This is a genomic window from Pseudacidovorax sp. 1753 (assembly GCF_040544975.1).
In the GTDB taxonomy this organism is placed as follows: Bacteria; Pseudomonadota; Gammaproteobacteria; order Burkholderiales; family Burkholderiaceae_C; genus Xenophilus.
In genome coordinates this window covers 280,762-322,762 of the sequence record NZ_JBEPKY010000003.1, presented here as the reverse complement: position 1 = coordinate 322,762, position 42,001 = coordinate 280,762, and the positions used below count along the sequence as shown (strand labels likewise).

The window sequence follows — 42,001 nt, the reverse complement described above, 5'->3', positions numbered from 1 at the left end:
GCTGCCTGTCCAACGATTCCTGGGGGATTCGGTGTACCGCCAGCCGCAAGGAATCCAGCATTCATGCGGGGTGGCGGGGTTTTGCAGGGCCGACTACGACGCGCTGGGCCGTCAAGTGGCCGTCACCGACGCCAACGGCCACACCAACGGCCAGGAATGGGACGCCGCCGGCCAGCTGGTGCGCGAGATCCACGCCGACGGCGGCATCGTGCAGCATGCCTACGACGCCTTCGGCGACGAGGTACGGCGCATCGACGCCCTGGGCGCCCCCACCTGGTACACCCACGACAAGCTCGGCCGCCTGATCAAGACCACCCACGCCCTGGTCGATGTCTACAGCTGGCAGGGCAGCAACGGCATGTCTCCGGCCTATGCCGGCCAGGCCAACCTCACCGAGACCCAGCGCTGGGACCAGGCCGGGCGGCTGCTGTCGAGCACCAACGGCGCCGGCGAGACCACCCGCTACGCCTACGACCTGCGCGGCAACCTCATTCGCACCACCAAGCCCGAGGGCCAGAGCACCCAGGCCGGCTACGACGCGCTCAACCGCAAGGTGCTGCAGGCCGACGGCAACGGCGCCGTCTCGGCCTGGGGCTACGACGGATGGGGCCGCCTGTCGGGCTACGTCGACATCGGCCGCGCCAGCCACAGCTATGCCTACGACCACGCCGGCCAGCTCGTCGCGCAAAGCAGCAGCCGGGGCCAGAACCGGGTCTACAGCTACGACGCGGCTGGCCAGCTGGTGCAGATCAACGACATCGCCCTGGGCCAGACCACGCGCTACCAGTACGACCTGGGTGGACGGCACCTGAGAGAGACCACCATCCAGGGCGGCGTCACCTACCAGGACAACCGCATTGCCTACGACGCCCTCGGGCGCATGCGCTGGGTGGGCGACGGGCGCATCACGATCAACGTGGACTACGACGCCGTGGGCAACCGCACCCACGTGCGCACCCGCGTGAACGATCCGGCCGCCGGTGCCGACCAGATCAGCGACAGCTACAACCAGTACGACGCCATGAACCGCCAGACGGTTGTGGACGCCATCGATGCTTCGGGCAACCTGGGCACCCAGGGCCATGAGATCACCTACGACAAGAACGGCAACCGCACCAGCGACAGGTGGTGGGGCAACCAGGTCGTCACCGTCGGGGGCCAGAGTCAGATCACCGGCTACGACAGCAACAACCAGGCCATCTACAGTTCCGTGCCGACCCAATACCTGACGACCACCGGGTACACGCGCGAGGAGTACCGGTACGACGCGCTCGGGCGCCTGGCCAGCGTCGTGCGCGACGGTGTGCAGACGGACCGGCGCCTGTACGACGGTGCGTCCCGCGTCGTGCAGTCCGGTCCTGCCGGCGCCCTGCCCCAGGCCTACGTCAACGCCCTCAACGGCGTCAACTGGAGCCTGCAGACCCTCGCCGGCACTGGCAGCGAGACCCGCATCAATCGCTACAACGCCAATGGCCAGATCATTCACCAGGACGTTCTCAAGAGCGACAACCTGCCAAAGTACAGCGTCGAGTACAGCCCACTGCAGACTTCGCCCGTCCCAGGCATGGGCACCGCCGGCGGATACGACAATGCCGGCAACCTGCAGGGCTACACGGTCTTCGACTGGACCAGCCTAAACATCACGAACTACTCCAACACCTATAGCCGTGCGGAGGGCTACCGCCAGCTCACCAGCTTTGCCAGCAGCACGCTGACTCAGCCGGGCCTGACGAGTTGGTCCTATGGCAATGCTGGCGAGCTCTCCGGTATCACGGACGCCATGGCGCCCATGAACAACCGCACCTTCGTCAGCGACATGCAGGGCAACATCCTGTACTCGAATCAGGGCGGCCAGGAGCAGTACCAACTCGTGGTCAACGGCCAGGTGCTGGGCCGCTACGGCAAGGTGCGCGACGCGAACAATCCGACCCTGCCGGGCGGCGTGCCGCTGTTCAACGTGCAGGCCGACTTCAACTTCGGCTACCAGCCTATCGATGGCAACTATCCGTCGTCCAGTCCCGGCACCTACGCGGTCGGTGCCGGCGACACCCTGCAGAGCATTGCGCGGGGCGCCTATGGCGACCAGAGCCTCTGGTACCTGATCGCAGACGCCAACGACTTGTCGGGCAATGGCGATCTCAAGTCGGGCCAGGTGCTGACCATCCCCAGCCGGGTGGGCTCGTCCAACAGCGCCTCCAGCTTCAAGCCCTATGACCCCACCAAGGTCATCGGCGACACCACGCCCACCCCGATGGCCATGCCGCAGGGCAATGGCGGCGGCGGATGCGGCGGGCTGGGGCAGATCATCGTCGCGGTGGTCGTAGTGGTGGTTGCCTTCGTCACCCAGCAGTACTATCTTGCAACCTATTGCACATCCATCGGCACTACCGCCGCCGGTGCGACGATCTACTCGACAGGCTCCACCATCGCAGCCGGCGCGATAGGAGGAGCTTCCGGATCAATCGCAGGCCAAGCGGTTGGCGTGGCTATCGGAGCGCAGGAGCGCTTTAGCTGGAAAGGTGTCGCACTTGGAGCGATCAGTGGTGGCGTTTCGGCGGGGGTAGGTGGACTGGTGCCGCAGACGACCAACTCTTTCGTGAATGGTGTAGTAGCCGGCGCGGTGCGGAACACAGTGACGCAAGGTATTGCTGTGGCGACGGGCTTACAGAAGAGCTTCGACTGGAAGGGCGTGGCGGCCAGTGCGCTAAGCGGTGGCATCGCTCAGGGGCTGAATGACGTTATGGGCTACAACCCGCGCATTGATCAGTTCAATCTAGGCAAGAGCCTGATATCGGGCATAAGCAGCAGTGTTGTGGCCAACGCAGCCCGTGGCGGCCGCCTCAGCGGCACCAGCATCGCGGCCGATGCATTTGGCAATGTGATTGGCGATGCGCTGGCAGGGGCCATGGGGCAGAGCAGCGCCAAGGACGATCTCGATGCGTTCCTGAAGCTCAACGACAACTTCAGCGGTGTCGATGCCAGCGGTGGCGCGCTGCTGGTCAACGGGCGCACGTTCTCGCAGGACATGGCGATGCGCAAGGCTCAAAACGACCCCTACGGTCTGAGTGGTGTTGGTTATGACGGCGATGATGGATTAGGGATCGGCGATATTGCAGATGGTGCTGCAGTGCGTGCAGGCCGTCGCAGCATTGATCCTCGTCGCGTGCTGGCCTTGGTTGACGCCAGACTGTCGACGCGAGTGCGCGGCGAGACGCCCGACGACATACGCAGTGGCTTCAACGATTCGATTCGTGATTTGGCTGATCCGCGATTTGCGAGTGGTCTGCGCGGCAGCTATGTGCTCACACCTGGGCAGGCTGCAAGCGTCGACGCTGTGCAACAGCAATACGGATCGATTCGATGGGATGACGAAAGTCGCTACCGCCGTGACCTCTCGGCATTCGCCGACGGGTATCGTGGCTTGGACGATGACATCGTTCGGCTGCACGCGTTGACCAACTTGGCGCAGTCGCAGAATCCGGGCTACGCGATCAATGACGATGTCAGCATTGGCCGCATGCCTACGCTTTTGGGCCGCGACACCTCGCTGCTCGGCCTGCCAAGCCGGCTTTATGGGGGACTACAGGCGATCGTGAACGGGCCGGCAGGCTACGGAGATGATGGTGGAGCGCTCTACCTCAATCCGAGAACGCACACCTACCAAGGGCAGGAGGAAATTGCATTTGAGGCGGCGGCGGTTGGCATGACACCGACCCCTGGGCCTCGCGGTGCTGGTGTGGCTCGCAGTGGATTTGCAGTTGGAGGTACTTCTTCGGAAAAATTGGCCACCACATTGGCGCGCATAGAGGCTGAAAGTTTGCGGCTCCCGGGCGCGGGCGATGAGCTTCTTACGGTCATCTCCCCATCGACCGGTGAAGTTCTTGGCCAGGTATTGCAATCGGGGAGTCGTGGGAGGCCATCGGAATCCTTCTTGAGAGCGATGGACGATGCCGTCTTTACCCACAATCATCCTTCGGGTGCGAGCCTTGGGACAGAGGACGTCGCGACCGCTCTTGCGTATGGTGCTCGACAAGTGCGTGCAGTGGGCGACAAAAACACCTATGTGCTTGACATCAACTTGCCGTCATCCACGCAGTCGCCTGCGCGGATGAACTTTGCTTCAGAGGTCACAGTGGCGCAAGCATCAATTCAGCAAGGCGTGATCGATGGAACTCCCGGCTTCTTCAGTCTGCCCAAGACTGAGCGCATAAGTGCCTTCAGCAGTGCGCTGAGCGAGTACTGGACAAATCTGAGCTCACGATACCCCGAGGCCTTTAAATTCACTGTGACCCCTACAAAGCCATCAAAGCCATGACGGACTCCATGACGAATGCCGAAGCAGTTCCTCCTGTGAACTTGGGCGAGGCGCTGAAGCGTGCCCGTAGTCTGCTCACAGAAGATGATGTCGCGACCCTAAAATCAAAGTCGTTGCCGGCGGCCATATGGTCACTGCATCTGACGCTTGGGCATAGTCTTCGCAGAGACTTGGGTCTATGGAGCGACGACGCGATAACCCTGTTCCGAGATATCACGGAAAAGATGCCCGAGCATCCGGCGCTCGATGCGGACTCTGCGTCGAGCGCATTGATTGCTGCACTGTGGAATGAGTCGCAGTAGTTAATCAACGGGAGGCGGGTCACACAACGGAGACGGCCCCCCGCGTCAGAATAGTTGTCGCCGCGATAAATCCAAGACAGGGGGTGGCGATGAAGGACGAGAGTGGCTCGGTACGGACAATCATTCAAGGACAAGGCTGTAGCGCGCATGCTGCCGCCCGAGAGCGCGCCAGCGGAAGAAGTGGCGCTAGAGGTGGGCATCAGCGCGAGCACGCTGGAGCGCTGGCATAGCGAAGCACTGGCGCAGTCGCCGGGCAAGAAGGTGTGGACGGCCGCAGCGCGGTTTGATGCGGTGCTGGTGACCGCAACGATGGACGAAGCCGGCAAGGCCGCTTGGTGTCGCGCCAACGGCGTGTATCTGAAGGACCTACAGGCGTGGCGCGAGAGCGCCACGCAGGCCTTGGCAGCGCCGGATGAGGTGCGAGCCAGTCCGAACCAGACCAAGCAGGACCGGCGGCGTATCAAGGAGTTGGAGCGGGATCTGCGGCGCAAGAACGCTGCGCTGGCCGAGACGACAGCACTGCTGGTGCTGTCAAAAAAGCTCGAGGCGATCTTCCACAAGGACGAGGACGAATGATCGTCCTGGCAGATCGCCAAAACTTGGACCGAGACATCCTGCAAGCCCACCGCGACGGCGCGCGACTGCGCTTGGCGTGCGAGACCGTCGGGATCGATATCCGAACGCTGCAACGATGGAATGCCGGCGCCGGCCTCGTCACGGGAGATGGCCTATGTCAGCCCGATGCGGTTCGAGCAAGACTGGCATACGGCTCAGGCCACGCAAGCCCATTCATGACTCCGCTATGGGGTACGGTTTCCAGGGGCAAGGTCACGTCAGAATGACGCCTGATGGCAGCTGAAAAAGCATTCCTAGTGGCTGACGGGCGACGACAATGCAGCTATTCGAGCACCCTAGTCCACACGCATGTCGCAAAGCCCCTCTCCTCACACTACCTACGACGCCATCATGGCCGTAGGTATCGCTGCGAGCCAGGCAAATGATTCGGCCGCAGCCATAAGCGCATTTCAGGAGGCAAGTGCCGTCCAGCCGGCAGCTGCACTTCCTCAGTTCATGCTCGGCGCTGAGCTCGCAGCCCTAGGTGACGTGGCACTAGCGGAATCGGCATTTGCCAATGCCGTCCGGCTTGCACCGGACTTTGCACTTGCGCGATACCAACTCGGACTGCTGCAGTTCAGCTCGGGGCGCGCAGCAGTCGCGCTTCTGACGTGGCAGCCCCTACTGGCTCTTGAGCAGCCAGATGAGCCCCTGCCACACTTCGCCAAGGGCTTCGAAGCTCTGGCTCAGGACAAGTTCGACGATGCTCTCGCTCACTTCGAACGTGGCCTGCCTCTCAACACCATCAATGCGGCTTTGTCTGGGGACATTCGCAAGGTGATCGAGAGGATCAACGCCTTAAAGTCCTCTCACCCTCTGCCGGCAACTCCTGAGGCGCAAGGTGCAGGTCAAATGCCTGAAGCGCCGGCCGAAGCCGACGCCCACTTTCTCCTGGCCAACTACCAGCAGAAAGGGTTGGCGCACTAGCGATTGCCTCTATCCATCTGATGATTGACCCGACCACGCAATTAGCAGCCATGATCCGCGCACAGTTCCGCGCGCAGGATCAAAGGCGGGCAGCAGGTGCGGCAAGCACGCAGGACTCGCGAGTCAAGCCTGAGACAGCCGCGCACAACGACACCCAGGAGCTCCAGCCCCATCTCCAGCAGCTGGTCGCAATGCGTATCCGTGCTTTGGACGCTGACGATCCGAATCGTCGTCGCAAGGCCTTTCGCGTGTTCCTCGAAGGTGTTTTGATGCAAACCTTCGGACGCGACCGCATCGACGGCCTTGCTTTCGATCAGATGGTCGACAAGGTCATGCAGCGCATGGAATCAGACGCTGCACTTGAGACATTGATGAGCGAAGCGGGAGAGCTGCTGCTGGCTGATGCTGCGCACCCCCCGACGTCCTAAAGCCGCCTTGATCGAGTCGGTAGACGGATCGCCATACTCCCCATGCCAGCGGGCGACGTCGCACCATCACTGCGCCTCACCCTGAAGCCGGAGCTACATGCCCGCCAGAATGCGGCGGGCGAAACGTTGAACATCGCTGGCATCTTTCACTTCGCCGCTCAGCAACGCCTGCGCATATCGCCCGGAAGCGTTACTGCGATCGAGCCGAAGTGCCAGTTCTGCGTGCTCGCTGGACTCACCCTGGCGAGACTGCATAGCCAGCGCCACTGCCAAGCCTCCATGGCTTTCCGCAAAGTTTCGGTCGAGGCTCAGGGCTGATTGAAAGCTCTCTTCGGCGCCAGCCAGATCTCCTTGGGCGATCTGCGTCCAAGCTAGGCCATGCCAGGTGCCAATATGCTGTCCCATGACGGAGAGCGCCTGCTTGAATGCCTTGAAAGCTTCCCCCAACTCGCCTGCAAGTAGCCAAGCAAACCCACGCGTAGACAGTGCCCGACCATCCCCGGGGTGCCGTTGCAACGCCGCATCCGCAAACCGGCCGGCCATTGCCGCGTCCTGACGTGCAAGAGCCAGCGATGCACACGCAACGAAGGCCTCCGCCGGATGCTCGGCTGCGTCGCCACTTCCCAGGCTCAAATCGCTCCATCGTTTAGCCGCGTCGAAGTCCGAAGCGTCAATTGCGATCAGACTGGCAACGCCGGCAGCTTGCGGATCAAGCGACCCTCGGCGTTCTGCGTCCAAGGCCCAAGCCATTGCGCGCGCGAGCTGTGCGTCCTGATGAAGAGCGCGCGACCAGAGTTGCTGAAGCGCCCGTGCGGCTACCGGAGGGTTACCGGCACTTTCGGAAGCGGTGACGCTGCTCGGCGTCGATGTCTCCAGCACGCTAGCAAGTCGCTCTACGCTGCGCCCTTTGTCGCCTCGACGCAGATCGATAAAGGCAAGGTTATGCATCAGAACGTCCAGAAACCCATGAGGTGGATTGGGCGTGGGCAGAAGCGCCTCCAGGACCGCCTGTGCTTCGTCGTAGCGCTGCTGGGCAAGCCAGAAGTCCCCCTCGCGCAGCCGCCAGCCAAGTGGATCCGCATCGAGCCCTTGGGCATGCCGCAGGTGCGCCTGAGCCTTGTCCCATTCGCCGCAGGCCAACGACGCCTCGAAAGCCGTGATGAGCAGCTCGTTGTTGCTTGGATCTTGCTGGAGAAACCCCTCCATGCGCTGCAGGCGCTGACGCGCGGCGACCAGCCGAGGGTCGTTTTGGATGGATGCGTCGGGTCTGGAAGGAGAAGGTTCGGTCATGTCGATAGGCTTATGGGTTGGCGAAGCGGCTGCCGATGCTCACAGGGAAACATCGAGCCGAGAATCCTTGTGGAGAAGCTCCCGCAGGCGCAGAAGGCCTTGCCGGTGCAGTTGCGATACGCGGCCGCGAGTGACTCCCATCTGGGCAGCGATTTCATCGAAGGGCACTTCTTGCAGGTAGTGGTGCCGAATGACAAGCCTTTGCTGATCCGCGAGCTGATCAACAAAGCTCCGGAGCACGGCCCCGAGCTGACGGAGTTCTGTCTTGCGGAAGTAGCTCACCTCCGGCGACGGAGCATACGAGTCGACGCCCGCACCGAAGGCGTCGGCATCCACCATGCCGGTGTCTTCGAGAAGCACCCCGAGCGCGACGCCTATGCCCACCTCCGCTAAATACTTGAAGAGCTTGTCCGCTGCCCGCTGACCTGAGGTGCTGGCCGCCGTCTTGGCGTCTGAGGAGGGCGAGCTGGCGGCATCGACCCCGTCTTGCATGGAAAGCAGCTCTGAGCTTGCACCTCCTTTGATGGACGCGAGACGCTCTTGCTGAAGACGGGTGCGAATGCTGATCTGCTGATTCTTCTCGGTGAGCCGGACCAATCCGTTGAGGATGGAGCCTTGCACGCGCTTGGACGCGAAGGTCTTGAACTGCGCACCCTGGGACGGATCGAAGCGGTCCACCGCTTCGATGAGGCCCATACGGGCAAGCTGAAGGTATTCCTCGAATTCCACATCGCTGTGCGTCCGGCGGCCATACAGGGTGGCCGCCATCATTCGCGCATAAGGAAGGAAGTGGCAGATCAATAGGTCGCGCGCGGCGGCGTCCTTCTGAACTCTCCACTGGCTCCACAGAGGCGCCAACGCAACCGCCTCTTGCGAAGCAAGATCCGAAACGTCAGCAGCTGATCCGAGCTCACGTTCGTTGACGAACGTACCCGGCGGGTTTCTTGAGGCAGCCGAGCTCAGACGCGCCATAGGCACTCCATCTGCAAAACCACGTCCGATACCCTAGTGAAAGCTGCCAACCAGCGCCTTCAAAACCAGGCTCCAGCCGTCGACCAGGATGAACATCAAGATCTTCAGCGGGAGTGCAATGGTTGTCGGCGGCATCATCATCATCCCCAACGCCATGAGAATGCTCGAGACGATGAGATCGATGAGCAGGAATGGCAGGAAGATCACGAAGCCGATTTGAAAAGCCGCGCGCAGCTCTGACAGCATGAACGCCGGAATCAGCTGCACATTGCTGATGTCGTCCATCGACTGCGGTGTAGGTGCCTTGGAGAGCTCAACCATCAACGCAAGATCGGCTTCTCGCGTCTGTCGCACCATGAACTCACGAAGGGGTGCAATCCCTTTGCTGTAGCCATCCTCCATGGAGAGCTTGCCGGCCATGAAGGGCGCGAATGCATCCTGATTGACCTTCTGAAGCACCGGGGACATGGTGAACAGAGTCAGGAACAGAGCCAGCCCGATCAGCACGGTGTTCGGGGGTGTCTCATTCATCCCGATGGCGTGTCTCAGCATGGACAGAACGACGATGGTTCTCAGGAAACTCGTGAGGCACACCAACAATGCAGGAAGAACAGCAAGGACCGTCAGGCCGAGCACCACCCGCAGGGCCTGGGCGGTCTCTGTCGAGGGCTTCGAAGGACCCGCCCCGATCACGGTGGAACTCGCACCGCCATTTGAGACAGACGGCGACGCCACTCGCGGTGCACCGCCTTTGCCCTGCGCGATGCTTGCCGGGACAGAAGGAGCAGGAGCCGAGCCTCGGGACGGTGACGCCACCGCCGTGGGCACTTGGGCGCCCGGCTCTCGCGTCGTCTCTGTAGATGACGAATCTTCGCCTACTCGCGCAGGGGCGGGCGCTGGCGCGTCTGGCGCTTTAGCCACTGGCGCCACAGAAGCGGTATCTGCCGCCTCCGCCGGTTCAGTCGCCTGTGCCCATCCTGTGCTTTGAAGAGCACAAATCAGCAGACTGACAAGCACGACACGCAGTCCAGCAGGGAAACAGCCGATACCAACAGCCTTCGCCCTCATCGTGCGGCCTCTTCCGCATTTGGAACCGGCGCGGACTCTTTGGCAGGTACCTCGGCCAGCACCCTGATCGAGTTGTCGGTGCATCCCAGCAGGAGGCGTTTGCCTCTCCACTCGATCACGTGCAGGTGATGACGCGGAGACAACCGGGAACCAGAGACTCGAAGAATCTCGGCAGACGCGTCATGCTGAAGCCAACGGTCCCCCAACATCCTCAACCATGGCGCGCCGGCGGATTGATGGCCTGGGGCATCGCCCGACCGTGACGTGAACTTTCTGCGCCGAGCGAGGCCGAAACCCAAGAGACCAACGATGCCCATGATCGGGACAAGTGCCCACCAACGCGCATTGATGGCAGTCTGATCCGCCACAGCGTCCCGGCGCACGGGAATGCTTGGCGGCAGAGTCCCGCCGCCTATTGGGGATGCAGTCGTCAACGCAGAGATCGAGTTGGCGCTGCTCGGCGCTGTTGCCCCAGCCTGCGCCCAAGCGGGTGACCCCGCAAGAAGAGGCAGGAGCCACGCGATCAAACAGACCCCATGCCACCCGGTCAGCACGCCAGACCAGACGTCCTGCGACCAGCGATCCCGGCTCCATTCGCGCATCCGTCAGTTTCCAGCAACGAGGCCAAGCGCCACGGGCAGCTCAGTGATACGCACACCGAAATGCCCATCGACGGCGACAAGTTGGCCCCGCGCGACGACTTTGCCTTCGATGGTGAGATCGACAGGGGCATCCACCTCTCTGTCCAACGTCAGCACCTGGTGCTCCTTCGCGCCGAGAAGCTCCCCCACGGAGATGGTTGCCTCTCCCACCATCACCTGCAAGGTCGCTCTGATCTGGTGCAAAGGGTTCCATCCCTGAAGAACGGGGGTGGCGCCACCTGACCGGTGAGAGCTCTCGCCTCGCTCCTCAGGCAACTCCGGCAAGGCCAATGCCTGCACGGTTGGCGGCGGGGCAGTGTCGGGACCGGGGCGCGCGGCGCTTTCGACGCGGCTCAACCGAAGGTCGGCGGCGATGTTGTCTACTGCTGTTGTCATTGAAGACTTCCCTTTGGCTTTTGAACGTGCAGCGGGATGCCGCTGTATGAGGTTGTTGTCTGGGCCTTCGCCGCTGCATTGAGCGGCCGCTCCTCAAGGGCGCTGGCAGAAGGCACGAGTTCCACGGCCATGCGGCCGGCGCTTTGGCCAAGCCAGGCCTCGCACACGGCTGTGCCATCCAAGTCGACCACGTGTGCGGGGACGTCCAGCGAATGATCCAGAGGCACGACGTCACCCACACTGAGACCTTGAAGCTGCCCCAGGTTGAGCTGAACGCCGTCCAGCATGACCCTTAGTTCAACTTGCCGATCCGCCAGCACCGCATCAAGCCGGCTCTTTGCGGTCCTGGTTGCCGGCAGGTCCGAGGTACGCGGCTTCGGCATGGAGGAAGGAACACTAAGCAAAGTCCGAACGACGTCATACGGCACATCGACGACCCACCCGTAGCCACACCAGTCCGCGCGAATGCGCAAGGCACCCGACCACGCATGAGCTCTGGCTTCAGAAAGTGCGCCAACCAGGGCATCCCGATGCTCAAGTGCCTCGACCTTGAACATGCCGCGGAGCCGTGTCATCCAGTCCGCTACCGCCGATCCGGCGAGCGCAATCGCCAAACCATCGCTCGGCAGATTGAAGGCGCCAGCCAATCCTTTCGTGGAGGACGCTGATGGGGAAGCCATGAAAAACATCTGCGCAGCAACGATCCGCACAGCGATGGCCAAGCCCTCCGACGCGTCGCTGGCGTTGCGATCTTCTCGTGCCGGCTCCACGAACGCTCCTTCACTGCCGGCCGGAGCTTCAATGCTCCAGTAAACGGTGCCTTCGCGCGCACGGCTCCAGGTCCCGTCCGCTTCGAGCACCGCCACCTGCGGTGGGTCGTCAGCGCGGCCGTCCGCACGGAACCAATCCGATCGCCAGGTCTCAAGCAGCTGCGAGAACTGGGTTGCCAATGCGCTTCTCTGCGCTTGCGACCAGTAACGTAGCGGCTGGGCGCGCCGCGATGCCTCTGCTGCGTCCATCAATGCAGACGACTCTCCGACAGAAGACAGCATTGCTTCAGTCACCTGCTCTTCATGGAGAACAGCTCCTGCAGCATGTCGTTCGCCGTCGAGATGACTTGAGAGCTCGCCTGATAGCCGCGCTGCATGATCACGAGGTCGCTGAACTCCTGCGACAGGTCGACATTGGAGATCTCAACCCGACCGGATCGAACCGAGCCGAATGCACCTTCGGACGCCACTCCGACGTGCCACGCATTCTGGTTCAGCGCTTCGAACTGGTTGTCACCCACTGAGCCCACCGCGTCCGGAGAGTCGAATCGGGCAAGCGCCAGCTTCGGTCCCTTGACGGTCTGACCGTTCGAATAGGTCATGACAAGAGTGCCCGTTGCGTCAAAAGCTGCGCCGCTCATGGCGCCCGGCCCCACCCCATCCTGCGAGTCCGCCTTGAGCGAGGTTTGGCCCGCGAACAGCACGACATCGGAACTGAAGTCCAGGGTCAGTGCCATGGCGGGCTGCCCTGAAGGCGTGTAGCTGGCCTGCACGACCGCTGTCGTTGCGGTCGGCTTACCGTCCACGAAAACCATTTCGCTGGTGCTGACGACGGTCGAGCCTTCCATGAGCTCCACTTTCATGGTCGTCCCGCTGGCATCGGCGCTCTTTACAGAGAACTTGAGGCTCAACGTATGGCTGGTTCCACCAGCATCGATCACCGTGATACCGCCGGCCGTCTGCTCTGTCACCGTGTTGGAGAGATTGCCCGAGAACTGCACGCGGGAAGTGGGCTTGCCAAGATTGATCATCTTCCCAGTCAATGACACAGGCGCGAACGCGCCGTTGGCATCCATGGCCATGACTTTCTCGCCGTTGATCCTGCTCACGAGCGTGCCATCCGTGTCGAACTTGAATTGGCCCGCGCGGGTGTAGGTGGTCTTCCCTTGCTCATCCTGCAGCACAAATAGACCTTGCCCGTCGATGGCGAGGTCAAGGTCATTTCCCGTCTGCCGCAACTCGCCTTGCGTGAACGACATGGACGTTCCCGCAGTGTTCACGCCGAAACCGACTTGGTCCTTTCCAGCCCCTCCTCCAAGGCCATCGCGCGAATAGAACAAGTCTGCGAACTGAAGGCTCGAGCTCTTGAAGCCAGGCGTGTTCAAGTTGGCAGTGTTGTTCGCGATGACGCGAAGCCCACGCGAATAGCCCAAGAGGCCGGTCATGCCGACATAGATCGAATCAAGCATTGAGTATCCCTTGTTCAAAGTGGTGGTCAACGCACCGCAACGAGTTGGCTGAGCGACACGTTGTTCAACGTGGCTCCGCCGGTGGTTTGTATCGTCAGAAGGGGCGCATCGCCGGACAACGACAGCGCACTGACGGTGCCTGTCACACTGCCGGTTGCCGTCGTCACTTCGACGTTCTTACCGATCAGCCCGACGGATTGGAGCGCGGCCTGGTTGGTAATCAGCGTCTCAATCTTGGTGTTGAGCTGCTGTGTCTGCTCCAGGCTCGTGAACTGCGCCATCTGAGCCATGAACTGCTGGTTGTCCATGGGCTTCAATGGATCCTGGTAGGTCAGCTGCGTAAGAAGGATCTTCAAGAAGTCCTCCATGCCGAGGCTCTTGGCCTGCAGGTTTGTCGCGCCGGAACTGCTCACTGCATCTATTGCCATCAATCCTCCTGGGATGGGTTCGCATTGAAAGGGATGCCGCTGTCCGCAGGGGACGCCGCATTGGTAGGTGCGTCGGAATGCCAGGCACCGTCTCGCCAGACCAAGCGACCATTGCAGACCACTTGGTGCAGCCGGTCGCCACGCAAACGCATCCCGCGCTCCAGGTCGGCGACCCACTGAGGCATCATGGACAAGAGTTGGACGTCATCCGCGCGAACGGCAATCCAGACGGCTTGGCCTTCGAGGGTGCTTTCCTCGTGCAGTCTGACTGGCGCAACGGGGGCACCCGATTGCACGGACGGACGTAACGGCTGACCAGCTGATGTCCGCGCCAATGCCCACTCGGCCCTGGGGACGGACTGCGCAGCACCCGCGATATCTCCGCTTCGCCCGTGCTGAGGCGAAGCCATCAGCGGTTGCTCTGCTTGCAAGGGCGCCACGGCCGCAGATGCCTGGATGGAACCAGCTGCAAATGTCGTCGAGGCAGGACGGTATGCCAAAGTCATCGCCAGTGCTGCAGAGTCAAGTCGAGCTTGCTTCAATGGCATTTCGGCTGAACACGACGCATCGTGCACATGCTCGGTCGTCTGGACCGGACGCGCCTCGACAGCGGGATTGGCGATAGAACCTGAACTGGGCCGCACGGGGTCCAAGGTACCGCCTTCAGGAAGAGCGGCAGGCGACATCGCCTTGGATTCACCAGTCGCCGACGGAGGCGCTGCTGTCATCGGCAGCGTTGCGCTCGAGGGCTCTGAGTTCGCACTCTCGAGCCCCTCGTCGTCAGCTTTCGCCTCCCACTGGCTCCCTTCAGGCTTAGGCCGCGACGACGCGTGCGTCCAAAGTGGTCGGTCAAATGAGTCCATCGGTGGAGGCTCGACGCTTGCCGACTCAGACCTAGCCTCCAGGCTCATACTCATTGCCGGCAGCATCCCTGCAGGAGCGCTCAAGTCTTTGACTGAGGTGCCTCCAATACCCCTCAACGCTCCAGAGTTCTGCGGGCGCGAGGTCACTGCCGCGGCGTCTGGCAGCTGAGTTTTGAACCACGTGTTCAGTTGAGCACGCTCCATCTCACGCGTCCAGGCAAGTCGTTGGCCTGCGCTCTCGCGAGGCCGATCGGCCGGAGCGCTCACGCCATTGCCCTTCTGTAAATTCAGAGTCAGCAACGCGCCTGCTGGGCCTGTCGTACTCATGTCCGACGCTCCTCGAACGGGGTCGGCGCCAAGCGGATGTTCCGACGCCCAAGCCAGTCTCGATCGCGCTCATTCAGTGAAAGATGACGCATCTCTGCGGCGTACTGCGTCAGGGCATCGTGCTTGTGACGGTCCAAGCCATCGAGTCTGACGCGCTCACTGAGCAATGTCTGGCGCTGCGCTTCGCACCGATCACGAAGCCGCAGCCGCGATTCTTCAAGTTGCTTAGCCTTTTCGCGGAACCGGGATAGCCGCGCAAGACCCAGGCGATGGGTCACCGGATCCAGTCGAAGCGCCAACTGACTGCTGACATGGCGCGCATATTCCTCGAGCGCCTCGAGCACCTGCATCAACGCTGTCTCCGTCTCTGCGAGTTCGGCCTGCGCTCGACTGAGCGCTGCCTGCGCCTTGTCAAGCCGCCACTGCTGCCTTTGGCGGATGGGCTCGAGGGTATAGACGAATGCCCGAGCATCGACATCGCTTGGCAACGAAGAAGACATGCCGAGATCTCCGGCGCTCACTTCGCCACCCCGGAGGACAGCACAGCTGCCGGTTTCTCATGGGCAAGGACAGCCTGCAAGTCCTTGATCGCCTCACTTCGATCCGCGCCCCCGTGGCGCTGACGTAGCCACTCAAGCAGCGCGGGCTCGACGAGCACCGCTCGATCGAGCTCGGCATTGCTTCCCCGCTCATAGGCGCCGATATCGATCATCTGCCGGTTTCGCTCCAGGATCGCGAGCTGCTGCACTGCGGACGTGGCGAGTGCCCGCTGCTCAGCGTCGGCAAGTTCCGGCATCAAGCGACTGATGCTCTTGAGCACATCGATCGCGGGATAGTGCCCACGATGGGCGAGCTGCCTGCTCAGTACGATGTGTCCATCCAAGATGGCGCGCAAGGCATCGGAAACCGGCTCGTTGAAGTCATCGCCCTCAACAAGGACTGTGAAGAGCGCCGTGATGGCGCCTCCCCCGGGGCCCATTCCGCATCGCTCGCAGAGCTCCGGCAGTTCCGCGAACACGGAGGGGGTATAGCCCCGCGCCGTCGGTGGCTCGCCAGCGGACAGCCCCACCTCGCGCCTGGCCATGGCGAACCGCGTGATCGAGTCCATGGTGAGCAATACATGGCAGCCTTGATCGCGGAAATGCTCAGCGATCGAGAGTGCTGCGTAGGCAGCACGAAGGCGCGCAAGTGCGGGCTGATCGGACGTCGCGACTACGACCACCGAACGGGCGAGCCCTTCTGGCCCCAGCTGCTTCTCGACGAATTCCCGCACCTCGCGTCCCCGCTCGCCGATGAGCGCAATGACGTTGACCCCGGATTGCGACATGTCAGCGTCCGCCGCTTTGACGTGTCGCGCGAGCAGGCCCAGCAGGGTGCTCTTTCCCACGCCGCTGCCCGCAAAGATGCCAACGCGCTGCCCTACCCCCAAGGTCAGAAGCCCGTCGATGCAGCGAATGCCTGTTTCGAGAACTTGGTTGATCGGCAAACGGTCCATCGGATTGACCGGCTTTGATTTCAGCGGGCGCCTCGAAGTCGTCGCAGGTGTCGGCCGACCATCGAGCGGAGCGCCGAAACCATCGATGACTCGCCCCAGCAGTGCATGACCCACGCCGACGTGCGACTCCGATCCGAGAGCATGCACCTCGCAGCCGGCTGCAATGCCGTCGACGGACCCATAAGGCATCAGCGTGACCCTGCCAGGCTTGAGCCCTACAACTTCTGCCAGCACGGCGGTTGCTTCGGCGCCTGGTTGGTACATGTCGCCGGTGGACTGCCCCATTGCCGGGCGGGTCATGATTCGGCATAGCTCACCCACGGCGACGTCGGGCCCCTGCGCCTCAATGGCGAGACCCTGCATCTCTCGAACCCATCCAATACGACGAAACAGTTCAGCCGAGCGAAGGGCCTTGATACTGGCCGCGACAGCATTCATGCGGGCTCCCTGTGGACACATCCGGTGCAACACGTGGGCCAACGATTCATCGCGCCTGTGCACAGCGACACCAGAGCGATCTCTGGACAACGCACGTCAGCAACGAGGAGTCCGGCTGAAAGCAAAGACCTCACGCGCGCTCTCCCGAAGCGTCTCGCGCGGCGGCCACTGCGGCGCGCGACCGCAACAACAGCTTGCGCAGCGAACCAAGTTGTACTTCCAGCCGTGCGTCCAGTGCCCCTTCCGGGGATTGCAGAACGCACCCGCCAAGAACGATGCTCGGATCGGCCACCCACTGCACATCTGCGGGTGCCACGTCACTCGCATCCAAGTCCGAGTCTGAGCGAAGCGTGGCCAGATCCTCCGGGTGCATGTGCACGGCCACCACCCGGCGGCTACGCTGCGCCTGAACTGCCTGCCTCAACTGGAGACGCAAGCCTTCCGCAGTCACCGCCTGGTCGCCCAGAATGCGGCATACCGCCTCGAACGACAGTGCAAGCATGTCATCCTCCGCCGCGCGGAGGCGTTCTTCGATCTGTCCGGGAAGCGCTTCCAGAATCTGCATCAGGTTCTGAACACGCGCCTGATAGGCCAGTTGAGCCTGCCGGGTCAGATCATGCTTGAGCTTTTCACTTCGCTCAGCAAGCTGCTGCTCTGCGGCTCGGGCCGCATGCTCGTTCGCTTTCCGGGCCTCGTCGGCCGCCAAGCGACGCCCCTCTGCCAACCCTCTGGCAAGACCATCTTCGTACCCCCTGTCGGTGGCGGGCTTCATCGATTGCAAGGGGGCGGCGGCCGGGCCCGCCGCTTGGTCAGGGCGTGGCTCTGCGGCCCGTGCTGGCACGGGGCGAACGACGTCCAGCGCTGGGCGTTGATCCGGGTGCGGCGAGGCGGAGGGCGTGACCCGCGCGCGTCCCGGCGTGGCCTTGCCTTGAATGATCACGTCTCGAAGGACGCGCGCGGTATCACCTCGCCGCGATCCCGACCCATCCTGTGCGGGGAAGACAGGTTCCTTCACCTCGCACGCTCCGAAGCAGAGATATCCTTTTTGAGAAGTCGCCCGACCCGGTACCGCACGCCTTTCCAAGACAGCGAGGATGGCGCTGCGGGAACGGTCGTCTCACGCACGACTCGCGCTACCGCCTCAATGAGTCTTGCCCGCATGGCCCGGGGAGTTGAGCGCCCCGAGACCGACCGGTCAGCCAGAATCTCCTTGAGTTCCCGACGCTTGTTCGCTTCCAGTGCGCCCAGCAGTTCTTCTCTCCAAGGCCAGTGTGCGCATTGCAACCACTGGGCAAGAAGTTCTGCAGGTTCTGTCCGAAGGCAAGCCACCGCCTGTTCTACGTCCGAGCGGCCCAACCCCATCAGAAACTCCTCGTCGCTGGGCCTTTTGCTTGAATCGTCGTCTGCTGTGGCTTCACTGATGAGCAGCGGATCGCGAGAGACGCCAACGGCCTCGAGTTCCTGCAGAAGCCCATTGATCTGCTGGCGCTGGGCGGACGACAACGCGTCCAGCATCCAATTGCGATCAGCAGGCGCCATTGCATGCAAGAGCAACGCTGCATAGCGGACCCCGTCCGTGCCAGAACCTGCCTGACCAGCTTCGAGATGCCGGGCAAACAAGTCGCCTTCTTCCGAAGACGCCCCCACCACTCGGCCGCCGACAAGCGACATCATGAGTTCGCCCCAGGCGCTGGATCCGGACGCTTCATTCCAGAGGAATCCGACTCGCCCAACCACTCGCGTATGCGCCGCAGCGCTGCTGCGCGCTCCGCCTCCGTCAACTCCCTGCTTCGAGATGCCGAACTCGTGTCTTTTTTGCGCTGGGTCCACGCGCGCGCCACCCAGGCAGCGCAGCCAATCACCAAGACAAGCGCGAAGAGCCAACGTACCGACTCCACGTCGCCGCTGGTTGAAGAATCCTTGACTGCACCTTGCCCAGCTCCATCGACGTTCGGAACTGCAGACTCTGCCTCGCTCGACGCGGTCCCGGCACTCTCGCCGTGAGTTTTCGACGACGGAGCCGCCAAGGTCTGAACGACCACAGTGTCCCCGCGTTCAAATGACGCACCCACCGCGGCTGCGATGAGTCTGCGAAGCTGTTCCTCCTGTGCAAGATCGAGCACTGTCCGAACCACTGCTACCACCTGAATCCGACGGATGGAGCCTGGCTGGCTGACGACCTGCTCGACACGACGGCCTGTCGCGTACTCGACATCGCGCTGTGAGCTTCCGGCTCTGAGAAGCCCCGCCTCGATCCCGCGCGCCTCGCCTGCCCCACCACCATCACGCAGAACCTCACGCTCGCGCACGACGACGCCGGTCGACTGAAGCCCATTACGCGACGGTGCCGGAAGCACATCTTCGGTGGTGGTCCGAATCTGATCCATGTTCAACGTGACATCGACACTGGCCAGCGCTTGTCCTGCGCCGAAGGCCCGGTCAAGGATGGCGCCGACCTTGCGCGACAGATAAGCCTCGGTGTCGCGTTTGATATCCAGGCGCGCAGCGTTGAGTTCGCCCTCGCCGCCGCCCGCGTCCGTCCGAGTCAGTGCGACGCCCCTGCCGTCCACGATGGTGACGTCCTGAATGGACAGTCCTGGCACGGCGGCGGCGACAAGGCGCTGCACACCCGTGATCTGCTCAGGACGCAGCTCTTGCCCCTGGCGCATCATCAGCGTGACAGATGCCTTGGCCTTCGAACTGGCTTGCTTGAACAGTCCCTGTTCGGGGAGCGCCAGAAGGACACGAACCTCGCGCACTTCAGAGAGCGACTGAATGGTCCGCGTCAGCTCACCTTGCAGCGCACGTTGGTAGTTGATCTTCTGCGCGAACTCGGTCATCCCGAAGTCCGTGTTATTGAATAACTCCAAACCAACCGCGCCATGGAGCGGCAGCTCCTTCCCCATCAGCTTGATGCGTGTGGCATGAACCGTCGCCTTGTCCACCAAGATGGCGCTGCCGCTGTCACCAAGACGGTAGGGGATCTTGAGGCGCTCGAGTTCAGCCGTCATCGCCTGAGCGTCCTGCGGCTTGAGATCAGAGAACAGGACCTGATAGTCCGTGCGAAACACCCACCAGGCCGCGAAGGCCAGTCCAAGGCCGATGGCAAGGACGCCCGCCAACAGTCCGGCGCGGGCGCTTCGAGTCAACCCATCCCAGAAATTCATATCGGCATCTTCATCACGTCTTGGTATGCCTCGAGAAGGCGGCCTCTCACCTGCATCAGCACCTGGAATGACAGACGGCTTTCCTCAAGGTTGATCATCAGCTGATGCAGGTTCTGCGCCTCTCCGAGGGCCAGCTTCTGCAAACCGACTTCACCATCGATGATCTTCTTGTTGACCTCGCTAAGTCCCGCAGAAACCATCTGCGCAAAGTTTGTGGTCCCCAGTCGGGCACTCTGGTCGATAGGAAGAGGGCCAGATACAACCGAGGCGGAGGTAGGCGCGAGGGCGCCAGCTTGAAGCTGTGCCACCATCGACTGCGCCTGTGGCGAAAGCGCCGACAGCGCCTCTACGGGCAAGAACGTGGTCATGCATTGCCCCCGATGTCCAACGCACGGAGGGCAAGCGTTCTCGTTGTGTTCATTGCAGACACGTTTGCTTCATAGGCTCGCGTTGCACTCATCATGCTGACCATTTCGGTCGCAACGTCGACTGGTGAGTAGGACACATAGCCGCGTGTGTCTGCGAGCGGATGAGACGGTTCGTAGACCATTCTGGAGGGAACGTTCGACGCCACGACATGGGCAAGCGGCTGTGACTCGGCAACATTCAGCGCCTCGAGCCCTTGATCGAACATCACGCCGAATCCCGATGCCGCAGCACCAGCGGTGGCCGGGTTGCCGGCGGCAGCAACGACTCGCAGTGGCTGATAAGTGACGCCACCGACTCCTTGCACAGTGTTGGCATTGGCGAGATTCAATGCCGCGACGTCGACGCGCAAGCGCTCCACACTCATTCCAGCTGCACTGATGGCAAACGACTGGCTGTAATCCACGTTGATCTCCTTACTTTCTGCCATCGCCAGCCGCCATCGAGAGGATGGCGAAATGACGGGAGAGGCCCTTGACCAGAGCCTGGTAATGCACTGCGTTGCGGGCCATCTCCGCGGCCTCCGCATCGAGCTGCACCGAATGGTCTGCGGCGGGCTCGATGAAGGGGCGGACCTGACCAAGCCCGGCCGGATCCAACCGGCCGGTCGCTTCCATTCCCTGCTTGAGGCCCGTCAGCTGCGCTTCGAAGCTGACTCGCTGCGGGACGTAACCCGCGACATTCGCGTTGGCGATGTTGGTCGCAATCGCCCGCTGACGCATGCTGGCCGCATCAAGAGCGAGGGCCAAGGCAGAGCGGGTGACCGCTTCAATTCCGTCATTCATTCCTGTCTCCTTTTTCTCGGACAGCGTTAGCTAACGTGTACCGCGCACTATTGAACGATGAGTTCGCCATGTAGAGCACCTGCAGCCTTGACGGCCCGGAGGATCGAGATCACGTCCCGCGTACTGGTCTTGAGCCGCGCCAGCGTCTGCACCAGGTCAGACACCGTGTCGGATCCCATCACAAAGCCAGCCCCGTTGAGTTCATCGACATCGACCCGGGTGTTGGTCACGATCGCAGTGCGAACGTCGGGGCCGCCATTGATGATGTTGAATGGCTGGGACGCCGAGTTCTGACTCGAAATGGCGATCTTGATGTCCCCATGGGAGATTGCGACTCGGGAGATCCGCACATCTCCGCCTGCCACCACAGTGCCCGTGCGCTCGTTGATCACCACCTTGGCTCGGCGGTCCGGCTCCACGGTGACGTTCTCGATGCGTCTGAACAAGGCGACCAAATGGTCTCGGTGCATGGACGGGACGGCAATCTCGATGCCGGAAGCGTCGCGCGCAGTCGCCAAGCCCCCCCCGAGCTGTTGGTTGATCGCATCAGCCACGCGGCCCGCTGTGGTGTAGTCCGGTTCAGCAAGGACGAACGTGATGTTCTGGTGCTCATCCACCATGTTTGCGTTCACGCCTACCTCGACGGTCGCGCCGTTTGGAATGGAGCCAGTGGTCGGATGATTCTTCTGCACCACGTTGCCATTGGCGTCGTAGCGATAGCCCCCGACTGATAGCGCACCTTGGGCAAGTGCGTAGACCCTGCCGTTGGCACCCTTGAGCGACGTGACGAGCAATGTGCCACCCACAAGGCTACGAGCGTCCCCCGCTGAGCTCACGGTCACGTCCAACGTGTCCCCTTCTCTGGCGAAGGTGGGCAGCGACGCACTCACCATGACCAGCGCGACGTTGCGGCTCTGAATGGCCTCCGGAGCGATGGTGAGATTGAACTGTGAGAGAACATTGGCGAGAGACTGACGCGTCGTTCTGTTGGATGGCGAATCCCCCGTGCCGGCCAAGCCTGTCACGATGCCGGTTCCGAAGAGCGCGTTATCCCTCCAGCCTTTGAGCTTGCCCAGGTCCTTGACTCGCACAGTGTCAATCGTTGCTGCGCCCGCAGCACGCCTCGCCGATTGCTGCGCGTGAGCCGGCAGCGAAACGCTGAATGCCACTACGCCGAAAGAGCAGAAAAGGATGCGAGCTCCGACCCGCGACATGAAACGGTGCATCACAACCCCAACCAGTCCAGGATGCGTCGCCAAGCGCTGCGCCGTGCTCTGTCAGACACGTCGCCCTCGCCGACGTAGGTGATGCGAGCGTCGGCCAGGCGGGTTGACAGGACGACATTGCCGTCCGAAATGTCCTGAGGGCGCACCCGCCCCTCAAGATTCACCTTCTGCAGTTCATCGTTGACCGTCAGAAGTTGCTCGCCGGCAACCATGAGGTCGCCATTCGTGAGCACGCTCTTCACGGTCACGGTCAATGTCGCAAGCAGTTTGTTCGTCCGCTGCGTGCGGCCGCCCCCGTCGAAGTCCCCGCTGATACCAATTCCCAGAGTCCCTACCACTCGGTTTCCTGTCTGAGTCACGGAGCCCGCAATATCGTTGGCGCGGCGCGTGCCCGTGTTCGCGCTGGTCGAAGCTGAGGAGTTCTCGAACACCTGGACAGTCAAGGCATCGCCTAAGCGGAAAGCCTTGTTGTCGGCGGTGAGGGGCCTGAACGTACCCTCTTGATAGAGGCTCTCGGCCGCAGCGGGCTGGCCCAAGCCTAGCAAGCCGGGTGTGATGATCGCCAAAGCGGCAGTGCGGAAGTTCCAGCGCCAGCTTCCGATGCTCATGGCTGAACCTCCACCTGCCCCGGGCCAGTGACGCGAGCAAGCACCTCACTGCTTGCGCCTCTTACCTTCACCCGAACAACTTCACCGGGGCGGCCATCCTGCAGCACTTCGACGCGGCTCTCCACGGAGACACCTCCGCTGCGCACGATGAGATGAGCCCAGCCGCCACGCGTGACGGCAGGCGATGGCCGCATGTTTTCTGCAAGCAGCACCTCTCCGACATGAAGAGGCCTTCGCAAGCGCTGGGGCTCATCCGCGGTGAGCCCCTCACCCCCGGGCTGCGCAAGTACAGCTGGGCGTCGGCCTTGGAGAGTTGTGAGATCCACCTCCCTCTGATCGATGCTCGCTTGCCTGAGTACGCCGTCCAGCGGTGCATCCCTCTCGAGAGGCATCGACGCGACGCCGACTTGGGCCCAGGCATTCACTTCAAAGGTGACCGCCGTCGCGCGAGCGAAGCGGTCGTTCACCCAGATGTCTACCCACACCAGCATTCGGCGCGAAGGCTGCACCCAGTCGGCGATGGGCCGAACCCGCAGTACTGGATCGCCAGCGGGTAGCATCAAGTCGCGAGGCGTAGACGTTGCCTGCACCTGGCTCTTGAAGCTCCGCGCGCCCAACCAAGTCTGCAGCGCAGACTGGGCAGCCGCGGCGACGGCTTCGCCCGGCAGATTCTGCGAAGCACTCTCCACCACGGTCTCTGCCGCGCCGCTCCATCGTAGGCTCGGGGCGGAACCTTGCGGCCCGCCAATCAAACCCCGTACCCCGACCCAGCGCGCCACGGCTTCGCGCTCCAAGGTAATCATGGATCCAGGGCGAGGCGCGTGCCCCATGGGTATCGCCATGATCCGGCGCAATGCCGACAAATCATCGCTCGTGAGATAAGCGATGTCACCCAGCGAGACCGCACCTTGGCTCACCTGCACACGGGGTCGTAGCTCGATGGACACAAGCGGGGAGGCCGACTCTGCTCTACCCGCAAGCGCGGCGAGAAGCAACCACCAAGGCGCCACGGCGCCTCTAAGAAGGCGCATCGGGTTACTTCCGAAGGCCATTGATCATTCCGAGCATCTCGTCCGAAGCCTGCATGACCTTGACGTTTGCCTCGTAGACGCGTTGGGCGATCATGAGGCTCACCATTTCTTCACTGAGCTTCACGTTGGAGCCCTCCAGAAAGCCCTGAGCCAGACTGCCCATGCCGTCTTCGCTTGCCTTTCCTGCAATCGCTTCGCCCGAGTCCACGGTGGCCCGGTAGAGACCGCCGCCTTGCGCCTGCAGCGCACCCGCAGCGGTGAAGCGGACCAGGTCCAGTTGACCTACTTCAACAGGATTGGCTTGACCAGCAACTTGGACACGAACACGGCCATCCTTGTCGATCTGCATGTTCTGCGCGGTGTCCGGCACGGCAATGTTTGCCTTCAGTGGAAATCCACCTTGAGTGGCGAGGACGCCATCCTTGTTGACCTTGAAGGTGCCCCCACGTGTGAATGCACTCGACCCGTCAGGCATGGAGACTTCAATGAACCCTTCTCCCTCAATCGCGACGTCCCAAGCTGAATCTGTCTTCTTCAAGTCGCCCATGTCGAAGAGCTTGGCGACAGAGGAGATGCCGACGCCGGCCCCAAGCCGCCGGTCAGCCAAAAGCCCAAACTCGTCGGCAGCGGGTTGCGCAAGGGTTTGTTGAACCATCAGGTCCGCAAACGCCACCTTCCCTTTCTTGAAGCCAGTGGTGTTGACGTTGGCCAGGTTGTTCGCGATCGTGTCAACGTTGAGCTGTTGAGCCTGCATGCCGGTGGCGCTGATGTAAAGGGCGTCGAACATGATGTCGGGTCTTGTTGAAGAACAGAAATGCAGGTGTCAGGACAGGTCGCCCAGCTTGCGCACAGCCGCGCCGATCATCTCGTCGTAGCCTTGGGCAACCCGCTGCATTGCTTCGAAATGCCTCATTGACTGAATGAGCTGCGCCATCTCTTCCAAAGAGTTGACATTGGAGTTTTCAAGAAATCCTTGCCGGATCCTGGCATCTGCTACCTGCAACGGTGTTGCATCCGTCTGCAGAAGCCCATTCCCCAGCCGCTCGAAACCGACCTTCCCCTCGAAGCGGACAACCTTGAGCTGGCCAACCGCCGCTGACTCCACATCGCCTCCAGGTTTCCTCTCGAAGATCTGTCCGCTCGGGTCAATCACCACATTCGGTCGGGTCAGCACAATTTCCCCGCCCACACCCATGACGGGGTGGCCCTCGTTGGTCACGAGGCGTCCACGTGGATCCAGCTGCCAGCCACCGCCCCGCGTATAGGCCACGCCTGCGTCAGTCCGCACTTCGAAAAAGCCTGGGCCGTCAAGCGCCACATCGAGGCCCTGACTCGTGGACTTCAAGGAACCTGGGCGGTCATCTGTCTGAACGATCACCGATGTCGCAGACATCGGTCCAGGCAGGCCGCGAACGGCAGCGGCTGGGCGGTCCGCCCCTTGGGACCACGCTGCCCCACTCAGCATGGCTGCTTCAAAGCCCCCGCCGCCCATCGGCAGCGCGCTGACTACCGTCCGCTTGTAGCCAGGGGTCGTCGCGTTGGCAACGTTCATGCTTATGCGGTCAAGGCGTGCCATGTCCTGCTGCAGGGCATTGAGACTGATGGCCAGAATGTCGCTCACGGTGCGCCTTTCATTGGTTCAAAGCTGGACGACGCTGAAGGACTTCAGCTCCATCGAATGAGGCACTTCGGACATGGAGAGCACTCGCAGATGCGGCATGACGCGCTCTGAAAGCGCACGAAGATGCCGACGTAGTTCCGGCGCGCAAAGCAAGACTGGTAGCAGGTTGCTTTTCATCATGCGCTCCGCTTGTTGGACAAGTCGCTTCATCAGCTGCTCTGACACGCGCGGGTCGAGCACGAAGCCCTGAGTTGCCCCGGTGTCCGATGCCGAGTGGATGTCTTGCAAGAGCTGACTCTCTATGGATGGGTCGAGCGTCAACACTTGGAGTGCACTTGCATCGCCCAGTAGTCCCTGACAGATCGCACTCCCGAGCCGCAGCCGCACCATCTCCGTCAGATGTGCGGGCTCTCGCGTCGTACGGCCAGCGTCTGCAAGGGCCTCGAGGATGGCTTCGATATGCCGTATTGACACCTTCTCTCTCAGCAAATTCTGGAGCACCTTCTGGACGTCGCTGGAGGAAAGCACCGTTGGGATCAACTCTTCCACCAGTCCAGGCTGGCTCTGGCGAACACGGGCCAAGAGCCGATCGACTTCGGCTCTGGTGAGGAGCGTCGCTGACTCCCGTCTCAACATCTCGGTGAGATGAGTGATAAACACGGTGGGAGCGTCGACAAGGGTGTAGCGCGCTTGGGAGGCCGCTTCCCGTTGCGTGTCTTCAATCCATAGGGCTGGCAACCCATATGTCGGGTCCCGCGTCGGTTCACCCGGTACCGACTTGACGTCTCCCGCAGGATGAATGGCAAGCAGGCGATCCGCGCGCGCCTCGCCTCTCGCAACCATGACGCCGTCGAGATGTATCTCGTAGCGGTCTGCCGCAAGCTTTGCTGAATCTTTGAATCTCACCCGCGGCAACACCAAGCCAAATTCCTGGGCGTGTTGCTTGCGGAAGGCCGAGACGCGCTCCATGAAAACGCTCCCGGGCTGATTGATGACCGGCACCCAATTGCTGCCTATGTAAACCTCGATAGGCTCGACACGCAGTTGTTCGTAAGGATCGTCTGCCTTGCCGTCCGCGGGACGACCGTCACCCGGACCCGATCCTGCGGAGTCCTTGATGTCGTTATCACCGGGATCAGAAGCCGTTGTCGTCCTCTTGGCACGATAGAGCAGCGTCGACGCAAGAAGGAAGCAAAGCGCCAAAGTGAGGGTCGGGATGGCCGGGATTCCAGGCAACAGAATCAGGCCTCCAAGAGCCAACGCGACCAGCAGAAGCGTCTTCGGGAAGGAACTCACTTGTCGAAGAGCCTCTTTGCTCAAGTTGGCATCGGACGAGGAGCGCGTGACGATGATGCCGGTGCCCACAGCGATGACCAGAGCCGGGACCTGAGTGACGATGCCATCACCAATGGTGAGCAGGGTGTAAGTCTGCAAAGCCTGAGCCCAGGGCAGTCCGTGCTGCATTACACCGATGACAAGCCCGCCAATGATGTTGATCAAAAGGATGATGATGCCGGCTATTGCGTCACCCTTTACGAACTTGCTGGCACCATCCATCGCGCCGTAGAAGCCGGCTTCACGCTCGATGTTCTTTCGTCTCCGCTGAGCCTCAGCCTGGTCAATGAATCCCATGTTCAGATCAGCATCGATACTCATCTGCTGACCCGGCATGCTGTCCAGCGTAAAACGTGCTGCGACCTCCGATACGCGCTGTGCTCCACTCGTCACAACAACATATTGAACGACGATGAGGATGAGGAACACGATCAACCCGATGACATAGTTGCCGCCCACCACGAAGGCACCGACAGCACCGATCACTTTCCCCGCGTCCCCATCAGAGAGGATGAGACGCGTAGCCGCTACATTGAGAGACAGGCGAAACAGCGTTGCTATCAACAGCACGGACGGGAAAGTCGAGAACTCGACGGGCCGCGCCATGTAAAAGGTTAGCAACAAGACGAGAAATGCAAAACCAAAGTTGCTAAGAATAAGGAAGTCGAGCAGGCCGCTAGGGATAGGGGCGAACAGCACGACAAGGACGCCCAAAACGAGCAACACCAGCGCAACGTCACTATGCTTCCCAAGAACTCGGCTCAGGGTTCTCACGAAATAGCACTCTCTCTCACAGAGGAATTAGCCCGTTTCTCTCGCATTGCAAACACCCAAACAATGATGCGCGCCACCTGCGCGTACAGCTCTGGGGGTACCATGTGATCCACGGGCAGTTCTTTATGAAGACGTCGAGCTAGCGGAGGATCTTGTACCACCGGGATTCTGTGCAGTGCTGCCATTTCCCGCATCGCTGCTGCCATGCCACCTGCGCCTTTTGCAAGGAGTTGGGGAGACGTCATGCGCCCATGGTCGTATTTAAGGGCGACCGCAATATGTGTCGGGTTGGTGATGAGTACGTCGGCATCCTTGGTTTTTTTTAATGCGACACTTCGCTGATAATTTTCGCGTCGAAGGTCACGGATACGCGCCCGAATACGAGGATCTCCATCCCGATGCTTTACTTCATCCTTCAGTTCCCGATGGCTCATCCGCATTTTTTTTGCGAACTCATGCCGAGTGTAAATGAGGTCGATCATGGCGATCAGCGCTAGCACCATCACCATCTTCAGACCAATGCTCGAAAAATCGTCGACCAGCATTCTGAGATACGCAATCGCAGAAAGAGAGGAAAGAGCGTAGAACTGCCCCAGAAGTGCTTCCAGAGAAGCATACGCAACAAGCGTGAGTACGATCAACTTCACCACAGTTCGCGCACCGTCGAATAAGACACGCAGTGAAAAAATTCGCTTTATTCCCTGCTTGGGATTAAGGCGCTGAAAATCAAGCTTGATGGGTTCGGCAGAAAGTACGGGACCGGTCTGCATCATATTGCCGACTATCGCCCCTATCATGATTGCGGCGAAGAACGGCAGCATCAAACTCAGCGTCGCAGTAATGCTGTTTGCGATCAGGAACCAGAGTCCAGCGCTCGAGTAATCCACCTGGTTCAGGTGGTAAATCACAGTGAGGTCATGACGGAACTGCGACTGCACCGCCTCAAAGCCCTGCCACGTCAAATACCCAACAGCGATGCAGAAAACGAGCGTAGACACGACTTCCGCACTCTTGGCGACCTGCCCCTTCTCTTTCGCCTTTTTTAGTTTATATGGCGTCGCCGCTTGGTTGCGATCCAAATCCTGCTCCGCCATTAACGTACCCCCGCCATGCCAGGGGATGCGGCCTCAAAGATCTGGGTCCACGTCAATAAAATGGAAGCATATATCCTCGTCATTGCGGCCTCCGCGCCAACTAACCAGAAGGACAGAGCAGCCAGGCCGACAATGATCTTGATCGGAATGCCCATGACAAACATATTCATCTGGGGCAGGTTTCTGCTGACCACGCCAAGCGCAAATTCGACGAGCAGGATGCAGAAAACAACCGGCGCCACCAGCGCGAAACCAAGGCTAAAAAGGCCGGCGGCCTGCTTCAAGAGCGGCCCAAGTACGTGCACTGTCGACCACGGTGCTCCGAGGGGGAATCGCTCTAGGCTATAACTTATGCCCCTCAGCAGCGCATGATGCCCATTAAGCGCAAAGAAGACCAATGCAGCTAGATAATTGAACGCTGAGGTTAATACAGGGACAGGACGCATCGTCACCGGATCTACGATTTGAGCCAATCCAAATCCCAACTGTGCATCGAGAACCTGGCCCGCAATCGCAAACGCCGCAAATGCGATCAAAACTCCCAGACCCAACGTGGCACCCAACGCCAGCTCGTACATCGCAGCAACCAGGATATCGCCCCATTCCATGCGACTGATGACGGGTGAAACTCCCAGCCCAGCCGCGATGCAAATCGCCAGCGAGAGCATTAACAAGGTGCGGACGACTCGCGTCTGCGGCAGTGCATAGAACACAGGGGTCATCACAAGGGTGGCGGTGATCCGCAACGTCAGCAAGCCGACCCCGATCCACCAACCACTGCCGCCTCCTCCCACAATCGGACCGGCCCAGGGAGGAACTTGCGAAGCACCCGTCACAATAGCCGCGTCAGAACATCATGGGAATGCTCGTCCAAAGCTGGACGGTGAACTGCGTCAATTTCCTGAGCATCCAAGGACCTGTGACGACGATTGCGGCACCTGCGGCGAGAAGCTTGGGCACGAACGTAAGCGACATTTCCTGAATCTGCGTGACCACCTGGAGCACGCTGATCACCAAGCCCACGACCATCACCGTGCCAAGGAGCGGAAAGCAAAGAAGCAACCCCGTCCAGAACAAGTCGGACATCATCTTCAGCGCCAAATCCGCATGCATACCCGCTCCAACAGATACAACTTGTGTTGTCTGCAGGACAACTTCGCTTCTCAGTGCATCTTCGAAACGGAGTTTAACAGTCTTGTGACAATGTTTCCCCGAAAGATCGACTGTTTGGGGGATGGACAAGCCGCTTGACGCCTGTCCTTGCTGCAGGAATATTGACGGATGGCCAGCGTTGGCGTATTAGGCGGAAGCGCGGCCAGACACATCAAAGAGTGCGGCGCACACTCCGGTCTGCCATCGGACGATTGCAAGCGGCTCGAAGTGAGAGCTCAAGGAAGACGGTGGTGCAGACATTTGATCCCGCCACACGCGGCGGACAATAGAAAACATTACCGAAGCCGCTCCGGTTGTCATTGCTTTGAAGCGCCCTCCCGGCTACGAGGACGTCCACCCTGAATTGGTGATCGAGGACGCAATGCAGCCTGAGTGGTCGTACCAGTTCTTGAGGGATGAAGGGGCTGTGGTCATCATTGCGGTCGACCGGCTAGAGGACTACGAGTGGTCGTCAGCGTCACGGGTGGCCAGAGACGCCGTGAGGCCAACTTGGCCATCATGGTCACTGGTCAAGAAGTAGTCGCGACCAACCGATGGGCGATGGGCGTGATCTGCGCGTTGTAAGCCGTGGCGCTGCCCTCCGGGGTGATCTTGGTCCTACCCACGCTGATCAGGGACTTCTTTCGCTGATGCTGGCGCTGGACTCGCAGGCCGTGAATCACCTGATCGTCAAGAACCTGCCCTTCGACACATTCAAGGACTTCGATTACCTGAGCCTGCTGGTCACCACGCCGCAGGTGCTGGTGGTGCGCAACGAATTGCCGGTGCGCGACCTCGATCAGTTGGTGGCCTACTTGAAGGCGCATCCCGGCACAGCCTATGGTTCGGCCGGCACGGCATCGGCCGGGCACGTGAACAGCGCACAGCTTTCGATCATCAAGGGCCTGCAGACCACGCACGCGCCCTACAAGGGGGCCGGCCCACTGCTCGCCGATCTGCTGGGCGGCCACATCGATTTTGCTTTCGCTGGCCTGTCCGTGATGCTGCCGCAGATTCAGGCGGGCAAAGTGCGCGCCCTTGCCGTCAGCAGCCCGGCGCGGTCGCGCCAGTTGCCCTCGGTGCCCGCCATGAACGAACTGATCCCCGGCTTCGAATTCCCGACCTGGGTCGGGCTGGTCGCGCCCGCCGGCCTACCCCCGGCCGTGCGCGCCAAAATCCTTCAGGCGCTGCAGGACACGATGCGGGATCCCCAGGTGAGCGCACGTTTCGCCGAGAACGCCTTTGATATTGTCAACAGCACGCCCGAAGCGTTCACCGCGCGTGTGCACAACGACTCGGCGCTCATGGCCGACCTCGTCAAGCGCGGTGTCGTCGGCACTGATTGACGCTTCACGACCCCGTCCCGTCCCCTCGCCACAAGGCTCCCCAGCATGGCCCGCATTCCCTACGCCCGATTCGACGACGACGCCGTGCGCCCGCTCGCTGAGCGCGGCAGTGTGCTGCACCTCTACCAGATGCTGCTGCACAGCCCGCCGGTGGCGCAGGGCTGGCTCGGCTACCTCACGGCAATCCGCCATCAGTGCTCACTGGACGGTGCGCTGCGCGAACTGGTGATCATGCGCGTCGCGCTGATCAACGGCGCTCCTTACGAAGCCGAGCAGCACGCGCCCATCGCCCGCAAGGAGGGCGTGAGCCAGGCCAAGCTGGATGCACTCGGCCACTGGCAGGACTGCCGTAAGCGTCCGCCCACCCCACCTTGACGACCACGGCCGATGCTGAGTGGGGTCAGGCTGTGGGCGACCGGCGATGCGGCAGCAGTTCCTCGATGCGGCTGGCGGGCTGGGTGGGCAGCCGCTGCAGCACGTCCTTGAGGTAGGTATAGGGGTCAAGCCCGTTGAGACGGGCCGAGTGCAGCAGGCTCATCACGGCCGCGGCGCGTTTGCCTGCCCGCAGGCTGCCGGCGAACAACCAGTTGGATCTGCCCACTGCGATCGGGCGAATCTGGTTCTCGACCCAGTTGTTCGAGATCGGCACCTCGCCATCGCTCATGAAGTGGGTGAGTTCCTTCCAGCGCTTCAAGCTGTAGTCGATCGCCTTGATGGTCGCCGAGCCGGGCGGCACCAGTTGCCGCTGCTCCAGCAGCCATCGGTAGAACACCGCAAGCACCCGTCGTGACTTGCGCAGCCGGATCTCCCGTCGCTCGCTACTGGTGAGTTGCTCCGCCTGACGCTCAATGCGGAACAGGGCTTGGTAGAAGCGCATCGCCTGCTCGCCGACCCGGCTGCCGTGGTTTACCCACAGCTCGTGGAACTTGCGTCGGCTGTGTGCCATGCACTGGGCCGACGTCACCCCCTTGTCCACGCAGGCAGCGTAGCCGCTGATCCCGTCGGTCACGAGCGTGCCCTGCCAGGCATCGGACGTGTCCAGCCGCAGGAAGTCTCGGACGTTCTCGCCGCTGCGTGTCTCGCTGAACTCGAACACGACCGCCTTGACAGGGTTGGTGCTCGGCGTGCAGTACGACCAGATGTAGGCCTTGTGGGTTTTGCCATGGCCAGGCTTGAGCATGGCCACCGGCGTCTCGTCGGCGTGCAGCACCATATGCCGCCGCAACTCGTCGGCCAGGGCCTGCACCAGCGGCTGCAACTGCGCGCCGCATTCGCCGACCCATTGGGCCAATGTCGAGCGCGCGATCACGTGCCCGGCCCGTGCGAACACCGCCTCCTGCCGGTACAGGGGCAGGTGGTCCATGAACTTGGCCACCAGCACGTGGGCCAGCAGGCCGGCTGTGGGCACGCCCTTGTCGATCACCTGTGCCGCCACAGGCGCCTGCACGATGCGCTCGCAGCACTTGCACACCCACTTGCCCCGCACATGGCGCTCGACCGTGAACACGCCCGGCTGATAGTCCAGCTTCTCGGCCACGTCCTCGCCGATGCGCCGCATGGCTTGGCCGCAGCCGCAGCGCGTATGCGCAGGCTCGTGCGGCACGTCGCGCCTGGGCAGGTGGGCGGGTAGTCGTGCGCGCTTGGGTCGTTGCTGATCGTGCCCGTCCTTCGTGTCGCCCTTCTTGCAATGGCGCTGCAGCTCACCGTCGAGCTCGTGGATGTCGGTGTCCAGGGTCTCTTCCAGCAGACTTCGCTGCTCGGGCGAGAGGGCGCTGGCAAAGCGCTCGCTGGTGGCGGCGAACTTCATCCGCTTGAGGATCGCCATCTCGTGCGTGAGCTTGTCGATCAGCGCCTGCTTGAAGGCGATCTCGGCATCACGCTGCTGGACCTGTGCCAGCAGGGACTGCACGGCCTGCCGCGTTTGCGGGTCCAAGGCGTCCAGTTGCTCTGCGCTGATCATGGACGGCCATCGTGGCGCGTCGATGCCCAGCGCACATCGGCACATCCGGCAATTGCCTTGGCGCGCGCTACGCCGTTCAGATCGTGCGAATGATGCCGGCCTCGCCCAGGCGCTGCCACGGCAGGCCGAGCACCAGCGCGTCGAGCTGCACGCGCGTCAGGCTCTGGGTACTCGCGCCATCCAGCGGCCACGCGAAGCGGCCGGCATCGAGCCGCCTGGCCGCCAGCCACACGCCGATGCCGTCGTGCACGAGGACCTTCATGCGGTTGGCGCGGCGGTTGGCAAACAGGTAGGCATGGTGCGGGTGCGCGGCACCAAAGATGCGTACCACGCGGGCCAGCGCCGCTTCTGTGCCCAGCCGCATGTCCAGCGGCTGCACCGCCAGCCAGACCGCATCGACGCGGATCAACCCAGCACCTCGCGCAGCCAGGCGGCGCTGCGCGCGTCCAGCGGCACCTGTGCCTGCACCGTGGTGCCACCACGGCGGATCTCCACGCAGATGCAACCAGGCGCCTGTGGCGGTGCCGACGCCGCGGCGGGACCTGCTTCGTGTGGCAAGGGTAGTTGCACGAATGCCGGCACCGCCGCTGTGTCCTTGTGTGCACCGCTCGGCACACACTCACCAGCTTCCCTCACCCAGCGGCGCAGCATGTTGGCGTTCAGGCCGTTGGCCAGCGCAACGGCCGCCGTCGAGACGCCAGGCTGTCGCGCCAGTTCGATGACTCGTGCCTTGAACTCGGCTGAGTGCCGACGCCAGCTGCGCCCCGCGGCTGCAGGCAGGTCCCCTGCGCTCAAATCTGAAGTGTCCATGTGTCCATGCATATCGCCGTGGACACAAGCATCCAAGTGCGGTCACCAGACTTCAAGGTGACTTCGGCGGACGCATACGGGCTTTCTGCCCGACGATCTTGCCTTTGTTCCAAGGCTCGCGATGAGCATTGCTGCCTGTGGTGCCCATGATGGTCTCCCATCGAGTTGAGGGCCATACAAGATGCGCCGACTGAGCATCGAAGTCCTTGCCCTGCGTCAACACAACCCCATCGCGAACCAGACTGGAGGGCCGCTTTCGGGTCAAGGCAGCTACTCACACTGCCGGCCATAAGCGGCCGATCGCCCTGCGCTCGAAAGTTTGGCCGCGGCGAGCGCCCGAAGGTCAGGTTTGCGGCGACGACTCCGGGCCTCTCATCGGCCCGTCCCGGCCAATAACGGTCGCTGGTGAACGGCCTCTTCCTAGCGTCCGATCGCTACGCGGCTGTGAAGAGACACGCCATGGTTGGGCCGCATGCATCTTCACGTGCGAATGAATCCTTAGGACGTCGCCAATGCAGGGCAAGGTTCTGACCGGCCGCCTGCTCACGCGTCTTTGCCCAATATCTTCTGTCTGGCTTGGTCTCGAATCTCGTCGGCATAGACCACGCCCCACCGCCCGCCGGGGTGGTCCTTCGACGTCAGCAGTCGTTCGTGGAAGCCGCTTCTTCGATACCACTCTTCCTTCTCCGCCCAATCGTCACGGTAGGCCTTGTGCGACAGCATCCCCAAATGCTCCCAGTACCAGGTGCGCCCCCCATGTCGAATGGTGAAGTCTGGCAGCCGATAGTCATCCTTGGACCCCGGCGCGAAGAGTCGTTCTTCATACCTCGGCGACAGGCCGCAGCGCTTGAGCACTTCATACACAATGACTTCGCTCTTGGACCGCATCGGGGTACCGTCCTCCGCCCGATGGATCAGACCTTCAGGGCGAAATCTCTCCGCCAACTCCAACTCGCGTGCCGTGTCGCCGAGTAGCAAGTCGAACATGAAGGTGCTCCGTCGTGCAGTCTCCGAGTACGCTGGGCTGCGCAAGGCATCGAGCACTTCGGTGTCACGCTCCAGCAGCACAATGAGGCGCCGACGGAATCGCGTGAGTGCTGTGTAGAGCAATTCGCGGGTTAGTGTCTGGGCCTTGCGAGGCAACACGAATATCGCGTCATCGAAGTCGCTACCCTGCGCCTTGTGCACGGTGATCGCGTAGGCGAGTTCAAGGCACTCCTTGGCCTCGACTTTCAAGAAGCTGTATCGCGCCTTCGGTTGCGTCGAGAAGACAACTACCGCCCGGTCATCACGATCTTGCTCCCTCTTTTTCCACGTCTCTGTGACGATTCCGATCTCGCCGTTGGCAACGAACCGTAGGCCTTCGCTGTCCTGCGGAAGCCATCGTGACATGTTGATCGTTTGAAGTACCTTGTCGTGGTAGACGATGCCTTGGTCACCTATAGGAGCTGGCCACCGAGAACGCGCATCCATCGCTTTGGCGATCTCTTCGGCGCGGTACTGGGCCTGCAGTACGCGGTTGATCTCGCCAGACCCGAATGCATGGATGCGAGTTGGCGAAAGAACTTGCCATGCCTCCGACTTGCTCCACTGCTCTTGAGTGATCCCCAGCGAACGATCGAATGCCTTCGCATCGCCCTCCGGCACTCCGATCAGCCGAAGCGCTCTTTGGGTGCACTCGAGCAGTTCATCGTGATCGTTCCACGTCAGGAACGTGACATCGCCGAAGGTCCCCGTGCGTGCTGCCTCGGCCGCAATGCGGTCGTCGCCGGGTGCAGCGAGGTCACGGTAGCCGTTGGCCAACTGCAGGCCCGCGCTGACGCTCTCCTTCCCGTCTATAGTCTCCACGCGCATGCAGGTCTCGAGTTCGGCTACGGCGCTGGGATGGTTGATTCGCAGCCATCGAATGATGTCGATGAACGGCCGCCCGGGGCCGATTGGTGGCAGTTGGAAGGGGTCACCCACGAGGATGAGGCGCTCGATGGACTTTGCATCAACTGCGCGGAACAGGGCGGCGAGCAGCTCGATGGAAGGCATCGAGCTCTCGTCTATCACCAGCGTCGTGGCGAAGCGCTTGCCCTTTGTCGGTTCTTCCAGGATCCGAAAGTTCGCGCCCAGCATCCCTGCGTCGTTGAGGATCTGGTGGATCGTATTTGCTTGGCGGCCGGTGCTACCCTGCAAGCGGACGCGCGCCTTGCCCGTGGGGGCAGTGAGGATCAGCGAGCGCGGGCCTTGAATCTCCGTCAACTTGCGCAGGAAGGCCTTCAACACAGATGTCTTTCCGGTGCCGGCGCCGCCCGTGAGGACGCTCAATCGATGCCTGAAGAGCACGTCGAGCGCTGCCGCTTTCTCCTTGATCGCTTCCTGCTGCCGCACGGTCTTCGGCGTTCCGAAGCCGCCCTGATCGACCGGTGCAGTCAGAACCGCAACCCAGTCTGGAGGTTTGACGAGGTCGGGAATCTCACCCACCTGATTCTTAATGACCTGTGCGATCTGGATTTCGCATAGGCGAACGCGCTTGAGCGCTACCAGCTGAATCTCCTCGGACTCTTGGTCGGTGTGACCGTCCGATCCCTTGTCCTCTCGAAGCTCGGCCAGCTCATCGTCCTCAGCTGACGTCTTATCGACGCGTTCCCACGATGCCGGCAGCGGAACAGCTTTCATCCACAGAATTAGCTCGTAAAACCGGCGGTCCTCGCTGCCCCATGCGACCTCGGAATTGACAGCACAACGGCGCTTCTCGGGGTGAAAGGCGCTTGCGCGCGATACAAGAGTGTCAAAGGGTAGAACAGTGTCGCCGGCGTCCGCAGCTCGACGAAGAACAGCGCACATGGTCGCTCGAACGCGCCTGCGGTCGTTGGCGGCCATCCCGGGCTCGCTGCGAAATCGCGCGGCGTTTCCCTCGGGCATCATGCCCTGGTCAATGACCTCAAGGCTTATCGCCGCACTCCGAGCGGTGCCGTGGTCCTGCTCGTAGATGAGGTAAGGGTTCGCGATGAGGTTGTCCACAGAGGCCTCAATGCCGCGATCCTTGCGCGTGCCGGCAACCACGATGTCGGCAAACTGATCCGTCGTGAGTTCGAATCGAATCAAGCTTTCGAGCAATGGATGTGAGGGCGTGAGCTTTCGCCACTCAGCCGCTGCAACCATCAAACCTTCTGAGTACTGTGGCTCGGGTGACTGTCGTCCGTCGAAAATTGCCTTGAGGTGTGCCCACGGACTCTGGCCGGACTCTTCGACGGCACGCAGGACGGTCGCGTGGTACGCGACACCTCGGGTGAACTGAAGGTGATGCAGCAGAGCGCCGATTCCAGGGAATGCTCCTCGCCCGCCCCAGACTTCGTCAAGCGCGCCGCTCAACCAAGAGAGGGCGTCGTCCCAGTTGCCCTCGACGCCGCGTCCTTGGAGCTGGTCGGCTCGAACCTGCTCGAACGCCGATGTCAAGGCAAGGAGCGTTGAGACGGCGTGCCCGTCCGAGAGGTGCTCTGCCACATAGGAGAACGGCAACGTCAGGTCGGCTGGCGGCCGGCAAGCGATTGACTCAGGCGGCAGATTGCGTGCGATGTACTCTTGATACGGAACGCGGACCCCTTCGTCGGGGAAGTTGTGAGTCACACGCCGCGACCACACGGGGAAGCGACCGGGCGTCCGCGTGCTCTTGCCGAAGTAGAGCTGTTCGCCGATCTCTGTGATCCGAGCGACGCCGACAAGCAGGCGGTTTGTTGCGTCGTCAACGGCGTTGCCACGGTTGCAGTAGAAGAAGATGAATGAACTGCCTTCGGTGAGCTTGCTCCAGAAGCGATCGAGCATGGCGCGCTGGCGGTCGTCTTCCTGAATCCACGTTCCGGGCTGCTCACGAGGGGAACTACGCAGGAGCAGGTTCTCCGCCTCACAGATGTCCCGAAAGTTGGCTTCCAGCATCCAACGGTACGGTGTCGGACAGAGGCTTGCGGGCGGCAGTTCCTCGTCCGCCGGCGGCAGAGCTCGCTGGTCAAGCGGATCCTGGTGACGAACGATGTAGCGCCGATCACCGAACGCGTTCGCATCTCGCTGGCACGGTGGAAGGTAGTTCGTGGAGGCCACGAGTGCATCCAGCGCGCATCCGGCGTTCAGATCTTCGATCTCCAGCTTTCGTCCGTCGCGCACGTGCTCGTGCTCCATGCAAGCCGCGTTCGTCGCCGGGCTCCGGCACAGGTGACCGTTCCAGGCGGCGTCATGCCAGGTCAAGCGGGCAGAGAGGTGGGTGGTCAAGGCTCCTCCATTGCGAATCGTTACGGGTTAGGTTACCGCAGCCGCTGGGCCGATATTCATTGATGCGGCACGCGGCACGCGGCGAGGGCGGGCTTCGTCATGCGCATTAAGCCGCCCCTGCTGCGTGCAGGGCCAGCGACGCGCACCGCATCCAACTGTCGGGCCGAAAGAAGATAGAACCGCAGTCGGCTCGAGACAAGGGCCGCCACCCATTTTCTGCCGGCAATGCCGTCAATCGTCTCGACGTGGGCGCGTGGCCTGCCGAGATGCAATGCCTCGTGAGGCGCTGAAGTCTGACCAGCGGCGCGCGAACGGCGCCTTTGCGGCAGCGACCTCAGGGAAGTGTTCGTCTCGTCAGGGTCGAACTGAGCCACTTGCTGTAAACAAGAGCGGTCGGTCGCGCCGGGCCTCAACCGTCGTAGCGGACGGGCGACCGGATTCGGGAATGAAGCAGTCGGTCGACGCCGCCGAGCGTCAGTGACCGGTGCTGGTGCGAGCGGTCATTCAGGCCCCAGGCTGCGACTGACTCAGATCAGTCTGAAACGGCCATCCCACTCTAGGCTTCGCTCCAGCAGGTTGTTCCGATCACCTTCGATAGCCACCATGAGCGGCAACGATCTCTTCACGGTTGCCACTATGCAAACGCCGTCGTCGCCGTCTTCCGAGCGAAGCCCCGCCCTTCCGCACCCTGGTGCCGCACGGTACAGTGACCTCCCGCAGTTCCCGTCCAAGGCCCCGCTGCCTTTCCGCCGCACGATCCGCCGCCACGAACTGCACCAGATCGTTCCCCTGGCCGAGACCACCATCTACGAGATGGAGCAGCGCGGCGAATTCCCCCTACGCTTCCGCCTCACCCCCCGCTGCGTCGTCTGGGACTTAGAAGAAGTCGAGGCCTGGATCGAATCTCGCAAGCAGGACTCGCGATCAGCGAAGCTCCGCACTCCCATTGGCCCCGACGTGAGGCAGCGCCAGTACCGCCCGGTGAGATAAGACCGCCGCACACCGCAAGGGTACACAGCGTCCGCCCTAACGTGTACGCGCCGGCAGAACCTGTATCACCTCGGCAGCGGCAAGACCCATCGCACCTTCTGCACGCGCGCACGGCCGCATCTGGCCACCAGCCGGGCGACTGTCCCCGCCCCCTCCCCTGCTCACGTCTGCACCTGCAGTTGCAGGGGCCGGGCGCGCAGCGCGTCGGCCAGCCGCGCGAGCGCGTCCGCGATCAGCCTTGCGTCCTATGCATAGTCATGCACAGGCAGCCAGGCCAAATCGATACCCACCTAGCGCGCGACGAGGCTGTTGGAGTAGCCGTGCGCCCTCAGCCAGCGGGTGGAAACCAGGCGCGTATCGCCCAGTTCAGCCGTCAGGCGGTTCAGCTTTCCGGGATTCTGATCACTCCTGGTGATCAAAATGCCGCTTTCGTGAACTCTCGCCGAGCTTCCGCGGTTTAAATAAGCCATGAAAAGATCACCTTGAGTGACTTTCAGCAACGAAAGCAAATCGACCGCCGTGCTCCGGCCGCCGGCTCGAAGAGATCGATCGTGTGACCCTCCCCCCTATAACGTCGCACTGAGGACCGGCACCACCACGTTGTCCGGCAGCAGCTTCGGCACATGGGTGCGCCCATCGATCCAGGCATCGACCATGTCCGCCCACTCCTGCAGCATGTGGCGCCGCTGCTCGGCGTACTCGGCCTTGTTGTAGACCGAGCGCGAGGAGCGCCCTTCCTCGTGCGCCAGGCACTTCTCGATCCAGTCCCCGTTGAAGCCCACCTCGTTGAGCAGCGTGGAGCCGGTGCGGCGCAGGTCATGCACCGTGAACGGCTCCAGCGGCAGGCCGGCCGCCTTGGCCCGCTCGACGATGAGCTGGGTCACCCGGTTCAGGGTCGCGTGCGACATGGAGCGCGTGGGCTCGTAGCGCGAGGGCAGCACGAACTTCGATCCGGCCGCACATGTGTGCAGCGCCACGAAGATGTCCAGCGCCTGCCGCGACAGGTAGACGACGTGCGGGTTGCGTCCTTTCATGCGCTGCTTCGGGATCGTCCAGGTGGCATTCTCGAAATCGACCTCGCTCCAGGTCGCCTCGATCAGCTCGCTCTTGCGCACCAGCGTCAGCAGGACCATGCGAAGGGCAAGCCGGATCGTCGGGTACGTGGCGATGGACTCCAACTGATGGAAGGCCAGCCGGATCTCGGTCGGCGACAGCGCCCGGTCCTTCGGCACGAAGGTCGCGATCGACGCCGCGCCCACGTCGTTGGCCGGGTTGTCTACCTTCTCGCCGTGCAGGATGGCGAACGCGTAGACCTGCTTCACGATGTCGCGGACATGGACTGCGGTGGCGGGCGCGCCGCGCGCCTTCACCTTGCCGCACAGCGCGCGCAGGTCATCGGCGCTGATCTCGGTGAGCAGTCGATTCCTGAACGCCGGCAGGATGTCCCGATCGACGATGTGCTTGCGCATCGCCCGGGTGCTGTCGGCCATGCGCGCGTCGGCCATCCAGCGCAGCGTCATGTCGCCGAAGTTCTGGCCAGCGGACAAGCGGCGCTTCTCGCGCTGCTTCTCCATCGCCGGAGACCGGCCCTCGGCGATGGCCCGTTTGGCATCCAGAAGCTTCTCGCGGGCCATGGCCAGCGTGATGCCGGCCGGTCCGTAGCGGCCGATGGTCAGGGTCTCCCGGCGGCCGTTGAGACGGTAATCGTAGCGGAACGCGATAGTGCCAGCCGGCGATACCGTCACATACATGCCGTCACGGTCGGAAGCCTTGTAAGTCAAGGACTTAGGCTTGAGGTTGCGCAGCGCGGTGTCGGTGAGCATCGAGGTTTTCCTCCTGTTCAAGACGGTTTTTACCGTCAAGGGCTAGGAAACCTGTCGATGCCCGGAAACCCGCATGGATACTGAGTTCCGGAGGTGCTTTTTACCGTCAAGACGGAAAAAGCGCCGACCATCAATGAGTGGGTCTGAGACCGGATCGGAAATTGACCGTCAGCTTTACCGCCAACTTATCCTGCTGGCCGGCGATAGGCTCCGATAGCCACCGTGACATACTTCTTTCTAAATCAACACGTTACGATGACCTCTGGATAGCTGACGATAGTCTCCGAAGAACCCGATTTCACTCCCACTCGATCGTCGCCGGCGGCTTGCTCGACACGTCGTAGGTGACGCGGTTGATGCCGCGCACCTCGTTGATGATGCGGCTCGACACCTTCTTGAGCAGCGCGTAGGGCAACTCGGCCCAGTCGGCGGTCATGAAGTCGCTGGTCTGCACGGCACGCAGCGCCACCACATAGTCGTAGGTGCGGCCGTCGCCCATCACGCCCACGCTCTTGACCGGCAGGAAGACGGTGAAGGCCTGGCTGGTGAGGTCGTACCAGGTCTTGCCGGTGGCGTCGTCGCGGAAGTTGCGCAACTCCTCGATGAAGATCGCGTCGGCCCGGCGCAGCAGGTCGGCGTACTCCTTCTTCACCTCGCCCAGGATGCGCACGCCCAGGCCGGGGCCCGGGAAGGGATGGCGGTACACCATCTCGGACGGCAGTCCCAGGGCCACGCCCAATTCGCGCACCTCGTCCTTGAACAGGTCGCGCAGCGGCTCCAGCAGCTTCAGGCCCAACTGTTCGGGCAGCCCGCCCACGTTATGGTGGCTCTTGATGGTGACGGCCTTCTTGCTCTTGG

The 42,001-nt window shown here is 62.0% G+C and carries 37 protein-coding genes and 3 pseudogenes (1 of these 40 cut by a window edge); 8 read left to right on the top strand and 32 right to left on the bottom strand.

Annotated elements, in window-relative coordinates:
* The first annotated feature begins 31 nt into the window (after positions 1–31).
* From ABIC63_RS05845 to ABIC63_RS05825, 5 genes and pseudogenes are all read left to right on the top strand, one after another.
* On the top strand, positions 32–4,315 hold the full coding sequence (locus tag ABIC63_RS05845; RefSeq protein WP_354319028.1) for a LysM peptidoglycan-binding domain-containing protein: 4,284 nt from the start codon (positions 32–34) through the stop codon (positions 4,313–4,315).
* Positions 4,316–4,323: 8 nt separating this feature from the next.
* On the top strand, positions 4,324–4,617 hold the full coding sequence (locus ABIC63_RS05840) for a hypothetical protein (RefSeq protein ID WP_354319027.1): 294 nt from the start codon (positions 4,324–4,326) through the stop codon (positions 4,615–4,617).
* Positions 4,618–4,719: 102 nt separating this feature from the next.
* Positions 4,720–5,342, top strand: a pseudogene (locus ABIC63_RS05835) (IS3-like element ISAzo10 family transposase); the annotation flags it as partial.
* A gap of 199 nt (positions 5,343–5,541) precedes the next feature.
* Entirely contained in the window at positions 5,542–6,159 is a 618-nt protein-coding gene (locus ABIC63_RS05830; RefSeq protein WP_354319026.1) for a hypothetical protein, read from the top strand.
* Positions 6,160–6,179: 20 nt separating this feature from the next.
* Positions 6,180–6,587, top strand: a complete 408-nt coding sequence (locus ABIC63_RS05825; protein WP_354319025.1) for a hypothetical protein — start codon at positions 6,180–6,182, stop codon at positions 6,585–6,587.
* 93 nt (positions 6,588–6,680) lie between these two features.
* Here ABIC63_RS05825 and ABIC63_RS05820 read toward each other — a convergent pair whose 3' ends face one another.
* From ABIC63_RS05820 to ABIC63_RS05700, 25 genes are all read right to left on the bottom strand, one after another.
* Complete coding sequence (locus tag ABIC63_RS05820) at positions 6,681–7,877, bottom strand: tetratricopeptide repeat protein (RefSeq protein WP_354319024.1); 1,197 nt, start codon at positions 7,875–7,877, stop codon at positions 6,681–6,683.
* Positions 7,878–7,916: 39 nt separating this feature from the next.
* Entirely contained in the window at positions 7,917–8,849 is a 933-nt protein-coding gene (locus ABIC63_RS05815) for a sigma-70 family RNA polymerase sigma factor (protein WP_354319023.1), read from the bottom strand.
* Between the two features lie 33 nt (positions 8,850–8,882).
* Complete coding sequence (fliP, locus tag ABIC63_RS05810; protein WP_354319022.1) at positions 8,883–9,584, bottom strand: flagellar type III secretion system pore protein FliP; 702 nt, start codon at positions 9,582–9,584, stop codon at positions 8,883–8,885.
* Positions 9,585–9,913: 329 nt separating this feature from the next.
* Complete coding sequence (locus ABIC63_RS05805; protein WP_354319040.1) at positions 9,914–10,126, bottom strand: flagellar biosynthetic protein FliO; 213 nt, start codon at positions 10,124–10,126, stop codon at positions 9,914–9,916.
* A 396-nt stretch (positions 10,127–10,522) separates the two neighbouring features.
* Positions 10,523–10,954: a FliM/FliN family flagellar motor switch protein gene (locus ABIC63_RS05800; protein WP_354319021.1), complete on the bottom strand. Its 432-nt coding sequence runs from the start codon at positions 10,952–10,954 to the stop codon at positions 10,523–10,525.
* Positions 10,951–12,006 (bottom strand): FliM/FliN family flagellar motor switch protein, encoded by a 1,056-nt coding sequence (locus tag ABIC63_RS05795; RefSeq protein ID WP_354319020.1) that lies wholly within the window; start codon positions 12,004–12,006, stop codon positions 10,951–10,953. The genes ABIC63_RS05800 and ABIC63_RS05795 overlap by 4 nt, the downstream gene beginning before the upstream one ends.
* A gap of 8 nt (positions 12,007–12,014) precedes the next feature.
* Positions 12,015–13,193 (bottom strand): flagellar hook protein FlgE, encoded by a 1,179-nt coding sequence (locus ABIC63_RS05790; RefSeq protein ID WP_354319019.1) that lies wholly within the window; start codon positions 13,191–13,193, stop codon positions 12,015–12,017.
* Between the two features lie 26 nt (positions 13,194–13,219).
* Entirely contained in the window at positions 13,220–13,621 is a 402-nt protein-coding gene (locus ABIC63_RS05785) for a flagellar hook capping FlgD N-terminal domain-containing protein (RefSeq protein ID WP_354319018.1), read from the bottom strand.
* A gap of 1,186 nt (positions 13,622–14,807) precedes the next feature.
* Entirely contained in the window at positions 14,808–15,311 is a 504-nt protein-coding gene (locus ABIC63_RS05780; protein WP_354319017.1) for a hypothetical protein, read from the bottom strand.
* A gap of 17 nt (positions 15,312–15,328) precedes the next feature.
* On the bottom strand, positions 15,329–16,744 hold the full coding sequence (locus ABIC63_RS05775; protein WP_354319016.1) for a FliI/YscN family ATPase: 1,416 nt from the start codon (positions 16,742–16,744) through the stop codon (positions 15,329–15,331).
* A 130-nt stretch (positions 16,745–16,874) separates the two neighbouring features.
* Positions 16,875–17,516: a FliH/SctL family protein gene (locus ABIC63_RS05770; protein WP_354319015.1), complete on the bottom strand. Its 642-nt coding sequence runs from the start codon at positions 17,514–17,516 to the stop codon at positions 16,875–16,877.
* Between the two features lie 239 nt (positions 17,517–17,755).
* Positions 17,756–18,418 (bottom strand): hypothetical protein, encoded by a 663-nt coding sequence (locus ABIC63_RS05765; protein WP_354319014.1) that lies wholly within the window; start codon positions 18,416–18,418, stop codon positions 17,756–17,758.
* The gene (gene fliF / locus ABIC63_RS05760) at positions 18,415–19,911 is read right to left on the bottom strand and encodes a flagellar basal-body MS-ring/collar protein FliF (RefSeq protein ID WP_354319012.1); all 1,497 of its coding nucleotides are present in this window, start codon (positions 19,909–19,911) and stop codon (positions 18,415–18,417) included. The genes ABIC63_RS05765 and fliF overlap by 4 nt, the downstream gene beginning before the upstream one ends.
* The gene (gene fliE / locus ABIC63_RS05755; protein ID WP_354319011.1) at positions 19,908–20,279 is read right to left on the bottom strand and encodes a flagellar hook-basal body complex protein FliE; all 372 of its coding nucleotides are present in this window, start codon (positions 20,277–20,279) and stop codon (positions 19,908–19,910) included. Before fliE ends, fliF begins: the two co-directional genes overlap by 4 nt.
* On the bottom strand, positions 20,276–20,743 hold the full coding sequence (gene flgC, locus ABIC63_RS05750) for a flagellar basal body rod protein FlgC (RefSeq protein WP_354319010.1): 468 nt from the start codon (positions 20,741–20,743) through the stop codon (positions 20,276–20,278). Before flgC ends, fliE begins: the two co-directional genes overlap by 4 nt.
* Positions 20,744–20,753: 10 nt before the next feature.
* Complete coding sequence (locus tag ABIC63_RS05745; RefSeq protein ID WP_354319009.1) at positions 20,754–21,122, bottom strand: flagellar basal body rod protein FlgB; 369 nt, start codon at positions 21,120–21,122, stop codon at positions 20,754–20,756.
* 47 nt (positions 21,123–21,169) lie between these two features.
* Positions 21,170–22,348 (bottom strand): flagellar basal body P-ring protein FlgI, encoded by a 1,179-nt coding sequence (locus ABIC63_RS05740; protein ID WP_354319008.1) that lies wholly within the window; start codon positions 22,346–22,348, stop codon positions 21,170–21,172.
* Complete coding sequence (locus ABIC63_RS05735; RefSeq protein WP_354319007.1) at positions 22,348–22,956, bottom strand: flagellar basal body L-ring protein FlgH; 609 nt, start codon at positions 22,954–22,956, stop codon at positions 22,348–22,350. The genes ABIC63_RS05740 and ABIC63_RS05735 overlap by 1 nt, the downstream gene beginning before the upstream one ends.
* On the bottom strand, positions 22,953–23,759 hold the full coding sequence (locus tag ABIC63_RS05730; protein WP_354319006.1) for a flagella basal body P-ring formation protein FlgA: 807 nt from the start codon (positions 23,757–23,759) through the stop codon (positions 22,953–22,955). Before ABIC63_RS05730 ends, ABIC63_RS05735 begins: the two co-directional genes overlap by 4 nt.
* A 232-nt stretch (positions 23,760–23,991) precedes the next feature.
* Positions 23,992–24,774, bottom strand: a complete 783-nt coding sequence (flgG, locus tag ABIC63_RS05725) for a flagellar basal-body rod protein FlgG (RefSeq protein WP_354319005.1) — start codon at positions 24,772–24,774, stop codon at positions 23,992–23,994.
* A gap of 36 nt (positions 24,775–24,810) precedes the next feature.
* The gene (locus ABIC63_RS05720; protein WP_354319004.1) at positions 24,811–25,608 is read right to left on the bottom strand and encodes a flagellar hook-basal body protein; all 798 of its coding nucleotides are present in this window, start codon (positions 25,606–25,608) and stop codon (positions 24,811–24,813) included.
* An 18-nt stretch (positions 25,609–25,626) separates the two neighbouring features.
* Complete coding sequence (flhA, locus tag ABIC63_RS05715; RefSeq protein WP_354319003.1) at positions 25,627–27,717, bottom strand: flagellar biosynthesis protein FlhA; 2,091 nt, start codon at positions 27,715–27,717, stop codon at positions 25,627–25,629.
* Positions 27,714–28,796, bottom strand: coding sequence for an EscU/YscU/HrcU family type III secretion system export apparatus switch protein (locus tag ABIC63_RS05710; RefSeq protein WP_354319002.1), 1,083 nt, complete (start codon positions 28,794–28,796; stop codon positions 27,714–27,716). The genes flhA and ABIC63_RS05710 overlap by 4 nt, the downstream gene beginning before the upstream one ends.
* A gap of 14 nt (positions 28,797–28,810) precedes the next feature.
* A complete protein-coding gene (locus ABIC63_RS05705) occupies positions 28,811–29,605 on the bottom strand; it encodes a flagellar biosynthetic protein FliR (protein ID WP_354319039.1) in 795 nt (264 codons plus the stop codon).
* Between the two features lie 52 nt (positions 29,606–29,657).
* Positions 29,658–30,053 (bottom strand): flagellar biosynthetic protein FliQ, encoded by a 396-nt coding sequence (locus tag ABIC63_RS05700; RefSeq protein WP_354319001.1) that lies wholly within the window; start codon positions 30,051–30,053, stop codon positions 29,658–29,660.
* Positions 30,054–30,613: 560 nt separating this feature from the next.
* Between ABIC63_RS05700 and ABIC63_RS05695 the strand changes: the two genes are divergently transcribed.
* Complete coding sequence (locus ABIC63_RS05695) at positions 30,614–31,309, top strand: Bug family tripartite tricarboxylate transporter substrate binding protein (RefSeq protein WP_354319000.1); 696 nt, start codon at positions 30,614–30,616, stop codon at positions 31,307–31,309.
* Positions 31,310–31,354: 45 nt separating this feature from the next.
* Positions 31,355–31,651, top strand: a pseudogene (locus tag ABIC63_RS05690) (carboxymuconolactone decarboxylase family protein); the annotation flags it as partial.
* Between the two features lie 58 nt (positions 31,652–31,709).
* Here the strand turns inward: ABIC63_RS05690 and tnpC are convergent.
* The 4 genes from tnpC to ABIC63_RS05670 all read right to left on the bottom strand — a co-directional run bounded on the left by tnpC (position 31,710) and on the right by ABIC63_RS05670 (position 38,330).
* Complete coding sequence (gene tnpC, locus ABIC63_RS05685; RefSeq protein WP_354318999.1) at positions 31,710–33,269, bottom strand: IS66 family transposase; 1,560 nt, start codon at positions 33,267–33,269, stop codon at positions 31,710–31,712.
* Between the two features lie 76 nt (positions 33,270–33,345).
* Complete coding sequence (gene tnpB / locus ABIC63_RS05680) at positions 33,346–33,678, bottom strand: IS66 family insertion sequence element accessory protein TnpB (RefSeq protein ID WP_354318998.1); 333 nt, start codon at positions 33,676–33,678, stop codon at positions 33,346–33,348.
* Positions 33,675–34,079 carry an IS66-like element accessory protein TnpA gene (tnpA, locus tag ABIC63_RS29895; protein WP_295919385.1) on the bottom strand — a complete coding sequence of 135 codons (405 nt, stop codon included), beginning with the start codon at positions 34,077–34,079 and terminating at the stop codon, positions 33,675–33,677. The genes tnpB and tnpA overlap by 4 nt, the downstream gene beginning before the upstream one ends.
* 543 nt (positions 34,080–34,622) lie before the next feature.
* Positions 34,623–38,330 carry an AAA family ATPase gene (locus ABIC63_RS05670; protein ID WP_354318997.1) on the bottom strand — a complete coding sequence of 1,236 codons (3,708 nt, stop codon included), beginning with the start codon at positions 38,328–38,330 and terminating at the stop codon, positions 34,623–34,625.
* Between the two features lie 636 nt (positions 38,331–38,966).
* Here ABIC63_RS05670 and ABIC63_RS05665 point away from each other — a divergent pair.
* Positions 38,967–39,320 carry a helix-turn-helix transcriptional regulator gene (locus tag ABIC63_RS05665; RefSeq protein ID WP_354319038.1) on the top strand — a complete coding sequence of 118 codons (354 nt, stop codon included), beginning with the start codon at positions 38,967–38,969 and terminating at the stop codon, positions 39,318–39,320.
* A gap of 293 nt (positions 39,321–39,613) precedes the next feature.
* On the opposite strand, the pseudogene ABIC63_RS29890 reads toward ABIC63_RS05665, so the two are convergent.
* The 3 genes and pseudogenes from ABIC63_RS29890 to guaA form a co-directional block, all read right to left on the bottom strand.
* Positions 39,614–39,706 (bottom strand): annotated as a pseudogene (locus ABIC63_RS29890) (type IV toxin-antitoxin system AbiEi family antitoxin domain-containing protein); the annotation flags it as partial.
* A gap of 180 nt (positions 39,707–39,886) precedes the next feature.
* On the bottom strand, positions 39,887–41,143 hold the full coding sequence (locus ABIC63_RS05660; protein WP_354318996.1) for a tyrosine-type recombinase/integrase: 1,257 nt from the start codon (positions 41,141–41,143) through the stop codon (positions 39,887–39,889).
* A gap of 298 nt (positions 41,144–41,441) precedes the next feature.
* Positions 41,442–42,001, bottom strand: partial view of a glutamine-hydrolyzing GMP synthase gene (gene guaA / locus ABIC63_RS05655; RefSeq protein WP_354318995.1) — the 3' end only. It continues 1,060 nt past the right edge of the window; only the last 560 of its 1,620 coding nucleotides appear in the window; the start codon falls outside the window, past its right edge; it ends in the stop codon at positions 41,442–41,444.

What these genes read in the sequence shown, in the direction of transcription:
- ABIC63_RS05840 (WP_354319027.1), top strand. Translation starts at nt 4,324, where the DNA reads ATGACGAATGCCGAAGCAGTTCCTCCTGTGAACTTGGGCGAGGCGCTG.
- ABIC63_RS05830 (WP_354319026.1), top strand. Translation starts at nt 5,542, where the DNA reads ATGTCGCAAAGCCCCTCTCCTCACACTACCTACGACGCCATCATGGCC.
- ABIC63_RS05825 (WP_354319025.1), top strand. Translation starts at nt 6,180, where the DNA reads ATGATTGACCCGACCACGCAATTAGCAGCCATGATCCGCGCACAGTTC.
- ABIC63_RS05820 (WP_354319024.1), bottom strand. Translation starts at nt 7,877, where the DNA reads ATGACCGAACCTTCTCCTTCCAGACCCGACGCATCCATCCAAAACGAC.
- ABIC63_RS05815 (WP_354319023.1), bottom strand. Translation starts at nt 8,849, where the DNA reads ATGGCGCGTCTGAGCTCGGCTGCCTCAAGAAACCCGCCGGGTACGTTC.
- ABIC63_RS05805 (WP_354319040.1), bottom strand. Translation starts at nt 10,126, where the DNA reads ATGTTGGGGGACCGTTGGCTTCAGCATGACGCGTCTGCCGAGATTCTT.
- ABIC63_RS05800 (WP_354319021.1), bottom strand. Translation starts at nt 10,954, where the DNA reads ATGACAACAGCAGTAGACAACATCGCCGCCGACCTTCGGTTGAGCCGC.
- ABIC63_RS05795 (WP_354319020.1), bottom strand. Translation starts at nt 12,006, where the DNA reads ATGCTGTCTTCTGTCGGAGAGTCGTCTGCATTGATGGACGCAGCAGAG.
- ABIC63_RS05790 (WP_354319019.1), bottom strand. Translation starts at nt 13,193, where the DNA reads ATGCTTGATTCGATCTATGTCGGCATGACCGGCCTCTTGGGCTATTCG.
- ABIC63_RS05785 (WP_354319018.1), bottom strand. Translation starts at nt 13,621, where the DNA reads ATGGCAATAGATGCAGTGAGCAGTTCCGGCGCGACAAACCTGCAGGCC.
- ABIC63_RS05780 (WP_354319017.1), bottom strand. Translation starts at nt 15,311, where the DNA reads ATGTCTTCTTCGTTGCCAAGCGATGTCGATGCTCGGGCATTCGTCTAT.
- ABIC63_RS05775 (WP_354319016.1), bottom strand. Translation starts at nt 16,744, where the DNA reads ATGAATGCTGTCGCGGCCAGTATCAAGGCCCTTCGCTCGGCTGAACTG.
- ABIC63_RS05770 (WP_354319015.1), bottom strand. Translation starts at nt 17,516, where the DNA reads ATGAAGCCCGCCACCGACAGGGGGTACGAAGATGGTCTTGCCAGAGGG.
- ABIC63_RS05765 (WP_354319014.1), bottom strand. Translation starts at nt 18,418, where the DNA reads ATGATGTCGCTTGTCGGCGGCCGAGTGGTGGGGGCGTCTTCGGAAGAA.
- fliF (WP_354319012.1), bottom strand. Translation starts at nt 19,911, where the DNA reads ATGAATTTCTGGGATGGGTTGACTCGAAGCGCCCGCGCCGGACTGTTG.
- fliE (WP_354319011.1), bottom strand. Translation starts at nt 20,279, where the DNA reads ATGACCACGTTCTTGCCCGTAGAGGCGCTGTCGGCGCTTTCGCCACAG.
- ABIC63_RS05745 (WP_354319009.1), bottom strand. Translation starts at nt 21,122, where the DNA reads ATGAATGACGGAATTGAAGCGGTCACCCGCTCTGCCTTGGCCCTCGCT.
- ABIC63_RS05740 (WP_354319008.1), bottom strand. Translation starts at nt 22,348, where the DNA reads ATGCACCGTTTCATGTCGCGGGTCGGAGCTCGCATCCTTTTCTGCTCT.
- ABIC63_RS05735 (WP_354319007.1), bottom strand. Translation starts at nt 22,956, where the DNA reads ATGAGCATCGGAAGCTGGCGCTGGAACTTCCGCACTGCCGCTTTGGCG.
- ABIC63_RS05730 (WP_354319006.1), bottom strand. Translation starts at nt 23,759, where the DNA reads ATGATTACCTTGGAGCGCGAAGCCGTGGCGCGCTGGGTCGGGGTACGG.
- flgG (WP_354319005.1), bottom strand. Translation starts at nt 24,774, where the DNA reads ATGTTCGACGCCCTTTACATCAGCGCCACCGGCATGCAGGCTCAACAG.
- ABIC63_RS05695 (WP_354319000.1), top strand. Translation starts at nt 30,614, where the DNA reads ATGCTGGCGCTGGACTCGCAGGCCGTGAATCACCTGATCGTCAAGAAC.
- tnpC (WP_354318999.1), bottom strand. Translation starts at nt 33,269, where the DNA reads ATGATCAGCGCAGAGCAACTGGACGCCTTGGACCCGCAAACGCGGCAG.
- tnpA (WP_295919385.1), bottom strand. Translation starts at nt 34,079, where the DNA reads ATGGACACTTCAGATTTGAGCGCAGGGGACCTGCCTGCAGCCGCGGGG.
- ABIC63_RS05665 (WP_354319038.1), top strand. Translation starts at nt 38,967, where the DNA reads ATGCAAACGCCGTCGTCGCCGTCTTCCGAGCGAAGCCCCGCCCTTCCG.
- ABIC63_RS05660 (WP_354318996.1), bottom strand. Translation starts at nt 41,143, where the DNA reads ATGCTCACCGACACCGCGCTGCGCAACCTCAAGCCTAAGTCCTTGACT.